Annotated in this window: 26 protein-coding genes and 1 pseudogene; 14 read left to right on the plus strand and 13 right to left on the minus strand. The window is 74.4% G+C overall.

Annotation, left to right across the window (positions count from 1 at the left end):
* Together AAW13_RS15660 and AAW13_RS15665 are read right to left on the minus strand one after the other, a co-directional pair.
* Nucleotides 1-944, minus strand: a 944-nt coding sequence (locus tag AAW13_RS15660; RefSeq protein ID WP_046728627.1) for an aldo/keto reductase, incomplete at its 3' end; no start/stop codon positions are given.
* 67 nt (nt 945-1011) lie between these two features.
* Nucleotides 1012-1338 (minus strand): hypothetical protein, encoded by a 327-nt coding sequence (locus tag AAW13_RS15665; RefSeq protein WP_046728626.1) that lies wholly within the window; start codon nt 1336-1338, stop codon nt 1012-1014.
* A gap of 122 nt (nt 1339-1460) precedes the next feature.
* Here AAW13_RS15665 and AAW13_RS15670 point away from each other — a divergent pair, with 122 nt between their 5' ends.
* Both AAW13_RS15670 and AAW13_RS15675 read left to right on the plus strand, forming a co-directional pair.
* Nucleotides 1461-2006, plus strand: coding sequence for a DoxX family protein (locus AAW13_RS15670; protein WP_046728639.1), 546 nt, complete (start codon nt 1461-1463; stop codon nt 2004-2006).
* A gap of 37 nt (nt 2007-2043) precedes the next feature.
* On the plus strand, nt 2044-2391 hold the full coding sequence (locus tag AAW13_RS15675) for a MazG-like family protein (RefSeq protein WP_046728625.1): 348 nt from the start codon (nt 2044-2046) through the stop codon (nt 2389-2391).
* A gap of 4 nt (nt 2392-2395) precedes the next feature.
* Here AAW13_RS15675 and AAW13_RS15680 read toward each other — a convergent pair.
* The 10 genes and pseudogenes from AAW13_RS15680 to AAW13_RS15725 all read right to left on the minus strand — a co-directional run bounded on the left by AAW13_RS15680 (nt 2396) and on the right by AAW13_RS15725 (nt 27821).
* Nucleotides 2396-3447, minus strand: a pseudogene (locus AAW13_RS15680) (polyprenyl synthetase family protein).
* A gap of 158 nt (nt 3448-3605) precedes the next feature.
* Complete coding sequence (locus tag AAW13_RS15685) at nt 3606-4415, minus strand: thioesterase II family protein (RefSeq protein ID WP_240528632.1); 810 nt, start codon at nt 4413-4415, stop codon at nt 3606-3608.
* Between the two features lie 4 nt (nt 4416-4419).
* On the minus strand, nt 4420-5391 hold the full coding sequence (locus AAW13_RS15690; protein ID WP_052768515.1) for an LLM class flavin-dependent oxidoreductase: 972 nt from the start codon (nt 5389-5391) through the stop codon (nt 4420-4422).
* Nucleotides 5392-5472: 81 nt separating this feature from the next.
* A complete protein-coding gene (locus AAW13_RS15695; RefSeq protein WP_046728624.1) occupies nt 5473-7026 on the minus strand; it encodes an AMP-binding protein in 1554 nt (517 codons plus the stop codon).
* A 32-nt stretch (nt 7027-7058) separates the two neighbouring features.
* Nucleotides 7059-9902, minus strand: a complete 2844-nt coding sequence (locus AAW13_RS15700; protein WP_052768514.1) for a non-ribosomal peptide synthetase — start codon at nt 9900-9902, stop codon at nt 7059-7061.
* Nucleotides 9899-15091 carry a non-ribosomal peptide synthetase gene (locus tag AAW13_RS15705; protein ID WP_052768513.1) on the minus strand — a complete coding sequence of 1731 codons (5193 nt, stop codon included), beginning with the start codon at nt 15089-15091 and terminating at the stop codon, nt 9899-9901. The genes AAW13_RS15700 and AAW13_RS15705 overlap by 4 nt, the downstream gene beginning before the upstream one ends.
* Complete coding sequence (locus tag AAW13_RS15710) at nt 15088-16764, minus strand: hypothetical protein (protein ID WP_046728623.1); 1677 nt, start codon at nt 16762-16764, stop codon at nt 15088-15090. Before AAW13_RS15710 ends, AAW13_RS15705 begins: the two co-directional genes overlap by 4 nt.
* A 117-nt stretch (nt 16765-16881) precedes the next feature.
* A complete protein-coding gene (locus AAW13_RS15715; protein WP_046728622.1) occupies nt 16882-17148 on the minus strand; it encodes a phosphopantetheine-binding protein in 267 nt (88 codons plus the stop codon).
* 144 nt (nt 17149-17292) lie between these two features.
* Nucleotides 17293-24318, minus strand: a complete 7026-nt coding sequence (locus AAW13_RS15720) for a condensation domain-containing protein (protein ID WP_046728621.1) — start codon at nt 24316-24318, stop codon at nt 17293-17295.
* Entirely contained in the window at nt 24315-27821 is a 3507-nt protein-coding gene (locus AAW13_RS15725; protein ID WP_338059048.1) for a type I polyketide synthase, read from the minus strand. Before AAW13_RS15725 ends, AAW13_RS15720 begins: the two co-directional genes overlap by 4 nt.
* A gap of 348 nt (nt 27822-28169) precedes the next feature.
* Between AAW13_RS15725 and AAW13_RS15730 the strand changes: the two genes are divergently transcribed.
* The 12 genes from AAW13_RS15730 to AAW13_RS15785 all read left to right on the plus strand — a co-directional run bounded on the left by AAW13_RS15730 (nt 28170) and on the right by AAW13_RS15785 (nt 44483).
* A complete protein-coding gene (locus AAW13_RS15730) occupies nt 28170-29501 on the plus strand; it encodes a hypothetical protein (RefSeq protein WP_046728620.1) in 1332 nt (443 codons plus the stop codon).
* The gene (locus tag AAW13_RS15735) at nt 29501-31084 is read left to right on the plus strand and encodes a class I adenylate-forming enzyme family protein (RefSeq protein ID WP_046728619.1); all 1584 of its coding nucleotides are present in this window, start codon (nt 29501-29503) and stop codon (nt 31082-31084) included. The genes AAW13_RS15730 and AAW13_RS15735 overlap by 1 nt, the downstream gene beginning before the upstream one ends.
* Nucleotides 31077-32378: a type III PLP-dependent enzyme domain-containing protein gene (locus AAW13_RS15740; protein ID WP_206306228.1), complete on the plus strand. Its 1302-nt coding sequence runs from the start codon at nt 31077-31079 to the stop codon at nt 32376-32378. Before AAW13_RS15735 ends, AAW13_RS15740 begins: the two co-directional genes overlap by 8 nt.
* Nucleotides 32378-32698: an acyl carrier protein gene (locus tag AAW13_RS44175; RefSeq protein ID WP_079178824.1), complete on the plus strand. Its 321-nt coding sequence runs from the start codon at nt 32378-32380 to the stop codon at nt 32696-32698. The genes AAW13_RS15740 and AAW13_RS44175 overlap by 1 nt, the downstream gene beginning before the upstream one ends.
* A 31-nt stretch (nt 32699-32729) precedes the next feature.
* Complete coding sequence (locus AAW13_RS15750) at nt 32730-33929, plus strand: acyl-CoA dehydrogenase family protein (protein WP_046728618.1); 1200 nt, start codon at nt 32730-32732, stop codon at nt 33927-33929.
* On the plus strand, nt 33922-35169 hold the full coding sequence (locus tag AAW13_RS15755) for an acyl-CoA dehydrogenase family protein (protein ID WP_206306229.1): 1248 nt from the start codon (nt 33922-33924) through the stop codon (nt 35167-35169). The genes AAW13_RS15750 and AAW13_RS15755 overlap by 8 nt, the downstream gene beginning before the upstream one ends.
* Nucleotides 35166-36182, plus strand: coding sequence for a 4'-phosphopantetheinyl transferase superfamily protein (locus AAW13_RS46770; protein WP_063777050.1), 1017 nt, complete (start codon nt 35166-35168; stop codon nt 36180-36182). The genes AAW13_RS15755 and AAW13_RS46770 overlap by 4 nt, the downstream gene beginning before the upstream one ends.
* Nucleotides 36175-37137 carry a hypothetical protein gene (locus AAW13_RS15765; protein ID WP_107483336.1) on the plus strand — a complete coding sequence of 321 codons (963 nt, stop codon included), beginning with the start codon at nt 36175-36177 and terminating at the stop codon, nt 37135-37137. The genes AAW13_RS46770 and AAW13_RS15765 overlap by 8 nt, the downstream gene beginning before the upstream one ends.
* Entirely contained in the window at nt 37134-38693 is a 1560-nt protein-coding gene (locus AAW13_RS15770) for an amino acid adenylation domain-containing protein (protein WP_046728617.1), read from the plus strand. Before AAW13_RS15765 ends, AAW13_RS15770 begins: the two co-directional genes overlap by 4 nt.
* Nucleotides 38694-38718: 25 nt before the next feature.
* A complete protein-coding gene (locus tag AAW13_RS15775) occupies nt 38719-39249 on the plus strand; it encodes a flavin reductase family protein (protein ID WP_046728616.1) in 531 nt (176 codons plus the stop codon).
* A gap of 94 nt (nt 39250-39343) precedes the next feature.
* Nucleotides 39344-40675: an MFS transporter gene (locus AAW13_RS15780; protein WP_079178825.1), complete on the plus strand. Its 1332-nt coding sequence runs from the start codon at nt 39344-39346 to the stop codon at nt 40673-40675.
* A gap of 409 nt (nt 40676-41084) precedes the next feature.
* Nucleotides 41085-44483 (plus strand): AfsR/SARP family transcriptional regulator, encoded by a 3399-nt coding sequence (locus AAW13_RS15785; RefSeq protein ID WP_079178826.1) that lies wholly within the window; start codon nt 41085-41087, stop codon nt 44481-44483.
* 62 nt (nt 44484-44545) lie between these two features.
* Here AAW13_RS15785 and AAW13_RS15790 read toward each other — a convergent pair whose 3' ends face one another.
* On the minus strand, nt 44546-45085 hold the full coding sequence (locus AAW13_RS15790) for an AMIN-like domain-containing (lipo)protein (protein ID WP_420855465.1): 540 nt from the start codon (nt 45083-45085) through the stop codon (nt 44546-44548).
* Between the last annotated feature and the right edge of the window lie 110 nt (nt 45086-45195).

Consider the following 45195-nt stretch of genomic DNA (forward strand, 5'->3'; position numbering starts at 1 on the left):
GTGAGCGGCCCCTTCGCGAGCGCGCCGGCGTTCTCCTCGGCCTGGGCGACGGACCGGAAGCCGGGGATGGGGACCGTACGCGGGCTGCGCGCCCAGATCCAGGCGAGGGCGCCCTGGGCGAGGGTCCGGCCCCCGCTGGTGAGCACGGAACGCACGGACTCGATCCGCTCGACCCACGCGGCGTCGGCCCCGGACCCGTCTCCGAAGCCCGGCAGCCAGGCCGGCGGCCTGCTGCGGATGTCCCCGGCGGCGGCGCCGGCCCGCCGCCCGCCGAGCAACCCCATGGCCAGCGGACTGCGGTTGACGGCGGCAAGCTCCAGTTCCTCGCTCAGGGCGATGAGTTCGGGCGCGTCCTGGAGCACGTTGAGGGTGTGCTGTACGGCCGTGCAGTGGGGTCCCTCGGCGAAGACGGCCGCGCGGGCGGGGTCGTCGGTACTCCAGCCGTAGGCCCGGATGAGCCCCTCCCCGACCAACTCCTCGCAGACGTCGCGAAGTTCGGCCGCGCGTGCCGGGTCGGCGTCGGAGAGGTGCAGCTGGTAGAGGTCGACGTGGTCGGTGCCGAGGCGGCGCAGCGAGGCGGTGAGGGCGCGGCGCACGTACGCCGGGGAGTCGTCGGCGCCGGTGAGGGTGCGGGTCTCCGCGTCGAAGACGTTGCCCCACTTGGTGGCGACGACCACCTCGTCCCGGCGCTTGCCGAGGGCGCGGCCGAGGACGCGCTCGCTGTGCCCGGCGCCGTAGGTGTCGGCGGTGTCGAAGAAGGTGACGCCCAGGTCGAGGGCGCGGCGCACGGCCCGTACGGACTCCTCGTCGTCGACCTTGCCCCAGCCGAGCGGCCGGCCGTCGGGGTCCTGCCACTCGCCGCCGATGGCCCAGCAGCCGAAGCCGAGCGCGCTGACGCGGATGCCGGAACGTCCCAGGGTCCTGGTGGTGGTGTCGGTTTCCATGGGTCAGGACGCTAGGAGTTGAAGTGCACCCGAAGGCAAGGGAGTTGCCGGACCGGCGTCCGGCCGGTCAGGCCTGCCCGGTCTCGAAGCGGGAGATCCGGCCGTTCTCCTCGACCGTGAAGTCCCAGCGGGTGCGCATCTCGCCCCAGGTGTCGTTGCGGTAGTGGGCGAGCAGCGAACGGCCCTCGTTGGACTCGTTGTCGACGTCGAGGTGGCCGTTGGAGGAGAAGATCTCCTGGTCGATCCACTCGTCGAGGTCCCGGTCGGCGCCGTCGTCCGCCATGGTCGCGTCCGGGGTGAGCAGCTCCCGGAAGCCCTCGCGGTCGTTGGCGTTCACGGCGGTCACGAAGGCCCGGACGGCCGGGTCGCTGAGCTTGGCTGTCTTGATCGTCATGCCCGTCAGCCTCACACCGCGCCCCGGGGCCCGCCACCCGAACGGCGGCGCGGGCGGGCCGTTCGGGTGTGACGGGTGCGAGGGTGGAGACCCGTGATCCGTTGTCGCCGATGGGAGTCACCGTGACCTGCTACGACCGACGTGACGTGGGACTGCTCCTGCTCCGGCTGGGGACCGGCGGGGTGCTCGTCGCGCACGGCGCGCAGAAACTGCTCGGCTGGTTCGGCGGGGGCGGGATCGAGGGCACCGGGCAGTTCATGGAGTCGGTCGGGTACGCGCCCGGGAAACAGAGCGCGATGGCCGCGGGGCTGGCCGAGGCGGGCGGCGGCACCCTGCTGGCACTGGGCCTGGCGACCCCGGCGGCGGGTGCCGCGGCGGCCGGGGCGATGGCGGGCGCCGCCGCGCTGCACATGCCGAACGGCTTCTTCGCCCAGGAGGGCGGCTACGAGTACGCGGCCTCCCTGGGGCTGACGGCGGCGGGCCTGGCCGTCACGGGCCCCGGCCGGCTCTCCCTGGACCACGCGTTCGGCCATGCCTTCGACCGGGGCTGGATGGTCCCGGCGGCGCTGGGCGTGACCGCGGCGGTGACGGCCGTCGTGATCGGCGCCCGGAACAAGCGGGTACGGCGGGCGAAGGAGGGAGAGCAGGAGCCGCTGTTCGAGGGGTGAGCACGGGAGGCGGGGACCGCTGCGCCAGACTTCAGGCATGACGGAACACCGGAGCACACCACCTGACCAGGCGCCGGACCTGTGGACCTCGGTCGAGGACCTCTGGACCTGGCTGGACGCCGACCGGAGGCACGACGGGGAGACCGGCCTCGTCCTGCGCATGCTCAAGCTCACCGAGGAGGTCGGCGAGGTCGCCCAGGCGGTGATCGGCGCGACGGGCCAGAACCCCCGCAAGGGCGTCACCCACTCCTGGGAGGACGTGCAGGGTGAGCTGTGCGACGTGGTGATCACGGCGCTGGTGGCGCTGCGCACGCTGACCCCGGAGGCGAGGGAGGTCTTCGAGCGGCATCTGGCTCGGGTACGGGACCGCTCGCTCGCACCCTGAGAGTTCACCGGGACCGCTCGACGCTCCAGTACGGCAGCGCCTCGAAGAACCCGACCGCCTCGCTCCGCCACCGCTCCCGCCAGCCGCCGGCGACGAGGGCGGCCTGTTCGGCGTGGTCGCGCATCCCGGCCCGCAGCCGGGCGGCCACCCCACGCTCCTCGGCGATCCCGCGGATCGTGGCGATCGTGCCGGCCGGGCAGGAGGGAGCACCGAGAGCCGCCTCCACCAGGGACCGCTCGGCCCCGGTGAGCGTGTTCAGGAGGGCCGCGACGACGTAACTGCGCTTGCCGTCCCGGAAGTCGGTCCCGATCGGCTTGCCCGTCTCCTCGCCGTCGCCGAACAGGTCCAGATAGTCGTCGCGCATCTGCGCACCGATGCCCACCAGCCGCGCGTAACGACGCAACTCCTGCTCGTGACGGGCCGGTTGCCCACCGGCCGCGAGCAGCCCCAGCCGCAGCGGGGCGAGCAGCGAGTACCGGGCCGACTTGAAGTCGGCGACCTGGTGCAGGATCTCGTCGTCCGGCACCGTGTCGCCGAGGTCGCGTTCCAGGTCGACGACCTGTCCCAGGATCGTCTCGGCGGCCGCCCGGGTCTGCTCCTCGACCATGGCCTGCCGCACCGACGCGTCGGCCTCCGACCCGAGCAGCACCCGCACGGCCAGCACCGACGCCAGGTCACCGGCGAGCACGGTGAGGCCGAGCGCCGTCCGGGGAACCGCGCCCGGTAGGCGTAGTACGTGGAGGGACCACCGCGCCGGACGGCGCTGTCGTCGATGAGGTCGTCGTGGATCAGCCCGTGGGTGTGCAGGAGTTCGAGGCTGAGGGCGGCCTGGTCCAGCCCGGCGACGGGGTCACCGGTCACCAGCCCGGCGGCCTCCCTCAGCACCACGACCCGGATCCGCTTGCCGCCCCGCAGGGCCAGCTCCCGCACCAGCTCCAGGCACTCCGGGGCCAGTTCGCCGTAGGACGGTACGTCGATGCCGTCGCCCAGGGAGTCGAAGTACGCCACCAGCAGCCGCTCGAAGTCCTGGACGTGACCGGCGAGCCGGGCCGTCAAGGGGGTGTCGGCACCGGGGATGTCGACAGCGGGGGTGTCGGCACCGGGGGCGTCGGCACCGGGGGCGTCGGCACCGGGGGTGTCGGGCATGGCGGGGGCTCCTGACGGGACGTGCGGACTCGGACGCCCCATGATGCGCGACCGGGTCCGCACGGCTCTCAGGCAGTGGCCCCCCGGTCCGCCGCCAGCCGCGTGGCGACGAGGTCAAGCACCGCGTCCTGCTCCGGCAGCAGGAAGAAGTGGCCGCCGGGGAACACCTCCAGGGCGAAGCGCGCGGCCGTCACGTCCCGCCAGTGGGCGGCCAGGACGGGGGTGGCCACCGGGTCGTCGGCGCCGGTGAGCGCCGTGATCGGAGCGGTCAGCGGCGGCCCGGCCGTCGGACGGTAGCCGTGCAGCAGCCGGAAGTCGTCGCGGATGTACGGCAGGAAGATCTCGCGCATCCCGGGATCGGCGAGGAGTTCGGTCTCGGTGCCGCCCAGGCGCTCCAGATGGCGGACCAGCTCCTCGTCGTCGGCGTCCGCGATGCCGGCGTCGGCGAGGTCGCCGCGGGTCCGTTCCGGGCCGTTCGGCTCGTCACCCGGGATCCACGGCGCGGTCTGCCCCGAGACGAACAGGTGCACCGGCGGGGTGCCGCGCTCGTCGAGGAGGCGTGCCGTCTCGTACGCGACGAAGGCACCCATGCTGTGGCCGAACAGGGCCAGCGGCCGGTCGAGCAACGGGACCAGGGCGTCCACGACGTGTCCGGCCAGGGTCCGCACGTCGGCGACCGGCGGTGCCAGACGCCGCTCGCCCCGCCCCGGGTACTGCACCGCGTACAGCTCGACCTGGGGCGGCAGGCCCTGGTGCCACGACCGGTAGAAGGCCGCCGAACCGCCGGCGTGCGGGAAGCAGACCATGCGGACCCGGGCGTCCAGCCGCTCCTGGTAGCCGCGGAGCCATTCGGACGGGGTGTGGATCAGCGTGCTCACCGGATCACCCGGCCTGCGCGTAGGCGTGGTCCAGGGCGGTCGTGGTGTGGTGCAGGTCCTCGTGCTCCACGACCTCGTCCAGGACCAGGGTGTCCACGCCGAGGTCGATGTACCGCCGGATCATCGCACCGACGTCGGCGTACGTCCCGACCAGGTACGGGCAGAACGTCTGGTAGGCCCGGAACGGATAGAGCCAGTAGACCCCGTTGGGCACGTGTGAGCGCAGCGCGTCGCGCGACAGCTTCAGGTGCCAGTGCGACTCGACCTTGCCGACCGCCCACTCGTGCAGCTTCTCCCCCGACTCGCTGGACGGGAACCGCTCGTGGGCGATCCGCCACGCCTCCTCGGCGTCGTCGCGGGCGATGACACCGAGGCGCACACCGCAGCCGGCGAGCGGCCGGTCGCCCTGGTAGCTGTCGATCTGGTGCGGGTACGACAGCCGGCCCACACCGAGCAGCCCCGCGACCTCACGGCAGTCGTCGGAGGCCCCGGACACGTAGAGTTCCGGCGCCAGGGCCGGATCGGCGGGCGGGCTGACCACGGCGGCGTCCAGCGCGTAGTACTTGCCGGTGTACGTCACCGTCGTCGGCGCCGCCGTCAGCTGCCTGATGATCTCGCCGTACTCGGCCAGCCGGTCGTACCGCTCCCGGTGGCCCAGTTCGCAGCCCAGTTCCCGCAGGTGCCGGGAAAACCCGCCGGTGACCAGGTTCAGGTCGACGCGCCGCCCGTAGAGGAACGCCAGGGTGCTGATCGTCTTGGCGACGGCGAACGGGTGGGTGTCCACCGGGTTGACCGCGACCAGGGGTACGAACCGCTCGGTGTTGTCGATGGCGAGCTGGGCCGCGGCCCAGGCGTCCACGAGCGTGTTGTCGGTGTAGACCAGCGCGCCGCGGAAGCCCGCCTGCTCGGTCCAGCGGGCCACGTCGACGACCCTGCGGCGGTACTCCTGCGGTGTCCGGTCCTGCCAGGAAGGCATCGTTGTATAGACGGTCAGCACTGTTCGCGATCCCTCTCTTCGACTGTCGGGTGCTGCTCTGGGGCCGGCGCTCCCGGCGGGTCAGGGTCGCGTGAGCTTGGCCTGCTCGGCGACGAGCTTCGCCACGATGGCGCGGTCGGTCTTGCCGTTGGGGTTCAGGGGCAGCGCGTCCACGTGCAGGAACACGTGCGGCACCAGGTGCACCGGCATGCCCGCGGCCAGCGTGCGGCGCAGCTCGGCCTCGCGGGCCGGCTCACCGGTGTAGCAGGCCATCAGCTCGGTGGCGTCGCGGTGCTGTACGGGTACGACCACGGCCTCCCGGACGCCGGGGTGGCGGCGCAGCAGGGTCTCGAACTCGCCCAGCTCGACCCGGTAGCCGCGGATCTTGACCTGGTTGTCGAGGCGGCCGAGGTGGACCAGCGTGCCGTCGTCCTCGCGGCGGACCCGGTCGCCGGTGCGGTAGTACCGCGCCGCGTCCGGCGCACCGCCGCCCGGGGTGTCGTCGCCGGACGCGCCGGGGGCGAGGAACCGGTTCCGGTCGTCGCGCGGGTCGAGGTAGCCGTCGAAACGCTGCGGACCGCGCACGCACAGCTCGCCGTCGTCGGTGACGACGTACTCCAGGCCGGGGTAGACGGTGCCGATCGGAACCGTGTCGTTCACCGTCTCGGGCCAGTCCCCGCGGTCCTTGGGCAGGCGGAACTCCGCGCACGCCAGGGTGAGTTCGGTCGGGCCGTAGATGTTCTCCACGACCGACGCGGAGGCGAACGCGCTCCAGGCCTCGGCCTGCGCGTACGTGAACTGCTCACCGCAGAAGACGCTGTGGCGCAGCTCCGGGGCCCGGCCCGCGGGCAGGCCGCCGAGTCCGGCGGCGGCCGAGACCGCCGACGGCACCGAGAACCAGTGCGTGAGCCGCCGGTTCACCGCGTAGTCGACGGGGCTCAGCAGTTCGGCCGCCTCGGGGACGACCAGGGTCGCGCCGCCGGCCCAGGTGACGAAGAGGTCGTACACCGAGAGGTCGAAGGTCAGGTCGAAGGTGTGCGACATCCGGCAGCCCGGACCGACCTCGTAGCGGGGGACGGTGTGCGCCAGGAACGCCAGGACGTTGCGGTGCCGGATCGGCACGCCCTTGGGCCGGCCGGTGGAGCCGGAGGTGAACAGCAGGTAGGCGATGTCGTCCGGGCCGGCCGTCGGGGCGGGCAGCGAACCCTCCGGGACGGCGGCCAGCAGCTCGTCGTCGGTGCGCCGCAGGACCGGCCGCGCCGGTGCGGTGCCGGCGGGGCAGTGTTCGAGCCACTGCTGCCCGGACGCGTCGGCGATGATCACATCGACGTCGGCCAGCTCACAGATGGCGCTGTTGCGCCGGGGCGGGTACTTGAGGTTCAGCGGCACGACCTGCGCGCCCAGGCGCAGGGCCGCGAGATAGCCGGCGTAGGCGACACCGCTGCGCGCGGCCAGCAGTGCGACCGAGCGGACGCTGCCGTGCGCGGCGGTGATGTTCTCGGCGAGGGCCTCGGCCGCGCGCTCCAGTTCGGCGTAGCCGATCGGCGACGCGGACAGCTCGACCGCCGGCAGTTCGGGGTGACGCCGTGCCGTGGCGGCGAAGACGTCGTACAGCGTGCTGATGTGGTCTTCCATGTCGACCTTCCCGGTCAGGAGTGGAGGCGGTCTCAGACTTCGAGGGCTTCGGAGGCTTCCTCCGCCTCGAAAGCCTCGTCGGCTTCGTCGGCTTCGTCGGCTTCGAAGGCTTCGTCGGCGAGCAGCAGCCGCGCGATGCCGGCCAGGCGGCCGTCGCCCGCGGCGTCGCGGGCGGCGAACCAGGCGGCCTGCCCGGCGGCGGTCGGCCGGTCGAACAGCACGCGCGCCGGGACGGTCAGCCGGAAGATCTCCGTCAGCTGCGCGGCGACCTCCAGCGCGGTGGCCGATTCGGCACCGAGCGCGAACAGGTCGGCGTGCACACCGACGCCGTCCCGCGCCAGGGCATCGGCCCAGATCTCGACCAGCAGCTCCACGAAGGGCATGGCGGCCGCGGGCACGGGCACGGAGCCGGGCGCGTGCCCGGCAGCGGGGGCGGCGGCCGCAGAGGTGGCGGCCGCGGGGGTGGTGTGTTGTTCGAGTACGGCCTCGTAGGCGGCGTCCAGGTCCTCGGGCAGTGGGCGGGCGGCCAGGGTGCGGCGGTCGACCTTGCCGCTGGGGGTCAGCGGGAGCGCGGTGACGGGGACGCACGCGAACGGCACCATGTGACCGGGCAGGATCCGGGCCAGGTCGTCACGGAGCGACCACGGCGGGACGTCGTGGCCCTCGGCGAGCAGGTAGTAGGCGATCAGCTGCTTGTCCGACGCCCCCTCCCGTACGACGACGACCGCCTCGGCCAGCCCCTCCTGGGCCAGGATCTGCGTCTCGACCTCGCCGAGCTCGACGCGGAAGCCACGGATCTTGACCTGCCCGTCGCGGCGGCCGAGGCACTGGATCCGGCCGTCGGGGAGCCGGGTCCCGAAGTCACCCGTGCGGTAGGTCCGGACCCTGGCCGGCCCGGCGGGTCCGAGGGGCAGCTCGCGGGTCGCGAAGCGGTCGGCCGTCAGGTCGGGGCGGTTCAGGTAGCCGTCGGCCAGCGGCACACCGGAGACGCAGATCTCACCGGGTACGCCGTCCGGCAGGGGTTGCAGACGCTCGTCGAGGATCTCCACCACCGCGCGGTCGACCGGGGCCCCGATCGCCGGCAGCTCCGGCCAGTCGGCGGGGTCCGGGGACAGCCGCTCGGCGGTGACGACATGGGTCTCCGAAGGGCCGTACTGGTTCTCCAGCGACGCGCCCGTGCGCCGGAAGAACTCGCGCACGGCCGGGCTGACGAGCAGCTGCTCCCCCGCCGTGATGACCTCGCGCAGCGCCGCGGGGTGGCGGCCGGAGTGCAGGGACGTCTCGGCGAGCTGCTGAAGGGCGACGAAGGGCAGGAACAACCGGTGCACGTCCTGCTCGGTCAGCCAGTCGGCCAGCCGCTCCGGGTCGCGGCGGACCTCGTCGGTGACCAGCACCAGGGTGCCGCCGGTGCCCCAGGTGGCGAACATCTCCTGGAAGGCGACGTCGAAGCTGAACGCCGCGAACTGGAGGGTGTTCCAGCCGGGGCCGGCCTGCGAGTGCCGGAACTGCCAGTCCAGCAGGGACGCGAGCGGCCGGTGCGGCATGGCGACGCCCTTGGGCAGACCGGTCGAACCGGAGGTGTAGATGACGTAGCAGAGGTCCGCGGACCCACCCGAGGCGTCCGACCCGTCGGGTGCGTGCGACCCGTCCGAGACGTCCGACCCGCCCAACGCGTCCGACCCGCCCAACGCGTCCGACCCGGCCAACGCGTCCGACCCGGCCGGCGCGTGCGGCCCGGCCGGCGGGTTCATGAGCAGGTCGTGCAGGTCGATGACGCGGACGCCCTCGGGAACGGTGAGCGCGTCGCCGATGCCGGCCGGGCCGATCAGGACCTCGGCGCCGCTGTCGGTGAGCATGTGGTCGAGGCGTTCGCGGGGGTAGGCGGCATCGAGCGGCACGTATCCGGCACCGCTCTTCAGGATCGCGAGCAGGGCGACGGCCAGTTCGGGGCAGCGCGGCCCGGACAGCGCGACGGCGCGGGCGGCGCCGATCCGGCCGGCGCACCGGTCGGCGGCGGCCTTCAGCTCCGCGTAGGTCATCTCGCCGCCGTCCCAGCGCAGCGCCGGGGCCCCGGGATACCGGGCGGCGGTTCGGTCGAACAGCTCGTGCGCGGTGACGTCCCACTCGCCGGCCCCGGGCTCGGCATCCGCCTCCCCGACCGGATTCCGCGGCGGCGCCGGCACCAGGGGCAGCAGGCCGACCGGCGTCTCCGGGTCGCGGACCGCCGCCCGCAGCAGCTCCAGGTAGCCGGCGACGACCCGGCCGGCCGTCTCCGGCGCGTACCGCCGGCTGTCGTAGGCCAGCGAGCCACGTCGTACGGGCCCGGGGTCGAAGGCGAACACGAGGTCCAGCGGCAGCTCGCCGCCGCCGGTCAGGACGGCGGCCCGGCAGACGTCCGCCTGGAGGGCGCCGGACTGCCCGCCGATCACGAACTCGCCGCCGGCCGCGGCCCGCAGGTCGGCGGCGGCCCGCCGGGCGAGGTCCGAGAACGGGGTGTCCGGGTCGACGGACTGCCGCAGCGGGGCCCACGAACCGTCCCGCCCGGCCCCGACCACGATCTCGTCGACCCCGGCGTTCTCCCAGGGCGAGGCGACCCGGTACAGCAGTGCCTGGAGCGCGGCGGTCAGCGTCGCGAGCACCGGGACGCGCTGTTCCCGGGCGGCGGCCGCGAGTCCGTCGGTGACATCGTCCGGGACCTCGAAGGCCAGCGTCGGACGCCGTCGTCCGGGGGCGGGTCGCGGCACGGCGCGGTCGGCGGGCCAGGTGCCGGCCGGCGGTGCGCCACGGAGGCGGTCGAGCAGCGCCGCGCGGGCGGCACCGGAGACCTGCGCCGCCGGTGCCCCGGGGGTCGCGGTGGTCGGCGGAGCGGCGTTCATCGGGTCTCGTTCCCCTCGTCGTCGCGGCCGGCGGTGGCGCGTCGCGATCGCGTCAGCAGCGCGCTGCGCGCCGCGGACCGGTTCGGCCGGACCGCCGGGGCCGCCGGGGCCGCCGCGGTGGCCCGGGGCGGGTCGTCGGAGAGCGCGGCGGCCAGGTCGTGCACGGTCGGGTGGGTGAAGAGCTGGAGCGCGGCGATGTCCCGGTCCAGCACCTGGGTCAGCCGGGTCCTGACCCGGGCCAGCAGCAGCGAGTCGCCGCCGATCTCGAAGAAGTTGTCGTGCGTGCCGACCTCGTCGAGGCCGAGCAGGTCGCACCAGACGGCCGCGATCTCCCGTTCCAGCCGCGACACGGGTGCGACGCGGGCCGCTCCGGTGGTCCGCTCGCGCGGCGGCTCCGGCAGCTTCCCGTGGTCGATCTTGCCGTTGCCGTTGAGCGGCAGCGCGGCCAGCGGCACGATCACCGACGGGACCATGAACTCCGGCAGGTTCCGCGCCAGTTGCCGGCGCAGTGTGACGGGGTCCAGATCGGCGGCGCCGAGCGGCGCGGCGGGCGAGACATAGGCGACCAGGCGCAGCGGCCCGGGTCCCGGCCGGTCGCGGCGCGCCGTGACGACCCCGCGCCCGACGCCGGGCAGCCGCTCCAGGCGGGCCTCGATCTCGGGCAGTTCGACGCGGTGGCCGCGGACCTTCACCTGCCGGTCGATGCGGCCCAGGTAGTCCAGGTTGCCGTCGGGCAGGCGGCGCACCAGGTCGCCGGTGCGGTAGAGGTGGGCGCCGGGCCGGGCCGCGTACGGGTCCGGCGGGAACTGCCTGGCGGTCAGCTCGGGCCGGCGCAGGTAGCCGAGTCCCACGCCGAGGCCGCCGATGCACAGCTCACCGGGGACGCCGACCGGCACGCGGCGCAGACGCTCGTCCAGGACGTACGAGGTGGTGCCGGGCACGGAACTGCCGATGGTGGGCCTGCGTTCGGTGCCGTCCAGGAGGGTGTGCGTGCACCAGATGGTGGTCTCGGTGGGGCCGTAGATGTTGAAGAGCCGGCGGTTCGGCGCCCACAGGGGGCCCAGCTCCGGCGGGAACGCCTCGCCGCCGACCAGGATGGTGCGCAGACCCGGCACGTCCTCCGGCCGCATCACCGCGAGTGCGGACGGCGGCAGGAACGCCATCGTCACCTGGTGGCGCCGGACGGTCTCGGCCAGGTCGGGACCCGGCAGCATGCGGTCGCGCGGCACCACGCACAGGCGTCCGCCGTGGGCGAAGGCGAGCGTGAAGTCCAGGACGGAGCCGTCGAAGCTCGGCGAGGAGAACTGGATCACGGTGTCCGGGGACTCCGGGTCGACGAACTCCCGCTCGGCGTGGGCGGAGTTGACCACGCCGCGGTGGTGGATGGCGACGCCCTTGGGCTGGCCGGTGGAACCGGACGTGAAGACGATGTACGCCGGGTCGCGCGGATCGGTGTGCCGGGCCGGCCGGGTGTCGGGGTACCGCCCCAGCGGGTCGTCGGGACCGCCCAGGCAGACCACCGGCAGCCGGTCGGCGCCGGGCGGCGCCGGGCGGCCGGCCCGCGTGACCAGTGCCTTGACCTCGGTGTCGTCGATCATGAGGGCCAGCCGCTCGGCCGGGTAGCCGGTGTCCAGCGGGACGTAGACCGCTCCGGCCTTGAGCACGCCCAGGAACGCCACCGGCAGGTCCTGGCAGCGGTCCACCGCGACGCCCACGGCCGTCCCGGGGCCGACCCCGAGCTCCGCGAGGTGGTGTGCGAGCCGGTTGGCCCGCGCCTCGACCTGGGCGTAGCTCAGCTCGCCTTCGGCGCCGACGACGGCGGTCCGCTCCGGCGCCCGGTCGGCCCAGTGCTCGAACAGGGCCGGGACGTCCGCGGCCATGGGCGCGGGCACACCGGTGTCGTTCCAGCGGTCCAGCTGGGCGAGTTCGTCCCCGGTGAGCAGGTCCAGGTCGGCGACGGCGGTGCCGGGCGCGGACAGCGCGGCCCCGAGCAGGGTGCCCAGGTGGCCGAGGAAGCGGCTGACGGTGTCCGCGCCGTAGAGGCTGGTGTTGAACTCGGCGGTGCCGAGGAAACCGCCGCCGGCGTCCGCACCGGCGTGCTGGACGATGACGGACAGGTCCTGGATGGCGCCGCCGCCGTGCGCGGGCAGCGGGGTGAGGTCGACGCCGGGCAGGCTGAGGGCGGTGTCGACGTCCTGGAGGACGAACAGCAGCTGTACGACGGGGTCGTGGCTGGGGTCCCGGTCCGGGCGGAGCAGTGCGACCAGGTCCTCGAAGGGGAAGTCCTGGTGTTCCTGCGCCTGGCTGATGGTGCGGTGGGCGGCGCGCGCCAGGTCGAGGAAGGTGGTGTCGCGGGCGACGCGCAGGCGCAGCGGGACCAGGTTGACGAAGCAGCCGACGGTACCGGCGAACTCCGGGCGGACGCGGTTGGCGACGGGGGTGCCGATGAGCAGGTCGTCGCGGCCGGTGTGCCGGTGGACGACCGAGGCGAAGGCGGCCAGCAGCGTCGCGTAGGCGGTGACGCCGTGCCGCCGGGAGAACTCGGCGACCCGGTCCGCCACCTCCGCGGGCCAGGCGAAGTCGACCACGTCCCCCTCCGGCCGGCGCTGCGCGGGCCGGGTCCGGTCGGTGGGCAGGTCCAGGAGCGTGGGGGCGCCTTCGAGTTCGGTGCGCCAGTGCTCGGCGAGCCGTTCGCGGCGCGCACCGGTCAGCTGCTCCGACTGCCACGCGGCGAAGTCCATGAACTGGATCTCCGGCGCCGGCGCGGTGCCGGGACGGTTCTCGGCGCGGGCGGTGTAGAGCTCCGCCAGTTCGGCGAAGAGCAGCTCCAGGCTCCAGCCGTCGCAGGCGATGTGATGCGCGGTCACCACGAGCGCGGCGGACGCGGTGCCCGGTGCGATGAGGCGCGCGCGGATCAGCGGGCCCGCGGACAGGTCGAAGGGGACCCGGGCCTCGGCGTCGATCCGCTCGGCGACCCAGGCCGCCAGGTCGCCGGGCGCGGCGCCACTCGGCTCGGCTTCGACGGCCAGGCTCACCTTGAGGGCGGGCAGTACGCGCTGCCGCGCCTCCTCGTCGTGGACGTCGATGACGGTGCGCAGCGCCTCGTGACGGGCGACGAGGTCGTCGAGCGCCGCTTCGAGGGCGGGGACGTCGAGGTCACCGCCGACGCGGAAGGCGTACGGCAGGTTGTAGACGGCGTTGCCGGGATACAGCTGCGACAGGAGCCACATGCGCCGCTGGGTGGCGGAGAGCGGCGCGCCCTCCGCCGTCCGCTCGGTCACCGCGACGGGTGCGGCCGGGGCGGGTACGGCCGGTGCCGTCGCGTCGGCGCGGCCGGCTCCGGCGGCGGCCCAGCCGTCGAGGAACGCGGACACCTCGGCGACGGTCGGATGGTCGAACAGGGCACGGGCCGTGACGGGCAGGCGGAACTCGGTGGCCAGCAGGGAGGCGACCCGTACCGCGCTGAGCGAATGGCCGCCGACGGCGAAGAAGTCGTCGTCGATGCCGGGCGGCTGCTGCTCAAGGACGGTTCGCCACACCTCCGCGACTCGTCGTTGGGTGGGGTTGGACGGCTGACGGCGCGGGCGCCCGGTCCGTCGGCCCACCACCTCGGCGCCCCGGCCGGCGGGCGGTACGGCGGCCCGCTCGGTGGCCGGCGTCGCGGCCCGGTCACCGGACCTGCCGGCACCCGCGCCCACACCCGCGCCCGCCTCGGCGGGAACGCCGAGTCCGGCCGGCCATGCCGACTCGGCCGTCTCGGCCATCGGGCTGTCGGGCGCGGCGGTCAGGGCCTCGAGCAGGCTGACGAAGCCGGTCACCACCGCGTCGGCCGTCGCCGGGTCCAGCAGCGCCGTCCGGTAGCGCAGATATCCCGGCATCCCCGTGGGCAGGTCGGCGAGTTGCAGCTCGACGTCGTACAGCGAGCGGCGGGAGAGGGGCTCGGTGGCCTCGACCGTCAGGGGGCCGACGGCGGCGGGCGGGTCCAGCGGCTGGCGGGCGCCGAGCAGCACCTGGAACAGCGGGTGGCCGTCGGGGCGGCGGGCGGGGGCGAGGCGCTCGACCACCCGGCGGAACGGGATGTCGGCGTCGTCGAAGGCGGACAGCGTCGCCTCGCGGGCCACGCGCAGGGCGTCGCGCCAGGTCGCCTCGGCGGGCAGCCGGACCCGCAGCGCGGCCTGGTTGGTGATGAACCCGGCGGTGTCGCGCGAGGTGGCGTCGCGGCGGCCGACGACGGTGCCGAGGACCGCTTCCCCGTGCCCGGACATGCGCTGGACCAGCACGGACAGCGCGGTGAGCCAGACCATGAACGGCGTGGCGCGTTCCGCGGCCGCCACCGTGCGCACGGCCTCGGCGAGCGGGGCCGGGATCTCTACCGGCAGGACCGCGGCGGCGTAGGGGTCGCCCGTGGCGGGCCGCCCGAAGGACGGCCAGCGGTCGGCGTCGGCCGGCAGGCCGGCCAGCGCGGCGGCGCGCCGGTCCAGACGTTCCGGCAGGTCGGGGGCGTCGGCGGCGGCGCGGGCCCGGGAGGCGGCCGCGGCCAGGGTGGGCGGCGGGGTCGGCAGGTCCTCGCCGCTCAGGACCGCCACCAGGTCCTCGTGGAGCAGCTGGAGCGTACGGCCGTCGGCGACGATGTGGTGCACGACGGCCAGCAGCCGGTGCCGCTGTTCGGCCACCCGGCCCAGGGTGAAGCGGACCAGCGGGCCGGTCTCCAGGTCGAAGGGCCGGTGGAGCTCACGGTCGGCGAACGCGGCCCACCGCTCCTCGACCTCGGGGGTGGGTTCGGACGCGGTCCCGCCCTCGGAGCCGGCGTCGGTCAGGTCGACGTGGGCGAGCTGCCCGGTGAACTCGGGCTCGATCACCAGCACCGGTGTGCCGTCGGCGCCGGCCGGGAACCGCGCGCGCAGCGCCTCGTGACGGCGGCCGAGGACGCGGACGGCGCGCTCGGCGGTCTCCCGGTCGAACGGCCCGGTCAGGTCGACGGCCAGGGCCAGCTGGTGGACCAGTGCCTCGGGTGTGGTCAGGTCGAACAGCCACACGTCCTCCTGCGCGGTGTCCGGCCGGTCGGTGCGCGGCGCGGCGGACGGCGCGGCGTCGGCCGGTTCGAGGCCGGCCTCCTGGTGGACGCGCCGGAGGTGTTCGGCGGAGAACCGGCGGGCGCGGCTGCCCGGCCGCGTGGGGATCTCGGTCATGAGGTGGTCACGGCTTCCGTGTCGGGGGTCTCGGCGCGCACCAGGAGGTCCAGGAGCGCGCCGTCGGGCGTCTGGGCTGTGCCGCCCGCCGTGGGCGAACCGAGGAAGTCGATGGCGGCGTGGTTGCGGCCGGTGTCGCGGTGGCCGACGACGATCCGGCCGGCGCCCATGGCCTGCGCGTGTGCGGCGATCTCCCGCATCGCCTGGACCTCGACCCCCTTGCCCATGGCCGGGCAGGAGATGACGAAGGCCTCGACCACGCAGTCCGGGCCGCGCCCGGCCAGCGCGAGGACGACGCTGGGGCCGAGGTCGCCGAGGCGGTCCCGGACGCTGCCGAGCAGCAGCACCCGGTCGCCGCCGGCCGCGAGGTCGTCCACCGTGACGGGTGGGATCGGCACCCCGAGGGTGAACTCCTTGGAGGCCACGAGCATTTCGTTGATCTTGGCGAGGTCGCCGGGCCGGGCCGCGCGGAAGTCGGTCTCGACCCGGAGCCCGGCGACGAAGGCGGCGAGCGACAACCCGCCGGCGGCCTCGGGGACCGCGTCGCCGGCGACGGGGCCGCCCGGGGCGGCGGCCACCGGGCGCGGCGCGCCCGGCACCGGCAGGAGGTCGAAGACCCCGGCGACGGCCAGGCGCGCCGGCCAGGCCGCGGCGTCCGCGCCGAGGTCCACCGTCTCGGCCTGGCCGCCGTGGGCCGGGCGCACCGTGACGACCAGACGGTCCTCCCGGCGCTCCAGCAGGGCGACGTCCCGTGCGGCCAGACCGGCGTCGGCGGCCAGGCCGCGCACCTGGGCGTCGCGGCCACGGTCGTCGAAGAACCAGTCGGACAGCCGCGCCGGAACCGTCGGATCGCTCGCGACGAGGTCACGCCAGACCGGCACCGCGTCCCGGCCGCCGAGCGCGTACGACGGCACTCCGGCCGTCGACAGCCAGCGCAGGACGCCGCCGAACCCGTCGACGTCCTCGGCGTCGGCGAGACCGTGCAGGTCCAGCGCCGCGGCGTGGCAGGTGTCGCCGGTCCGCAGCCGCAGGACGTGGGCGACCCGCGCGCCGAGGTGGTGGAAGACCTCCTCGCGGTAGGGGACCTTCGCGAACTGGTACAGCGCCGGGTGGTGCGCCCTCGTGGCGCCCAGCGAGCGGAGCACCGCTTCGAGATCGACCAGGTGGACGTCGGGCCGGCCGGCCAGCGCGGCCCGCATCGCCTCGCGGGCGGCCGCGGCCTCGGCGGTACGGCCGTCGGCCCGGCAGTCGCCCGCGACACCCTGCGGATCGGCCGCCGGCAGGCCCGGCAGCACCGCCACCAGCGTGGCCCCCCAGCGCGCCGCCGCCTCGCGGGCGGTGTCGGCGACGGCCGTCAGCCCGGCGGTCCAGGCGCCGTCCTCCAGTTCCTCCAGACGCTGCGCGACGACCACCACGTCGAGGCCGGCCCGGGCGGAGCCGCTGTCCGGGTCGAGGCACTCCTGGACGATCTGGTTGTAGGGCGCGACGTGGAAGTCCGGTCGGCCGTACGCCTCGCCGAGCGCCGTCGCGAGATAGGGCACGACCGCGTCTGCGGTGTAGCTGGCCATGATCCCGACGCGCGGTCCGCCGGGCGGTCCCGTGCGCTCGGTCTCCTGGTGGGCGGCCCGCAGCGCGCGCAGGTCGGCCGCGACGTCGGTGAGGGGCAGTGGCATGTTCGTCCTTCCGTGGGCGCCGGGGCCGGCGAGGGTGCCGGCGGTCTCCGGGGCCTGCTTGACCTCGGCGGGGGAACGGACCGCGTCAGGGACGGCGGTGACGGCGGCCGGCGGCGGTCACGAGTCCGCCCCCTTGGCCGCGAGGAGCTTGCGCACGGCGGCGATGCTGGTGAGGCTCTTGATCTCCCGGCTGCTGAGGGCGACTCCGTAGTGCTCCTCCAGCACGACCACGACCTCGACGTGTTTCAGGCTCGTCCAGGACTCGTGGACGCCGGGCCCGGAGTCCTCGGTCAGTGCGGCCTCCGGCACCCCCAGGACCTCGGCGATCAGGCCGGACAGTTCGTCGGTCGGCGGCACGGCGGCCGTCTGCTCGGCGGTGCCCATCAGCGGACCGCCCGCCGGGTGCGCGGCGCCGGCGCGGTGACGGCACGGGGGGATGTGGAGCGGGGGAACATGGTCGGATCCGCCTTTCGCAGGAATCGGACGTACGGGACGGGAAGCACGGGCGCGGGCGCCGGACGGGCGGGGTCAGTCCTCGGCCGCGGCCAGCGCGCGGAACCGGTCGGCGATGCGCTCGGCGAGCGCCATGACGGTCGCGGCGTCGTGGATGCTGCGCCGGTAGTAGATCTGAAGCACCAGCGCGCCGTCGACGATGGCCGGCATCAGGTCGAACAGGTAGGGCCAGGTGCAGGCGCCGTCCTGGCAGGGGCCGTACGAGTCGGGGCAGTGCCCGAACAGGGACGTGTGCGCGGAGGTCTGCTCGAACCCGGACTCGCCCATGTAGTTGAAGCTGAACAGCGGCTGTTCACCGCCCGTCAGACCGGCGCGCAGCGCGGGGTCGGCGTGCTGGCCGGCCAGGACCGCGTAGCCGAACCCGGAGTCGGGGACGACCGCGAGCTGGCGGTGCAGTGACCGCACCAGCGAGCCGCCCTCGGCACCGGTGACGTCGATGCGGATCGGGAAGTAGATCTGGAACCAGCCCACGGTCCGGACCAGGTCGAGGTCCGGGAACCGGTGGGGCCGGCCGTGGCCGGCCACCGCGAACCGGCAGGAGTCGCTGCCGGTCCACTCGGACAGCACCGCGGCCGAGGCGGCGAAGACCGCGTCGGACAGGCTGGCCCGCCAGCCGACGGTGCGCCGTTGCACCGCGGCCGTCTCCTCGGCGCTGACCCGCACCTCGGCGGTCTCCATGTAGGCCATCTCCCGCGAGCCGCCCTCGTGGTCGACCGGTACGACCGGTGCGCGGACGCCTTCCGGGGTGGGGGCGACCTGTTCCAGCCAGAACGGCACCTCGGTGAGGATCTCCTCGCCGGCCGCGTACTCGCCGACCCGCTCGGTCCAGTCGCGGAACGACGTGGTCTTCGGCGGCAGGCTCAGCGGCGCCCCGGTGACGGCCTGTTCGGTGAGGGTGGTCAGGTCCTCCAGCAGGAGGCCCCGGGACATGCCGTCCACGATCAGGTGATGGCAGATGATCAGCAGCCGGTCCTGCTCGCCGTCGGTGTGCAGGTGCAGCGCGCGCATCGTCGGGCCGGCCGCCAGGTCGAGGCCGCTCTGCAACCCGATGGCCAGGGCCTCGGCCCGGGCGGCGCGCTCCGCGGGCGGTGTCGGGGTCAGGTCGACGCGCTCGAACGGCACCGTCACGCCGGTGGGTTCCGACCACTGGTGCCACTCGCCGTCCGCGTCCCGGGCGAACCGCAGCCGGAGGGCGTCGTGGTGGTCCACGAGGACGCGCAGCGCGCTCTCCAGGTGGTCCGCGGTGACGTCCGGCCGCAGGGTGAGGTAGTAGGGGTGGTTGTAGTAGTTGGGGTCGCCGCCGGATCCGAGCGGGTTGGCGAAGAACCACCGTTGCGCCGGGGCCAGGGCCACCGGGCCGACGACCGGACTCTGGTCGGCGACGACGACCGGAGCCGCGTCGGCCTCGGCCAGGTCGGCGACCGACGCCGCCTCCAGGACGGCCCGCGGCGAGAGGCTGATGCCGTGCCGGGCGGCCTGGGAGACGACCTGGATCGCGGTCATCGAGTCGCCGCCGAGGGCCAGGAAGCTGTCGGAGAGCCCGACGCGGTCGATACCGAGCAGCCGGGCCAGGATCTCGGCCAGCCGGCGTTCACGCTCGGTGCGCGGCTCGACGTACTCGCCCCGGTACACCCGCCAGCGGGCCCGGTCGACGGCCGCCTGGATCCCGGCCGCGTCCGACAGTTCGGCCAGGACGCGCCGGCCGGTCGCCGCGGTGCCGGGGGCGTTGCCGGCGTCGTACTCCCCGGGGAAGAGCGGCTGGTCGAGCGCCCACAGGTGGTCCAGCACCTGGCGCGCGCCGGCCGCCCGCCCCGGCACCGCGACGGCGAGCACCCCCGGGAACCGTTCGCTCAGCCGCCCGCACAGCTCGGCGTCCGGGTCCAGCACGACACAGCCGTCCGGCTCGACGACACCGGCCTCGACCGCGGCCACGAAGGCGGCTTCCGGACCACCGGCACCGGGGGATCCGCCCTGGGGGTGACCGGTCGGCACCGATCCGCCTCCAAGGTCCCCGACAGCCACGGATCCGGCCTCGGGGCCCCCGACAGCCACGGATCCGGCCTCGGGGCCCCCGACAGCCACGGATCCGGCCTCGGGGCCTCCGACGGGTCCGGATCCGGCCTCGGAGGCGTCCGTCGGCGTGGATGCGGCCGCCGCGGTTCCCGGGGTGGGAGCGGTGAGCCAGGTGGCGGTGTCCGGGTCGGGCAGGAGGTCCGGGCGGGCGCCGAGTTCCTGGCGGGTGGCCGGTCCGGCGGCGAAGACCAGCGAGCGGCCCTGGGCCACCGCCCGCCGCAGGGCACGCGCGGCGAGCGCGGCGGAGTCGGCGTCGCCGGTCCCGGCACCGTCGCCGAGGCCCAGCAGCCGGCCGGGGTCCAGGAACAGGGTGGGGCGCGGTCCGTCGCTCAGGACGGCGCGGGCCAGCACCGTGGCCAGGACCGTCGTGAACTCCGGCGTGTACGGCATGTGCGCGAGGCGGTCGGCGTGTTCGTCGTCGCGCCGGTCCACCGGGTACCGGTCGGCGAGCGGACCGACGTCGAGGACCCGTACGTCGGGCAGGGTCGCGGCCAGCCGCGTCAGCCGGGCGGTCAGTCCGCGTCCCACGGTGGCCCACGGTTCCGCGGACCAGCCGGGCGAGGCCGGGCAGACGGCGATCAGCAGCGGGGTCCGGGACCAGGCGCGGTGGCTGAGCAGGGCGGCGTGCAGGTCGCCGAAGGCGGTCTCCAGGTCGCGGACGACGGCGTCGAAGCGGGCCGGCCCGTCGGTGGCGGCGAGCGCACGCGGGTCGTGGCCGAGGTGGCGGACCCAGTCCTCCCACCGGAGCAGCACCGCGTTGACGCGGGCCCCGGCCGTGCCGAAGGCGGCGTCCGGGTCGAGGAGTTGCTGCACGACCTGCGCGTAGGGCGCGAAGGCGACCCTGGCCGGCCGGCCGAACAGGTCGAACCAGAACCCGAGCGCAGGGCCGGCCGCCTCGGCGGTGAAACTGGCCGCCACGGCGAGCGAGGGCACCGCTTCCGCGGGGTCGGGCCCGGTGTCGGGTCCGGTGCCGGGCGCGATCGCCGGGATCCGGCAGTCCGCGGGGAAGCCGGCGTCCCCGCTGCGGGCCTCGGCGTCACCGGCCACCGCCTCCAGCATGGCGGCGAAGGCGTCCAGCAGCGCCTCGGCCCCGGCGGGCGAGTAGAGACCGGTCTGGTAGTCGAGGGTGATCAGGAACTCGTCGCCCTCGGCGTCGAGGCTGAACAGCAGCTCGAACTCCGTGCCGGAGCGCAGCCAGTTCAGCTGCGTCAGGCTCAGCCCGTCGAGGTCGGGCAGGCCGTCGTCGCCGTCGACGAAGTTGAACAGCGTCTGGAACAGCGGCTGTCGGCCGGGGACGCGCACGGCACGGACCGCCGAGACGATGTTCTCGAACGGCAGCCGCTGGACGGCGCGGGCGTCGAGGATCGCCTGGTGGGTGGCGGCGACCCGGCCGGCGACGGTGAGGTCGCCGGCCCCGGTCAGCCGGATCGGCACCAGGTCGGCGAAGTCGCCGACGACGTCGGCCAGTCCGGGGTGCTCACGGTTGCCGTTGAGGGTGCCGACGACGAACTCGTCCCGTCCGCCGGCGCGGGCGGCCAGCAGGTGGAACGCGGTCAGGACGACGCTGAACAGCGGCACCTCCATCCGGCGCCCGGTGGCCCGCAGCCGCGCGGCCAGCCCGGTGTCGACGCGCCGGGTGACCACCCCGCTGTCCGAACCGGTCTCCCCGGAGCGCGGGAAGTCGGTCGGCAGCGAGGAGACCGCCGGGACGTCCCGCATGATCTCCCGCCAGCGTTCCTCGTGCTCCCGTCCGCCCGGTCCGTGGAGCCAGTCCTGCTGCCAGTGCGCGTAGTCGGCGAACTGCACCGGCAGTTCCGGGAGTTCGGGGGTGCGGCCGGCGACCGCGGCACGGTAGAGCTCGGCCAGGTCGCGCACGATGACGGCCCAGGACCGGTTGTCGGTGACCGCGTGGTGCATGGCCATCGACAGGTAGTGGGTGCGCGGTCCGGCCGCGAACAGCCGGAACCTGGCCAGCGGGCCGCGGTCGAGTTCGAAGGTCTCCTCGGCGGCGGCGCGCATCAGGCGCTCGATCTCGGCGGACCGGTCCGGGCCTTCGGGGACGGCCGTGGTCGCCGGGAAGGCCTCGCTGTCCCAGCTCGTCGCGTCGGGCACGATGCGCAGCACCGGCACGCCGTCGCCGTCCTCGGTGATCGTCGTACGCAGTGATTCGTGGCGGTCGAGCAGGGCCGCGACCGCCGTGCGGAGCGCGGCCTCGTCGAGGTCGCCGTCGAGGCGCAGCGGGAAGGCGCTGTTGTGCAGCAGGCCGGCGCCGTGCACCTGGGCCATGGTCCACAGCCGGCGCTGGGTGGAGGACGGTGCGAGCGGCTGGTCGCGGGAGACGGGCACCGGGCCGTCCTCGCGGCCGCCGGGTGCCGCGGCGTCGACCAGGTGGGCGAGGTGTCCGAGGGTCGGGCCGCGGAAGAGCTCGAACGGCTCCACCGAGCGGCCGAACTCGGCCTTGATGCGGGTCAGCAGTTCGACGGCGAGGAAGGAGTGGCCGCCGAGGGCGAAGAAGCTGTCGTCCAGGCCGACCCGGTCGGCCTTGAGCGCCTCCTGCCAGATCGCGGCCAGGCGGCGCTCGGTGTCGGTCACCGGCTCCCGGAACCCGGCCGGGTCCGCTGCTCCGGTTCCGGCGGCGGGTCCGCCGTCGGCGGTGCCGGCCGCGTCCGCACCGTCCACGGGTCCGGCGGCACCGGCGGCCAGCCGCGACGGCCAGACCGGGACGAGCTCGGCCGCGCGGCCGTCCTCGTCCCGGACGGTCAGCGGCAGCAGCCCGCGTACCACGGAGGCACCGAGCAGGGCGTGGAAGTCGTCACCGGCGTACGGCACGAGGTCCAGCGCGTCGAGGAAGTCCGTGTCGTCCTGGTCCTCGTCGAAGCCGTCGCCCCCGGCGCTCCCGGCGCTCCCGGCGCTCCCGGTGCTTTCGGTGCTCTCGGTGCTCTCGGAATGCTGTGGTGCCACGGCCTCCGCGGTGCGGATCCGGACGTCCGGCCAGCGCAGGCAGGCCTCTTTGAGGCGGCGGGCCGGTACGTCGAAGACCTCGGTGCCCTGCCAGCGGGACCAGGCCGCCGAGGGCGGGCAGACCACGATCGTCAGCGGGTCCTCGGACCAGGCGCGGTAGGCGGACAGCGCGTCGCGGAACTCCACGAGGCCGCGGTCCAGGGCCGCGCCGACCGCCTCCGGGTCACGGCGGTCCGGTACGGCGCCGAACGCGGCCAGGTCCTCCCAGCGCAGCAGCACCACGTGGGCCGCGCCGGGGTTCCTGCCGAACACGCCGGTCAGCGCGCGCAGTTCCGCCGCCACCGGACCGGGCTCGGACGGGGTCTCGAAGCGCAGCCCGAGACCCGCGTGCCTGGCCCAGGCGCGCGCCACCGGCAGCACCGGCTCGACCGGGAACGAGGCCGCCAGCGCGACCAGGCCGGCGCGGGCCGGGGCGAGCCGCTCCCAGGGCGTGTCGGGGGCGGCGGCGACGGCGCGCGCCACGTCGGCGAAGCGGGCGGTGAGGTCGGCGACGGCGGCGGCGGTGAACAGGTCGGTGTTGTAGCGCAGTTCGCCTTCGAAGCAGCCGTCCGCGCGGCGTTCCATGTTCAGGAACAGGTCGAAGTCGGTGACGCCGTTGTCGCGGGTCTCGACGGTGAACTCCGGTACCGCGTCGTCGAAGCGGGCCGGGACGACCTCGTGGAAGCCGAACATGACCTGGAACAGCGGGTTGCGGGACGGGTCGCGGGGCGGCGCCAGGGCCTCGACCACCTTGGCGTACGGGACCTCCTGGTCACCGTAGGCCCGGCCGGCCTCCTCGTGCGCCGCGCGCAGCAGGTCGCGGTAGGTGGCCGAGGCCGCCGGGGCCATGCGCAGCACGAGGATGTCGGCGAAGCAGCCGATCATCGGCTCCAGTTCGGGACGCGTGCGCCCGGCCACCGCCGACCCGACGACCACCTCGGTGTCGTCCGAGGCCCGGGCGAGCAGGATCGACAGGACACCGAGCAGCGCGACGAACGGGGTGGTGCCCTCGGCGCGGGCCAGGGCGGCCAGGCGCTCGCTGGTCTCGGAGTCCAGGACGAGGGGGGTCAGGGCGCCGTGGTGGGTCTGGAGCGGCGGCCGGGGTCTGTCGGCGGGCAGGTCCAGGACGAACGGGGCGCCGGTGAGGCGGTCGCGGACCGCGGCGAGGCGGCGCTCGTAGCGGTCGCCCGCCGAGCGCTCCCGCGCCCACAGGGAGAAGTCCGGGTACTGGACCGGCAGTTCCTCCAGCTTCGGGCGGCGCCCCGCGGTGTCGGCGCGGTAGGCCTCGACCAGTTCCGCCACGAGGACGGAGGTGGACCAGCCGTCGAAGGCGATGTGGTGGACGACGATCTGGAGCAGGTGCTCGTCGTCGCCGACCGGGAACAGGGCGGCGTCCAGGAGCCGTCCGGTGACCAGGTCGAGCCTGGTGCGCGCGTGCCGGAGCAGGGCGGCGTCGAGGTCCGACACCCCCTGCCGGCCGTCGGCCACGGCGTCCGCGTCCGCGTGCAGGTCCGCGTCCGCGTTGACGTCCACGTCTGCGTCCGCGTCCGCGTTGACGTCCGTGTTGACGTCCGTGTCCGCGGGGACGGTGCCGAGCGGTACGGTGACCGGTCCGGCGGGGACCACGCGCTGACGGGGGCCCTCGGGGCCGGCGACGAACGCGGTGCGCAGGGCTTCGTGGCGGGCCACGACCACGGCCAGCGCGCGCTCCACGGCACCGCGGTCCAGGGCACCGCGGACCCGGATGGACACGGTGATGTTGAGGGCCGGGTTGCCCGGATCCAGCAGGTCCTGGAAGTACAGGCGTTCCTGGGCCGGGCTGAGCGGGATCAGCTCCAGGCCCGGGTCACGGGGGCGCAGCCGGCCGGCAGCGGCGGCGGCACGCTTCTCGGCGCGCAGCCGGGCGAGGAGTTCGGCGCGCTCGTCGGCCGGCATCCCGGGGGCGCTCTCGCGGATGGTCTCGGTCATCGGACGCCCTCTTTCCGGGGGTCGGACAGTGGATCGGCGGCGGGCTGTGACCCGCCCGAGTCGTCGAGGTAGGCACGCATGAGCTCGTCGTCGGCGTACTCGCACAGCGCGGCCACGGTCGGCGCCTCCATCAGGGCGCTGAGCGGGAGTTCGACGCCGAGGACGTCGAGCAGCCGGGCCACGACGCGGGTGGCCAGCAGGGAGTGGCCGCCGAGTTCGAAGAAGTCGTCGTGGACGCCGATCTCGGCGATGCCGAGCAGATCGCTCCAGACCTCCGCGACGGCTTCCTCCCGTTCGTCCCGGGGCCCGACGAACGGCGTCGCCAGCCGCCGCGGATAAGCGGCCAGCCCCGACCCGTCATGCCCTCCCCCACCCCCGCCCGCAGCGCCGGCGCCCCCCGCCCTCGACGCCACGACGCCCACTCCCACAGGACTCGCCCCCGCGGCACCCGAGTCCGTGACGCCCGAGTCCGTGACGCCCGAGTCCGTGACACCCGATCCCGCGGCATCCGCCGCCGGAGTGCCCGCCCCGGCAGCACCCGCCCCAGCGGCACCCGGCCCCACAGCACCCGCCCCGGAGCCACCGAGCCTCGCAGCGCCCCCGTCCGTCTCGGCGGCACCGAGCCCCGCAGCACCCGCCCCAACGGCACCCCGACCCGCGGCGCCCCCGTCCGTTCCGGTCAGGAGTGGGGTCTCGGTGGGGAGCAGGCCGAGGTGTGTCCCGGCCGTCGGCGGGTCGATCCAATAGCGTTCTCGTTCGAACGGGTAGGTCGGCAACTCCGCGCGGCCGCGCGGGTCGTGGCGCCAGTAACCGGTCCAGTCCGGTTCGATGCCGGCGAGCCACAGCCGGGCCAGCGCCTCGGTCGCGGTCCGGTCAGCGGGGACCGGCCGGCCGGGCGCGGGCAGCGTGCCGACCACGAGGTTCCCGGACAGCTCGGGGTGCTGCCGCGCGAGGGTGGCCAGGGCGGTGCCAGGACCGACCTCGACCAGCACCAGCGGCCCGCTCTCGGCGAGCGTCCCCAGGCCCTCGTGGAAGCGGACCCGCCGGCGCAGGTGTCGTACCCAGTAGTCCGGCGAGGTGGCCTCCTCGTCGGTGATCCAGGTGCCGGTCAGGTTGGAGACGAACGGCACCGCCGGCGCGGCCAGCGGCACGGTGGCGGCGAGGGCGCGGAACTCGTCCAGGACGGGGTCCATCGCCGGCGAGTGGAAGGCGTGCGAGGTGTGCAGCGGCCGGACCGCGACGCCCCGCGCGGCCAGCGTCCGCTGGATGTCGTCCAGCGCCTCGGCGGGCCCGGAAAGCACGCTGAGCGACGGGGCGTTGGACGCGGCGACGGCCACGTCACCCACGGCGAACCGCTCGGCCTCCTCGACCGGCAGCCCCACCGACAGCATGCGGCCCGGCGGCAGCGCCTGCATCAGGCGCCCGCGCAGCGCGACCAGCCGCAGGGCGTCCGGCAGGGGCATCGTGCCGGCCAGGCAGGCGGCCGCGTACTCGCCGACACTGTGGCCGATCATCGCCGTGGGCCGGATGCCCCAGGACTCCCAGAGCCTCGCGAGGGCGTACTCGACCGCGAAGAGGGCGGGCTGCGCGAACTCGGTCCGGCGCAGCGGTTCGGCGGTCTCCGGCTCCTGCCCGGCGACCGGTCGCCCGGCGGCCGCCGCGTCGCCGAGCACGAGGTCGCGCAGGTCCCGGCCGAGGATCGGGACGAGCAGGTCCGCGCAGGCGTCGAAGGCCTCGCGGTAGGCGGGCTCGGTACGGTACAGCGCGGCTCCCATGCCGACGTGCTGGGCGCCCTGCCCGGAGAACATGAACACGAGGTCGCGGCGGCCGGTTCCGGCGTGACCGGTCAGGGCCGCCGGGGAGCCGGCGGCGAGTGCGGCCACCGCGTCCGCCGCGGAGTCGGCGACCACGGCCACGCGGTGCGGGAACGCGGTGCGGCCGAGTTGCAGGGTGGCCGCGGTGTCGGCGAGCGCGGCGGGCCCCGGCTCCGGGCCGAGGTGCGCCCGCAGCCGCTCCCGGGCCGTGTCCAGCGCGGCCGGGGTGCGGGCCGAGAGCACCAGCAGGTGGCGCTCGCGCCGCGGCGGTCCGGCGGGGGCCGGGTCGGGCGCCTCCTGGAGGATGACGTGCGCGTTGGTGCCGCCCATGCCGAAGCTGCTCACCGCTCCCAGCCGCCGCCCGCCGCGGGGCCGCTGCCAGGGCCGTTCGGCGGTGGGCACCTCGAACGGGCTGCCCGCCAGGTCGATGCCGGGGTTCGGCTCGCCGAAGTACGGGCTCGGCGGCACGACGCCGTGTTCCAGTGCCAGTACGACCTTGAGGAACCCGGTGACCCCGGCGGCCGCGTCCAGGTGCCCGATCAGGGCCTTGACCGAGCCGAGGGCGCACCGCCCGTCGGTCTCGGGGTCACGGCCCGCGAACGCCTCGGCGAGCGCCGCGAACTCGATCGGGTCGCCCAGCGGTGTGGCGGTGCCGTGCGCCTCCAGGTAGCCGATGTCGGCCGGGTCGACCCCGGCGAGGTCACGGGCGGTGCGCAGCACGGCGGACTGGCCCTGGACGCTGGGCGCGGTGAACCCGACCTTGCGGCGGCCGTCGTTGTTGACCGCGGTGGCCTTGACCACGGCGTGCACCCGGTCGCCGGCGGCGAGCGCGGCGGCCAGCGGCTTGAGCACCACGGCACCGACGCCGTTGCCGCTCACGGTGCCCGCGCTCCGGGCGTCGAAGGGCAGGCAGCCGCCGTCCGGGGAGAGGATGCCGTTCTCGCGGCCGTCGTGCAGGGACAGTTGGGGCAACCGGACGGAGGCGCCGCCGGCCACCGCGACCTCGCAGTCGCCGGCGAGCAGGGCCTGGCAGGCGAGGTGGATCGCGACGAGGGAGGTCGAGCAGGCGCTCTGCACGGACACCGCCGGGCCCGAGAGGTCGAGGTGGTAGGCGGCGCGGGTGGCGAGGGTGTCGGTGATGTTGCCGAGCATCTGCTCCTCGCGCAGCTCGGCGAGGCCCGGGTTGGGCAGCAGGTGGCGGATCAGGTAGGTGCTCAGGCTGGCCCCGGCGTAGACGCCGGTGACCGGCCGTCCGGCCGCCGAGCCGTAACCGGCCCCCTCCAGGGCGGTCCACGCGCACTCCAGGAAGACCCGCTGCTGGGGGTCGAGCAGTTCGGCCTCGCGGGGGCTGTAGCCGAAGAACGCCGCGTCGAACAGCTCGGCGCCGTCCAGGACTCCCCCGGCCCGTACGGCGGCCGGGGCGTCACTCGCCGCGCCCCGGGCACCGCCGCCGGACTCGGGAGCCGGGACCGTCCGCACGGTCCGCTGCCCCGCGCGGACGACCGACCAGAACCGGTCCAGGTCGGGCGCCCCGGGGAAGGAGCCCGCCATGCCGATCACCGCGATGTCGAGGTCGCCGGCTTCGGCGGCATCGGAACCGATGCCGGAGTGGTCGTTCGCATCAGAGTTACCGGCTCCGCCGTTCCCGCGAAGGTCAGCATTGCCTGAGCTTGATGCCTCGTAGCGCACCGCCGGCCCCTCCCTCGTGAATTGGTTTATGGCTCGGCGAGGAAGCTATCCAAGGCGACTGATATCGCCGCCATTTGTGCGCCATGCGTTCACCATGAACCCCTGCGCAACGAATCAGACGGCCGTGACCTGCCGAAAAACAGGCGCCGTCCCTGCATGCCGCACGCATGGCATGCGAATAGCGGCGACATCACGTCGCCCCGATAACTTCCTGTGCCGAGCCAGAAACCAATCCACGAGGGACGGGACGATGGCGCTCTACGAGACATCGGAAACCCCGGGAGAACATCTCGGCATTTCCCCGGTCCGCATTCCGGCCACCGCTCCCGGGACACGGGGAGCCGCGGCATGATGCGGACTCCGCCGCCCACCATTGCGTACGAACTCTTCGACTGCCTCCAGGTGAATCTCGCGGTGCTCGCCGACGAGTGGCACGGCGCGGGCACCCATCTGCGGCTCGGCGCGACGCTGCGCTTCGCTCCCGAGGCGGGCGACGACGGGCTGCCGACGGTGGCACGGACCGTCGAGCAGCACCTCGCCGACGCGCGGAGCGCCCTGGGCATCGCGGTGCGCGCGCTGCACCGGACCCCGGCGACGCCCGGCATCCCCCTGGACGGGGGGTGCTACGTCGTCTCGGACGCCTACCACCTGCCGTGGGTGCCCTACTTCCGGCAGCGCCACATGGCGCACAGCTTCCTCGCCGAGGCCGACGGCGTGGGCGGGGTGCGCGTCGTGGACGGGTATCACAACGAGACCCGGTGGGGCAGCGCCCGTCCCGGGCTGTGGACGCTGCCGGCCGACGAGTTCGGCGCCGCCGTGTCCGGCCCCACCGTGCCCGGTCCTTCCTTGGTCGGCCCCACCGTGCCCGGTCCTTCCTTGGTCGGCCCCACCGTGCCCGGTCCTTCCTTGGTCGGCCCCACCGTGCCCGGTCCTTCCTTGGTCGGCCCCGCCGTGCCCGGTCCCGCCGTGCCCGGACCCGCCGTGGCCGGTCCCGACCTGGTCGCCGAGCTCGCGCCCGCGCCCCTCGGTGCGGCCGCGGCGGCCGTCTCGCTGGCCGGCCCGGAGGCCGTGGACGCGTACGTCGACGCCTACGCGCGGCACCCGGACCGGTCCGCGGCCCTGGACCGGCTCACCTTGGAGACCTGGTTCCTCGCCCGCTCCCGCAAGCTGCACGGCGCGTTCCGCGCGGAGTTCGGCCCCCCGCCGGACAGTTCCGTCGACGCCCATCTGCGCGCCTGGGACTCCCTCACCGAGCAGACCTACCTGGCCGCGCGCCGGGTGGAGCGCGGCCGGGCGGAACCCCCGGCGCCGCTGCTCCGGCTCCGGGAGCAACTGCACGCGGACAGCGTGGTGTTCGGCGACGTCCCGGCCGCCGCGGACGGCACGGGCCGGGACGCCGGGGCGGACGCCGAGCTGCGCGGCACGGTCGCCGGGGTGGCCGCGGCGGTGCTCGGCACCGGGGTCGAACCGCTCCTGGCCGGGCGGCTCCTCAGCGAGGTGCCGCGGTTCAGCTCGTTCCGGATCGTGGAGATCGTCGAACGGCTGGAGGACGAGCTGCACTTCGAGTTCGACGCCGAGGACCTGGTGCCCGAGAACCTGCATGACATCGACGCCATCTGCGCAATCGTGCGGCGGTCTCTGAACGCCGGGCCTGCGCTCGCCCACCTCGAAGAGGCCTGATGACTACTCAGCCCCCTGCCGCGCTGCTGCACGAACTGCTGGACGAGGCGGCCGCGCGCTGGCCGGACCGGCCCGCCGTGACCGGCCCCGACCGCACCGTCACCTACCTGGAACTGGCCGCCGCGAGCCGGCGCGTCGCGCACTGGCTGGCCGGGCTGGGCCTGCGGCGCGGGCAGCGGCTGCTGGTCGGCGCCCAGGTGTCCGTCACGGTGCCGGTCCTGGTGTACGCCGCCTCGCGCCTCGGCGTGCCCTTCTCGCTGTTGCACGAGCAGGTACGGGGCGAGCAGCTGGAGCACGTGCTCGGCGACAGCGAACCCTCGCTCCTCGTCAGCGACTTCGAGCCGAACCGGACGACGGCGGCAGAGCGGGGCGTGGTGGCCGAGGACCTGGCGGCCGTGACGGCACGCGCCTTCGGCACCGAGGACGGGACCGGACCGGAACCCGCCGGACAGGGACCCGCCGCGCCGCTGCCCGCCGGACCGGAACCCGCCGCGCCGCTGCCCGCCGGGCCGCTCGCCGTGGACCCGGTCTGCCTGATCTACACCTCCGGCACGACCTCGCTGCCGAAGGCCGTGGTCAGCACCCACCAGCAGATGCTCTTCGCGGCGCGCGCGATCCAGCAGGTGCTGGGCTACCGTCCGGACGACGTGGTCTACAGCCCGCTCCCACTCTCCTTCGACTACGGCCTCTACCAGCTCTTCCTGGGCGCATGCAGCGGAGCCCACGTCTGGCTGGGCCGGCCCGCTGAGGTGGGGCCGCCGCTGCTGACGAACCTGCTTCGCTCGCGGGCCACCGTGCTCCCCGCGGTCCCCGCGGTCGCCGACACCCTGGCACGGCTGCTGCGGCGCGCCGGCGACCGCGGTCTGTCCCTGCGGATGCTGACCAACACCGGTGCCGCGATGCCGCCGGACATCCTGGCCACGCTGCGCGCCCACGTCCCCGGTCTGGCCGTACACCTGATGTTCGGGCTCACCGAGTGCAAGCGGGCCACCATCATGCCCGCCGACGGGGACCTGGTCAGGCCGGGTTCCAGCGGGCCGGCGCTGCCCGGCACCGAGGTCTACGTCGTCGACGCGCGGGGCGGACGCCTGCCGGCCGGCGAGGTCGGGGAGATCGTGGTCCGCGGTCCGAACGTCATGTCCGGTTACTGGCGGCGCCCCGAACTCGACGCGCAGCGCTACCCGAAGGCCGAGGGGCTGTTCCCCGAGCTGCGGACCGGCGACTACGGACGGCTCGACGAGGACGGCTATCTGTACGTCGAGGGCCGGCGCGACGACGTCTACAAGGAGAACGGCTTCCGGGTCAGCGCCATCGAGGTGGAGGCGGCGGCCCGTCGGCTGCCCGCCGTCAGTTCGGCGGCCGTACTGGCCCCCGACGGATCCTCGCCCACCCGCCTGTTCGTCACCGGCACCGACGGGCTGAGCGCGGCGGACGTGCTCCAGGGGATGCGTCAGGTCATCGAGGAGTACAAGATCCCCCGGGTCTGTCTGGTGCTGCCGGAGCTACCGCTCACCGGCAACGGCAAGGTCGACCGCAAGGCGCTGGCCGCGCTGGCGAACCACGGGGACCGGGTCCGTGGCTGAGGACCGCACCGGTGTGCTGCCGGTTCCGCTGACCGCTCTGGAGGGCGTCCCGACACCCGCGTACGTCTACGACGTCGCGGAGGTGCGCCGCAACCACGCACTGCTGCGCGCCGCCCTGCCGGAGCGGACCGGCCTCCTCTACTCGCTTAAGGCGAACCCGCACCCGGCGCTGCTGAGCACGCTGCGCGCGGCCGGCGCGCGGCCGGAGGTCTGCTCGTCCGGTGAACTGGACGCCGCGCTCGGCGCGGGCTGGGATCCCGCCGACGCGCTGTACACGGGGCCGGGCAAGAGCGACGCCGAGGTCCGGGACGCCCTCGTCCGCGGTGTGCGGCTGTTCTCCGTCGACTCGCCTTACGCGATCGAGCAGTTGGACCGGATCGCGGCGGCGTGCGACGTGACGGCCCGCTGTCTGCTGCGGGTCAACGACGACCAGCCGGTACCCGGCCAGGGTCTGGTCATGACCGGTGTCGCCTCGCAGTTCGGCGCGGACACGGGCTGGGTGACGGCCGAGCCGGAACGGTTCGCGAACCGGCCCAGGGCCGAAGTCGTGGGCCTGCACCTGTACATGGGCACCAACCTGACCGACGTCGACTCCCTGTACGGGCAGTTCCGGCGCTCCCTGGACACCGCCCGGCGGCTGACCGGGCTGCTCGCCGAACACGGCGTGCGGGTGCGCGTCCTGGACCTGGGCGGCGGGTTCGGCGCGCCGTTCGCCAAGGAGGGCGAGGCCGTCGACCTCACCGCGCTCCGCCCCCGGCTGCGGGAGCTCTTCGACGCGGAGCTACCCGGTTGGCGGGACGGCGGTCCTGAGGTGGTGTTCGAGTCGGGCCGCTACCTCGTCGGCACCGCCGGCACGCTGATGACCCCCGTCCTGGACGTGAAACGCTCGCAGGGCCGGGACGTCGTCGTGCTCGCCTCCGGCATCCACCATCTCGGCGGGATGTCCGGCCTGCGCCGGCTGCCGGTGCTCGCGCCGCACGTGGTGCGCGCCGCCGCCGGTCCCGACCCGGCCCCCGAGCTGGACGCCATCGTGGTGGGGCCGCTGTGCACCCCGCTCGACACCTGGGCCCGCGGTGCGAAGCTGCCCGCTCTCCGCCCGGGCGATCTGGTCGCCGTGCCCAACGTCGGCGCCTACGGGCTGCACGCCAGCCTGATCGGTTTCCTCGGCCACCCGCTGCCCGTGGAGGCCGTGGTCGACAGCGACCGGCCCGGCACCGCCCCGGTGACGACCCGGGTGTCACTGACCCGTGCCCCTGTTCCCGCAGCGTCCGATCCCACCTCTGGAGTGAACTGATGGACCCCCGCTTCGTCGACCTGCTCACCCCTTTCCTCAAGTTCCTCGGCGACCAGGAGATCACCCCCGAGACCTCGCTCCGGGAGCACGGTCTGGACTCGATGCAGGCCATCGAACTGCTCTTCGCCATCGAGGACACCTTCGCCGTGGTACTGCCCGACGAGGACATGAACGACGCCACCTTCGCCACCGCGGGCAGCCTCTGGAACGTCATCAGCGCGGCCTCGGACACGGACCTGACGGTCCCGGACGCAGACCTGACGGCCTCGGACGCAGACCTGACGGCCTCGGAAGCGGACCGGACGGCGAACCTCCGATGACCCGCCACGCCCGCCGAAGCAAGGAGCGCACATGAACGCGATCGCAGCCGGATCCGCGGCCGTCGCGGATCCGCCGGCGCCGGGCCGGCTGGCCGAGCTGACCGACCGGGTCGCCGCCGTGTCCGCCGCGCACCTGGACCGGACCGACCGTGACGCCGTCTTCCCCGTCGAGGCGCTGGACGAGATGCGCCGCACCGGGCTGTTGGGCCTGCTGGTGCCGGCCGGATACGGCGGGCTCGGCGGCGGCGTCCGGGACCTGGTCGAGGCGTGCACGACGCTCGGCCGTACCGACATGTCCGTGGCGATGATCTTCGCCATGCACTGCCAGCAGGTCGCGGCGGTGGTGAGCCACGGCACGGAGCGGCTGCGCGCCGAGCTGCTGCCCCAGGTCGCGGGTGGCAAGAGCTACCTCGCGTCGGTCACCACCGAGGCCGGCAAGGGCGGCCACCTGCTCACCGCCGGGGCGGCCCTCGACGCGACCGGCGACGAACTGGCCGTGGACCGGTTCGCGCCCATCGTCACCGGCGGCGCGCACGCCGACGGCTTCCTGGTCACCATGCTCGCGCCGGACGCCACGTCGCCGAGCCAGGTGTCGCTCGTCTACGCGCACCGCGACCAGCTCTCCGTGGAGCAGACCGGTGACTGGCAGCCGCTCGGGATGCGGGCCAGCCACAGCGTCGCGCTGCGGCTGCGCGGCAGCGTGCCGGAGCACCACGTGGTCGGCGCGCAGGGCGGCTTCCGGTCCGTCGTCACCTCGGTGTTCGGCCCGCTCGCGCACCTGGGCTGGTCGGCGTCCTGGCTGGGCACCGCCGCGGGCGCGCTCTCGCGGGTGCTGCGGATGCTGCGCTCGCCGGAGAACCGCGGCCGGGTCGACCTCGGCTCCGAGCTGCTGCTGACCAGGCTGTCCGAGGCCCGCAGGCGCCTGGACACGGTGCACGCCCTGCTCACGCGGACGGAGCGGACCGTCAGCCGGAGCGCCGACCTGAGCCTGCCGAGGATCCAGCTCCAGCTGAACGCGCTCAAGATCACGGCCGCCGAGGAGTGCTACGCGGCCGTGGACGGCCTCATCGAGGCGGTCGGGATGCGGCACGGCTACCTCAAGGGCTCCCCGACCCGTCTCGAACACGCGCTGCGGGACCTGCGGTCGGCGTCCCTGAACTACAGCAACGACCGCCTGCACCTGGCCGACGGCAAGCTCGCCCTTCTCGACCCCGAGGTGCGGTTTGTCTGACCTGGCATCCGCTCCCCCGGAGACGTCGCCGGCCGGCTACCGCTCGCTGGTCTCGCAAGCGCTGGCGGACGTCCGGCCCGGCGCTCCGGCGACCGCCGTGTGGCGGGCGCTCGGCGCGGCCGGCGCCCTGCGCGCGTTGTACGACGGCGGCAACGCCCTGGGTCCGGTCGCGGACCCGGCCCGGCTGGGGGCGCTGCTGGCGGCCGTCGACGCCCGCGGGGACAACGGGGCGACGCTCAGCGTGCTGGTGCAGGCGGCCAGCGCACTACCGGTCCTCGGCTCCGGCAGCCCCGCCCCGGCCACGCCTTCACCGACCGCTCCGTCGCCGTCGTCGCCTTCGTCAGCCGCGGCTTCACCGACCGCTCCGTCGCCGTCGCCGCTTTCGTCAGCCGCGCCTTCGCCGGTCGCGGCCGCCCGTGAGCTGGTGTTGGCCGGAACCGCGCAGGTGGCGCTGGCCGCCACCGACGAGGCGGCCGCGGGCTCCGATCTCAGCGGGCTCGGCACCGAGGTGCGGGTCGAGGGGGACGAGCTGGTGGTCCACGGCGGCAAGCGCTGGGTGACCAACGCCTGCACCGCCGAGTACCTGCTGGTCCTGGCCCGGCACCGGCCGGGCCGGCACTTCACCGACTTCAGCTGGGTCCTGGTGCCGGCCGCGGCGGCGGGCGTGCGCGTGCGCGCCGCGGCGACCGACCTGCTCACGAACTCGGCGACCGGGCACGTCGGGTTCGACTCGGTGCGGCTGCCCGCCGGCCACCTGGTCGGGCGGCACGGCCGGGGCATGGCGGTGTTCGCCCGGCACATGAGCACCGAGCGGCTCGCCGGGGCGCAGTGGGCCGTCGCGCTCACCGGCCGGGTGCTCGCGGACACCCGCGACCGCCTTCTCCGGCGGACCGTCGAGGGGGTGCCGCTGTGGCACAACGCCGCCGTCCGGCAGGGCTTCGCGGAGTGCCTGGTACGCGTCGCCCAACTGCGCGCGCTGTGCGAGAGCCTCGCGGAGACGGCCGTCCGGGGGCAGAACCTGTCCGCCGGTGCCGTGCTGAAGTCCGCGGTCGGACTGACCGTCGACACCGTGCTCGCCCGCTGCGCCCAGTTGCAGGGAGCGGACGGCTTCGCCGAGGGCGGTGCCCAGCGGATCCGCGCGGAGGCCGGCGTCCTCGGGATCGGCGGGGGTGTCACCGAGCTGATGCTGGCCGGCGTGGCCGACCTGTCCGACCAGCTCCTGACGGAGCTGCGCGCATGACCCCGCCGGAACCGGCCGCACGGCCGACGAACCCACCGCCGGCGACCGGGAAGCCCGACGGACGGTACGAGGTCGCGGACGGCGTGTGGGTCCTGTGCCGCCGTGACCCGACGACGGCGAACCCGGCGGACCTGCACCCGGCGGCGAACCCGGCGGAACTCCACCAGGCGGCCCACCAGCCGGCCGACCCGGTGGCACTCCACCTCGCGGCCGACCCGCTGCAACTCCACCACACAGCCGACCCGATGCAACTCCGCCACGCGGCCGACCCGATGCAACTCCACCACACAGCCGACCCGATGCGATCCCACCACACAGCCGACGCGATGCAACTCCGCCACGCGGCCGACCCGCTGCGATCCCACCACACAGCCGACCCGATGCAACTCCGCCACGCGGCCGACTCGTTGGAGCCGCACCAAGACGATCTCGACCAGGCCGCGGGGTTTCCGCCCTGGCGGGCCGCGGAGTTCCTGGCGGGCCGGGCCACCCTGCGCCGGCTCATCCGCGAGGTGCGCCCGGACCTCGCGGACAGCGCGGTCCGCCCCGACGCGTGGGGGCGCCCCGGACTGGTCGGTCATCCGGACGTCGGCGTGAGCATCTCCCACGACGGCGGCCTCAGCGCCGCCGCCCTGGCACCCGGCCGCCGGGTCGGCGTCGACGTACAACTCCCGCCCGACGGACCGTCCGACGGCATGCTCCGGCGCCTGCTGCGGGAGCACGCCGCACCACTGGAGCGGCTGCCGGCACCGGAACGGGCCCGCGAACTCGCCTGGGTGTGGACCGTCCAGGAGTCGTGCGTGAAGGCGGCCGGCACCGGTCTCGCCGGCCGCCCCTGGGCGATCGCCGTGCCGCCCGGCCGCCGGTACGGCCGCTGGGGCCGGTACCGGTGGGCCAGTCTGCGCGACACCTCTCCGATCCCGCTCAGCTGCGCCTTCACCGCCCGTGAGGACCCCGACAGCCGGGTCCGGACCGACGCCCCGCCCGCCGACCTGGAGTGCCGACGTGCCTGACACCCTGGCGAAACCGCCCCAGTTGAGCTGCTACACGACCGGCCTGGTCGGTTATCTGGCAGCCGAGGACCCCGCCGTCCCCCACCGTTTCGCCACGGCGACCCGGCTGGCGGTGCGCACCGACCTGCCCGCGCACGGTCTGGCGTTCTCCCACCACACCCGCGTCGACATCGACGCGGACGGCCGGGAGCTGGCCTACCGGGGCGCCGCCGACTGGGCGGCGGCCCGCGAGGGGCTGCTCGCCGAACTGGCTGCCCGGGGCCGGGTACTGGCCGTCGCGAACACGGAGCATCTCGCGTGGGCGCCGGGGTACGGCCGGGCCGCGGCCCCGCACTGGATCCTGGTCCACGGCCGGCGCGACGACGGCTGGCAGGTCGCCGACCCCTTCGCCGCGCTCACCCCGCACGGCGAACAGCGGCCGTTCGCGGGCCTGCTGGACGACGCGGACCTCGCGCGGGCCCTGACACCGGTCGAGGGGTACGGCCCCGAGGTGCTCCACCGGGACCGCCTGGTCCTCGGCGACGCCGTCCCCGTACCGCCCATGGACCACTACCGCTGGCTCGTGCGCACCGAGCCCGGCCACGCGGCCGCGCGGCGGCGGCCGGACGACGCGCCGGACGACGGCCGGTGGCTGTTCGAGCCGGTGCCGGTGCTGTCCCACATCCTCGCGGCGCTGGTCGCGGATCCGGCGGCGGCCGCCCGCCACACGGACGACATGTGGGCCGCCGCACGCCATTACGCGCACCGCAACGCGGTCCTGGTCTCCGACGGCCTGCTGGATCCGGAGACGGCCGCCGCCGAGACCGCGGCCTGGCAGGAGATCCCGAAGATCCTGCGCATCGCGGCCATGTCCGCGGCGCGCGGCCGGCCGCGGACCGGTCTGGTCGAGGAGGCGTTCACCGACCTGATCCGCGCCACCGAGAAGTCGAGCCCCGTCGCCCCCAGTGAAGGATGACCGTGAAACAGACTCTGTACGAGTGGTTCGCCGCCTCCGTCGCGGAGTTCCCCGACCGGGTGGCCCTGGAGGTCGGGGCGGACCGCCTGACCTACCGGGAGCTCCACGACGCGGCCGGGCGCACGGCCGCGCGGCTGCTCGCCGCGGCCGGCGGGGTGCCGCGGCGGGTGGGGCTGCTGGCCGAGCGCAGTGTCCCGGCCTACGCCGGCTATCTCGCGGTGCAGCTCCTGGGCAGCACGGTGGTCCCGCTCAACCCTGCGTTCCCGGCCGCCCGGAACGCCGCGATCGTGGCCGCCGGCGACCTCGACCTCGTCCTCGCCGAGCCGACCGACAGTGCGTCGACGGCCGTCGACCTGCCGGTCCCGGTCGTGCCCCTGACGCTCACCCCGACGGCGGCGGACGGCGACGGCGACGGCGTCCCCGCGCCCGGCCCGGCCGGTCCCGACAGCATCGCCTACGTGCTCTTCACCTCCGGTTCGACGGGCACCCCCAAGGGCGTGCCCATCCGGCACTCCAATGTCAGCGCGTACCTCTCACACGTCGTACCGCGCTACGAGCTGGGGCCGGGGAGCCGGCTGTCCCAGACCTTCGATCTCACCTTCGACCTCTCGGTGTTCGACATGTTCGCCGCCTGGGGCAGCGGCGCCACCCTGGTCGTGCCCACCCGGCGCGACCTGCTGGCGCCGGTGCGGTGGGCGGCGGAGGCGGAGCTCACCCACTGGTTCTCGGTGCCGTCCCTGGTGTCGTTCGCGCGCCGGATGCGGGCGCTGCGCCCGGGGTCCCTGCCGGCCCTGCGGTGGAGTCTGTTCTGCGGTGAACCCCTGACGTTGCAGCAGGCCGAGGCGTGGGCCGCGGCGGCACCGCACAGCACGCTGGAGAATCTCTACGGTCCCACCGAACTCACCATCAGCTGCGCCGAGTTCAGGCTGCCGCGGGAGGTGGCCGAGTGGCCCCGCCCGGCCAACGGCACCGTACCCGTCGGCGAACTGTACCCAGGCCTCGCCCACTTGGTGCTCGACGCGGAAGGCCGGCCCGCCGACGACGGCGAACTGGTGGTCCGCGGCCCCCAGCGGTTCCCCGGTTACCTGGACCCGCGGAACGACGCGGGCCGGTTCCTGCTGCACGACGGCGCCACCGGCACCTCGGTCCCGCACTCCGGGGACACCCCGGTCACCGCCGACCACTGGTACCGCACCGGTGACCGGGTCGCCCGGCAGGACGGCCTGCTGGTTCACCTGGGACGTATGGACCAGCAGGTGAAGGTCTGCGGCTACCGGATCGAACTGGGCGAGATCGAGGCCCTGTTGCGCGAGCGGCCGGGGGTGCGTGACGCGATCGTGGTCGCGCTGCCGGACCCGCTCGGCGACCTGTACCTGGAGGCGATCTGCACGGGCCCCGACCCCCGGCCTGAACAGCTCCTGTCGGACCTGCGCTCCCGCGTGCCCGAGTACATGGTCCCGCGGGACGTGACCGTCTTCGACGAACTGCCCCTGAACGTCAACGGAAAGATCGACCGACAGACCGCGGCCGCCATGATCGCCGGCCGGCGCGGATAGCCGCCGCCCAGCCGAAAGGAACGCGATGCAGACCGAGGACCGCGTGCCGAGCCGTCTGAGCGTCTCCGCCGAGGACTACCGTCACGCCATCTCCCGCCTGCCGACCGGTGTCACGGTCATCACCACGACCGGGCCCGTCGGCTGTACCGCCAACGCCGTCATGTCACTGTCCGTGGACCCGCCCAGTGTGCTGCTGTCCCTGGACACCGCGAGCCGCACGCTGGCCCGCATCCGGTCGGAGGGACGGTTCGCGGTGAACGTGCTGTCCTGGGCGGACCGCGCGCTCGTGGCCCAGTTCGCCTCGGGCACCCCGGCGGAGCGGTTCGCGGGAGTGCCCTGGCACCGGGTGGACGGCGTGCCCGTACTGACCGGGGCCTCGGTCAGCGTGGTCTGCGCCGTGCGGGAGACGGTGTCGCTCCTGGACCACACCCTGATCGCGGGCACCGCCCGGTGGACCCAGGTCAACGACGGGCCGGCGACCGTCCTGTACGGGAACGACCAGTACGCCGTCGGCCCGTGGGAACCGTCGCCGAGAAGGGCCGAATCCGGCCGTTGAGCAGCGCCGTCGGTTCCGGCCGCGGCCAGGAGACCTTGTAGACATCGAGATCAAATGCAACGGTTGCGTACCGACCAAGGAGAGCGTGCCGCCCATGCCCATATCCATGCCGAAGTCGTTGAGCGCGTTACGGGAGCGCCCCTACCAACTCCTGTGGACCGCACGCAGCATCTCCGCCCTGGGCAACGCCCTGATACCGGTCACCGTGGTCTTCGCCATCCTCCGCTCGGGTGGCAGCGCCCTGGACGTCGGCACGGTGCTGACCTGCCACGCGGTCGGCCAGGTGGCGATGCTGCCGGTCGGCGGCGTCTGGGCGGACCGGCTGTCCCGCAAGCTGGTGCTGATGGCGACCGACGCCATCCAGGCGGTCTGCTACGGCCTGCTCGCCGTGATGATCTTCCTGCACCAGGCGGCGGTCTGGCAGTTCGCCGTCACCTACACCATCGCCGGCATGGCCATGGCCTTCTTCACGCCGGCGTCCCGGGCGGTCCTGCCCGAGCTCATCGGCAGTGAGCATCTGCAACCGGCGAACGCCCTGCTCGGCCTGACCGACAGCACCACCAAGGTGCTCGGCCCGGCCCTCGCCGCGCTGCTGCTGGCGGTCTCCAGTCCGGGCACCGCGATCCTCGTCAACGCCGTCAGCTTCCTGCTGAGTTTCGTGCTGGTCTCCCGCATGCACCTGCACCGGCAGGCGCAACGCTCCGAGAAGCAGCACTTCTTCGCCGATCTGCGCGACGGCTGGCAGGCGGTGGCCGAGCGCCGCTGGTATCTGGCCAACCTGCTCTGCTGGGGCGTGTGGAACTTCGCGATAGCGTTCTTCTTCGTCCTGGGCCCGGTCGTGATGCAGGACGGCCACGGCGGGGCCACCGCCTGGAGCGTGATCATGATCACCGGTTCGGTGGGCTCCATCGTCGGCGGGCTGGCCGCCCTGCACTACCGGCCGCGCCGCCCGCTGGTCGTCACGAACGCGGCCGCGATGCTCGGCATCCTGCCGCTGGCGCTGCTCGCCCCGCCCGCCCCGCTGTTCGTCATCGCCCTCGGTGTGGCCGTGGCCTTCGTCATGACCTCGCTCGTCGGCGAGGTGCTGGCGACCACGCAACAGCAGCTGTTCCCCGAGGAGATACTGGCCCGCGTCAGCTCGCTGGACTGGATGATCTCGCTGATCGCCATGCCCGCCGGGTACGCCGCCGCCGCTCCGGTCGCCCACTTCCTCGGAATGCGTACGACGCTGCTGGTGGCGGCGGCCGTCATCGGCACCCCCTGCCTGCTGCTGAACCTGTCGCCCGGTGTCCGCTCGGTCCAGCGCCTCCCCGACGGCACCATCGGCATCGTCGGCGAACCGGAGACCACCACGCCCGCCGAGACCGCACCGCTCGCCTCCACCGTGCCGGTCCCCACGGAGACACCCGGCCCGTCGACCCCCTGAACCGCCCCACGACCGGGCGGCCCTCGACTCCCGGCACACCCACGGCCGTCGAGGACCGCCCGTCGCCCACCCGTCCCCTGCCTGTCACCCGACTCCCGCCGGAGACAAGGCATTTGCGTGTTGCACGTTTCTCACCGAATTCATGCTTTTCGCGGATGCCGCCGCCGTTTCCAGTCCGTTTCCGAAAACAGCCGCCGCGCCTGTGCAGACAGGTTTCGCAATTCACCCAAGACGCTATCGAAGTGGCCTTATGCACCTGCCATGCGTCCGCAATGCGGGTCTCGACTGCAAGTCGATCAGCATGCAATGGTGACTGGGCACACGCAGGCGAACGGCAGCTGACGCACGCCGGGCGCGCCGGCCGGCGACCCCGGCGGGTGACCCCGGCTTACGGGGGTTACTGACGGCGATGCGCTACACATTACTAGGACCGGTCGGGATCGACTTCGACGACATACCGCTGGTGGTGAAGAGACCGCGCTGCCGGGCGGTCCTGGGCTATCTGCTGCTGCACGCCAACCACGTCGTCTCCACAGGGCAGTTGATCGACGCGCTGTGGGGCGGCTCGGAACCGCAGACGGCCCGCTCACAGATCCAGGCCGACATCGCGGCGCTGCGCCGGGCGTGCCGGGACGCCGGAGCCAGGATCCCGGTCGAGAGCCGGGCCCCCGGATACTCGATCACCGTCGACGACGGCGAACTCGATCTCGACGTCTTCCGGAGCGGCATGGCCCGGGCCCGCCAGGAGGCCGCGCGCGGCGACACCCGTTCCGCGGTGCGCCTGATCCGCGAGGCGCTCGCGCTGTGGCGGGGCACACCGCTGGCCGACATCGCTGTCAGCTACGCCGAGTCGGCGCAGACCCAGCTGACCAGCCTGCGCCTGACCGCGTACGAGGAACTGGCGGACCTGGAGATCGGCGAGGGCCACCACGGCGCGCTCATCGACGACCTGATGCCGCTGGTCGCGGCACACCCCCTGCACGAGACCCTGCGCGCGAAGCTGATGCTCGCGCTGTACCGCTCGGGCCGGCAGACCGCGGCGCTGGAACAGGCGCGCGAGCTGCGCTCGTTGCTGGCCGAGCAGCAGGGGCTCACCCCGGGCCGCCGGTTCACCGACATGGAACTGGCGATCCTGCGGGCCGATCCCTCGCTGGACGTCCTGACCCCGGCCCCGGCCCCGCAGGCCGAGCCGGTGCACGTCCTCCCCGAGCCCGAACCCGCGCTCGCACCCGCGCCCGCACCCGCACCCGCCGCGGACGCCCCGTCGGACGGCGCGCCGCCCGACGCCCCGGCCGCCGCACCCCCGGCGCCCCCGGCGCCCCCGGTGCCGATGCAACTGCCCTCGACGCCACCGCTGGTGGGCCGCCGGGACCTGCTCGACCAGCTGGACGCCTTCCTGGCCGGGAACCTGTCCGACGACGGGGCCCCGGGCACGGTCGCGGTGGTCGGTCCGGCCGGCGTCGGCAAGACGACGCTGGCCGTGCACTGGGGCCGCACCATGGCCGACCGCTTCCCCGACGGCCAGCTCTACATCAATCTGCATGGCCACGACACTCAACGCGCGATGACCCCGGCCCGTACGATCGCCCGCGCGCTGCGCTCACTGGGTCTGCCCCGGGACGCCATCCCGGCCGAGTCGGACGAGCTCATCGACCTGTACCGGTCGACGGTCGCCGACAAGCGCCTGCTGGTGCTGCTGGACAACGCGCGCTCCGTCGACCAGGTCCGCCCCCTGCTGACCACCGGTCCGGGCTCGGCGACCCTGATCACCAGCCGCTTCCGGCTGACCGGCCTGGTGGTGCGGGACGGGGCGCGTCAGGTGGCGGTCGGACCGATGTCGCCGCAGGAGGCCGAGCAGTTGCTGGAGCGCATGCTCGGCACCGAGCGGCTGCGCGCCGAGCCGGACGCGGTCCACAGCCTGGCCGAGGCGTGCGGGCGGATACCGCTGGCGCTGAGCATCGCCGCGGCCAACATCGCCAACCATCCGCCGGCGTCGATCGCCGACCACATCAGGGACCTGCTCGACGGCAACCGGCTCACCGCGCTCCAGACCCCCGGCGACAGCGACAGCACGATGCAGACCGTCCTCGGGCAGTCGTACGACGCACTGGACCCCGACACCCGGCGCCTGTTCCGCCGGCTCGGGCTCTCCCCCGGTCCCGACTTCACGGTGGCGGCGGCCGCGGTGCTGGCCGGTCTGAGCCGGGCCGAGGCCGGCCGGCTGGTGGACCGGCTGCTGGACGCCCACCTGATCGGCCAGTCGGCGGCGGACCGCTTCGCCCTCCACGACCTGACCCGCCTGTACGCACGGGCACGCGCCGAGGCGGAGGACTCCGCGCCGGAACGGGAGCGGGCCCGGGGCCGGCTGACCCGCTGGTACCTGGAACGCACGCTCGCGGCGCAGACCCTGGCGTACCCCGGATACGCCAGGCTGTCCGGCGCGGAACACTCCCCGGACGCCGACTTCGACACCGCTGCCGAGGCGCTGGCCTGGTTCGACAACGAGATCCCGAACCTGATCGCGGCCCTGCACGACGACCCGATCGGCACCCACACCTGGCGGATCGCCGACGGTCTGCGTCCCTATTTCGCCAGCCGGATGAACGTGGGCGACTGGATCGACGCCGCCAACGCCGCCATCACGGCCGCCGAACGCCTGGGCAACGCGGAGGCCCGGTTCAGCGGCTGGTACAGCCTGGCGCACGCGAACCTGAGCGTGAACGACTACGCGAAGGCGATGCGGTGCTTCAAGTCGGCCCTGTCGATCGCGCGGGCCATCGACCACCGCCACGGCATCGACGGCTGCGAGAACTTCATCGCACAGATCCTGATCTTCACCGGGCACCTCGACGAGGCGGCGGGCCGCCTGGAGTCGGTGCTGCCCGCGGCGCCGTCGGACCGCGGCACCGCCGGCACGGTGGTCACGCTGTCGCGGCTCGGCGAGGTGTACTTCGAACTGGGCCGCCTGACCGACTCACTGCGCGTCCGGTACCGGGCGCTGGAACTGGCCACGGCGGCGGGCGCGCGGAACCAGGAGCCGTACGTCCTGGTCAACCTGGCGCTCGCGAAGCACGCCCTGGGGGATGTGGAGGAGGCCGGCGCGCTGTACTCGCGGGCGCTGGTCACCCTGGGGCAGTTCGGCGACACCGACCTGGAGTCGGCGGTCCGCAGCGAGCTGGCCACGGTCCACCTGGACGCCGGCCGGCCGGTGGCGGCGCGCGAGTGCGCGGAGCAGGCGTGGCGCCTGGCGCAGGGTCTGAAGGCACCGCGCTGGAGCTGGCTGGCACGCAGCGTCCTGGCCACGGTCGACCGGAACATGGAGGAACACCTCGCGGCGGTGGTCCTGGCGGACGAGTCGGGGAACCCGGGCTGGCACAGCAGAGCCCTGGTGGCGACCGCGGCCACGGCCGAGGCGCTGGGCCGCCCGGACGCCGCGCGCGACTACGCCTACCAGGCACTTCAGTTGGCGGTGACCCACCACTACCGGATGTCGGAGGCCGACAGCCTGCTGATCCTGGCCCGCACGCACCTGCCGGGCGGTCCCGAGGCCCAGGACTTCGCCCGTCGCGCGCTGGCCGTCCACCGCCAGACCGGACGCCGGCTGGGCGAGCAGCGGACGCGGGTCCTGCTGGAGGAGTGGGAGACGGCCGGGACGACCGCCCGGGTGACCCGTCTCTTCCCGCTGCCCACCCGCCAGACGATCGCCGCCGCCGGCATCGGCGTACCCCGCCCGCGAACCGCCGACCGCCGCCCGGCCGAAGCGGTCCCGCCGACGGTGGAGATCGGCCCCGGCGTCATGGAGCAGTAGCCCAGGAAGGTGCCCGGGGGCGCTGGACACTCACGTCGGGCGCCCCCGACAGCACCACGGCCTCACCAGGTATGGGCCACGTCCACCACGAGGTGGTTGGCCGTCTGGAAGACCCGGAACGGCAGCCGGGCACGGACGCCCAGGCCCGCCTGGGTGTAGCCCTCGGAGCCACCCGTGACCTTGAACTCCCGGAAGGTCCGGTACCCGGTGACGTCGACGGCGGGAAGCGACGGGTAGGGCTGCCCGGTCGCCGGGTCGTAGCGCGAGGAGAACAGCGAGATCTCGAGAATGGCGCCGCCCTTGATCGGAACCACGACGTCGGACGGGTCCTGGTGCAGGACGTCGACGTACCGCACGCTGTACCCGATGGGGTCGGCCCCCGTGCCCTGCCCGTCGAACACCAGCCGGTCGTAGCACTCGTGCTGCCCGGCCCGCACGTCGACCAGCCGCCTGTTGGTGACGGAGTCACCGCTCTTGTCGAGGCTTCCCCACGTCACGGCACAGTCCACGGCCGCCGGCGCGGCCACCGCCGGAACCGTACCGGCCAACATCCCACCGCCCGCCAGCATCATCGCGGCCAGTGCCATACCTATCCGTCGCATGCCTACCCCCCGGTAGCTAGCGCAGTTGTGTTGTGCCTGTTCAGACCCCCGACCCCCAAAATGGTTGTACCCCCGCCCCCGCTCCCTTCCCCGACACCACCCCCTCCGCC

The sequence above is a fragment of the Streptomyces humi genome, assembly GCF_001005085.2.
GTDB classification, from domain to species: domain Bacteria; phylum Actinomycetota; class Actinomycetes; order Streptomycetales; family Streptomycetaceae; genus Streptomyces; species Streptomyces humi.

Bases quoted from the DNA above. Each gene is read 5' to 3' on its own strand.
- AAW13_RS15665 (WP_046728626.1), bottom strand. From the start codon at position 1,338: ATGACGATCAAGACAGCCAAGCTCAGCGACCCGGCCGTCCGGGCCTTC.
- AAW13_RS15675 (WP_046728625.1), top strand. From the start codon at position 2,044: ATGACGGAACACCGGAGCACACCACCTGACCAGGCGCCGGACCTGTGG.
- AAW13_RS15690 (WP_052768515.1), bottom strand. From the start codon at position 5,391: ATGCCTTCCTGGCAGGACCGGACACCGCAGGAGTACCGCCGCAGGGTC.
- AAW13_RS15695 (WP_046728624.1), bottom strand. From the start codon at position 7,026: ATGGAAGACCACATCAGCACGCTGTACGACGTCTTCGCCGCCACGGCA.
- AAW13_RS15700 (WP_052768514.1), bottom strand. From the start codon at position 9,902: ATGAACGCCGCTCCGCCGACCACCGCGACCCCCGGGGCACCGGCGGCG.
- AAW13_RS15705 (WP_052768513.1), bottom strand. From the start codon at position 15,091: ATGACCGAGATCCCCACGCGGCCGGGCAGCCGCGCCCGCCGGTTCTCC.
- AAW13_RS15710 (WP_046728623.1), bottom strand. From the start codon at position 16,764: ATGCCACTGCCCCTCACCGACGTCGCGGCCGACCTGCGCGCGCTGCGG.
- AAW13_RS15715 (WP_046728622.1), bottom strand. From the start codon at position 17,148: ATGGGCACCGCCGAGCAGACGGCCGCCGTGCCGCCGACCGACGAACTG.
- AAW13_RS15720 (WP_046728621.1), bottom strand. From the start codon at position 24,318: ATGACCGAGACCATCCGCGAGAGCGCCCCCGGGATGCCGGCCGACGAG.
- AAW13_RS15730 (WP_046728620.1), top strand. From the start codon at position 28,170: ATGATGCGGACTCCGCCGCCCACCATTGCGTACGAACTCTTCGACTGC.
- AAW13_RS15735 (WP_046728619.1), top strand. From the start codon at position 29,501: ATGACTACTCAGCCCCCTGCCGCGCTGCTGCACGAACTGCTGGACGAG.
- AAW13_RS44175 (WP_079178824.1), top strand. From the start codon at position 32,378: ATGGACCCCCGCTTCGTCGACCTGCTCACCCCTTTCCTCAAGTTCCTC.
- AAW13_RS15750 (WP_046728618.1), top strand. From the start codon at position 32,730: ATGAACGCGATCGCAGCCGGATCCGCGGCCGTCGCGGATCCGCCGGCG.
- AAW13_RS46770 (WP_063777050.1), top strand. From the start codon at position 35,166: ATGACCCCGCCGGAACCGGCCGCACGGCCGACGAACCCACCGCCGGCG.
- AAW13_RS15770 (WP_046728617.1), top strand. From the start codon at position 37,134: ATGACCGTGAAACAGACTCTGTACGAGTGGTTCGCCGCCTCCGTCGCG.
- AAW13_RS15775 (WP_046728616.1), top strand. From the start codon at position 38,719: ATGCAGACCGAGGACCGCGTGCCGAGCCGTCTGAGCGTCTCCGCCGAG.
- AAW13_RS15780 (WP_079178825.1), top strand. From the start codon at position 39,344: ATGCCCATATCCATGCCGAAGTCGTTGAGCGCGTTACGGGAGCGCCCC.
- AAW13_RS15785 (WP_079178826.1), top strand. From the start codon at position 41,085: ATGCGCTACACATTACTAGGACCGGTCGGGATCGACTTCGACGACATA.
- AAW13_RS15790 (WP_420855465.1), bottom strand. From the start codon at position 45,085: ATGCGACGGATAGGTATGGCACTGGCCGCGATGATGCTGGCGGGCGGT.